Source organism: Nocardia sp. NPDC057663, from assembly GCF_042799895.1.
Taxonomy (GTDB): domain Bacteria; phylum Actinomycetota; class Actinomycetes; order Mycobacteriales; family Mycobacteriaceae; genus Nocardia.
In genome coordinates, this window is sequence record NZ_JBHVHX010000012.1 from 117284 (window position 1) to 173987 (window position 56704).

Sequence of the window (56704 nt, forward strand, 5' to 3'; positions counted from 1 at the left end):
GTCCGCGGTGACTACCGGATCGCGATCCTCTCGCTCAAGGGCGGCGTCGGCAAGACCACCACCACGGTCGGTCTCGGCTCCACCTTCGCCACGCAGCGTGGTGACCGCGTCATCGCCATCGACGCCAATCCCGACCTCGGCACCCTCGCCCACCGGGTGCCGCGCCAGACCCGGTCGACGGTGCGCAACCTGCTCGAGGACCAGAACATCACCCGGTACTCGGATGTCCGCGCGCACACCTCGCAGGCCCCGAGCCGGCTGGAAGTGCTTGCCTCCGAGCAGGATCCGGCCGTGTCGGAAGCCTTCAGCGAGGCTGATTACCGCAAGGCGATCGGCATCCTGCAGTCGTTCTACAACATCATCCTCACCGACTGCGGCACCGGTCTGATGCACTCGGCGATGTCCGGTGTCCTCGACATGGCGAGCTCGCTGGTGCTGGTCACCTCCCCCGCGATCGACGGCGCGCGCAGCGCCTCGGCGACGCTGGACTGGCTCGACCACCACGGCTACAGCAAGCTCGTCGAGCGCACGGTCGTGGTCGTGAACGCCTCGCGCCGTGGCGCCTCGACGGTCGACCTGGACCAGCTGCGCAAGCTGTTCCTCGACCGCACCAGGGCCGTGCAGATCGTCCCGTTCGACGATCACCTGGCCGAGGGCGCCGAGATCGACCTCGAGCTGGTCAGCAAGCCCACCCGGCGCGCGCTGCTCGAGCTGGCCGCCATGGTCGCCGACGACTTCGGCTACCACGGTCAGCAGCAGGGTCAGCAGTTCCCGCCGCAGGGTCAGCCGTATCAGGGGCAGCCGCAATACCAGCCGGGACAATTCTGAGATAGCCGACCGAACACCCGCGGGGGGGTAACAGGCATGTCCGAGGTGGATGTCGCGCGCCATGTCGCGGGTGTGGCGGCCGGTGCCGGGCTCGGTAGTCATCGAGCGGCGTACGCACCGACCGTGATCGCCTGGAACAGGATTCGCACGGTCGGCGCCATCGCAGGCGTCGCGCTCGCGGCCACGGTCCTCGCGTTCGTCATCGATCAGGCCGGGCTGGCGTGGATCACCGGGCTGATCGCGATCGGTGCCAGTTTCGGTTTCGCGCTCGATGCCGCGCAGGCGTGGTGGCATGAGCGCGAGACCGCGGGCAACCGGCTCGCCATCTACGACCACGGCGTGGTCGCGGTGGTCGGCGGGCGCACCGGCGTCGCGCGCTTCGACTCGACGACGGTGTTGCAGAAGATCGTCCGCAAGCGCGCCAACGGCGGGCCGGTCATCACCGCCTGCACCTACACCCTCACCGATCCGGCCGGGCAGCACTTCGTGATCGACAGCTCGTTCGTGCACGCCGATCAGTGGGGTCAGTGGATTCAGCAGGCCGTCACCGAAGCCCAGCTGCCGCAGGCACTCGCCGCGGTGCAGTCCGGGCACCGGCTCGGCTTCGGCGACATCTGGCTGACGGCGAGCGAGATCGGCGCGCGCAACAAGAGCGTGCCGTGGCACCAGGTGCAGGGCCTGCGGACAGTCTCGGGGTATGCCGAAATCTCGGTCGAGGACAGGTGGTTCGGGCTGAACTCGACCTCGATCGCCGACATCCCCAACTTCTTCGTCCTGCACGCGCTGGTCGAGCGGCTGCGCGGGTACGTCAGCTCGCGCTGACCTCGCGTGCCGCGGCTTCGAACGCATCGAGCACCGCGGCGACGGCGGGCCGCCGGTGCGCCTGCGGCCGGGTGACGAGGTCGTACATCCGCGCCGCCCGCACGCCCGCCAGCCGCAGCACCGACAGCGCGGGATGCGCGACCGCGAAGCGCGGCATCAGCGCGACGCCGTACCCCGAGGCCACCAGCGTTTCGATCACCCGGAACTCGTTGAGTCGCTGCGCGATCCGCGGGCGCACGCCCGTGATGGTCGCGATCGACTCGAGCACGTCGTCGACGGGGAAACCGCCGCGCACGCTCACCCAGGTCTCCTCGGCCAGCTCTTCCGGCCGCACCGAACTCCGGCCCGCCAGCGGGTGGGTCGGCGCGACGACGACGTCGATCGGTTCCCGCATCAGCACCCGCGCCGCGAGCCGCGGCCCGGCGGGCGAGGGTGCGCGTTCGTCGCGATGGGTGAGCACGATGTCGTAGTCGGCCAGCAGTTTCGCCGCTTCCGACGGCGGCAGATCCTCGTCACCCGCGACGATCTCGACGCCGCTGCCCGCGAGCGCGGTCAGCACGGGCGGCAGCAGCAGCGCGGCGCCCGACGGGAACAACGCCACCCTGACCTGCCCGCGCGGCGAGCCGCGATAGTGCGCCATCTCGGCGGTGGCCCGCTCCATCGCCGCGAGGACGTCGTCGGCGCGCAGGACCAGGGCCTGCCCGGCATCGGTGAGCCGCACCCGCCGCCCGTCCGGCTCGAGCAGCGCGACCCCGGCTTCCCTGGCCAGCACCTTCAACTGCTGCGAGACCGCCGACGGCGTCATCGACAGCGCCTCGGCGACGGCGGCGACCGTGCCGCGGTCGGCCAGCTCCCGCAGAATCCGCAGCCTGTCGATCGAAAACATGAAGCAAATCTACTTCATTCATCCACTTTTATTCGATTGTCCTGATGCTTTGCAAACCGCACGATGAGGGCGTGACCTCCCGTGACCGCCTGCTCGGACTGACCGTCGTCGTGCTCTGGGGCCTGAACTTCCTGGCCATCAGGATCGGCCTCGACCACTTCCCGCCCTTCTTCTTCGCCGCGCTGCGATTCGCTGTCATCGCGATTCCGGTGCTCGTATTCATCCCGCGTCCCGCCGTGCGCACCCGCTGGCTGCTGCTCTACGGCACCGGATTCGGCATCCTGCAGTTCGCCTTCCTGTTCACGGCGATGCGCACCGGTATGCCGACCGGGCTCGCCTCGCTGGTGCTGCAATCCTCGGCCCCGTTCACCGTGGTGCTCGGCGCGGTCCTGCTGCGCGAGCGGCTGCGCCCGGTGCAGCTCGCCGGGCTCGCGGTCGCCGTGCTCGGCATGGTCGCCATCGGCGCCGATCGGCTGGCCCATGCCACGCTGCTCCCGGTGCTGCTGACCTTGGCCGGCGGATTGGGCTGGGCGTTCGGCAATATCGGCGCGCGCCAGGCAGGCGCGGACTCGCCCGGGTTCGACCCGCTGCACCTGACGCTGTGGATGTCGGTGGTTCCGGTGCTGCCGCTGCTGGCGCTGTCGATGGCTGTCGAGGGGCCTGACACCGGCTTCCGCGCGCTCGGCGCCGCGGTCTCCTCGACCGACGGCCTGCCCGCGCTGGCCGCGCTGGCCTACATCGCCGTCCTCGCGACGGTGTGCGGATCCGGCCTGTGGACGTATCTGATGAGCCGCTATCCGGCGGGCACGGTGGCGCCGTTGTCGCTGCTCGTGCCGGTCGTCGGGATCGCGGCGGCCTGGGCGGCTTTCGACGAGCAGCCGTCGGTGGCCGCGCTGATCGGCGGGGTGATCGTCATCGCCGGCGCGTTCGCCGCGACGACCACCCGGCAGTTCCGGCGGACGCCGGAGCCCGCTCCCGACCGCGGTCTCGTCCAGGTCTAACGTCCAATTCAGCGCATGATCGACGAGGCGATGGCTAGCATGTGACCGATCGCGCGATGCGTTTTCCGCGCGACCGGTCGGTTTCGAGCTCGGGCGAACGACGCACAGGTCACAACAGCCAGGTCTTCGCCGCGCTCTACAGTGATAGCAAATCGCAGGCAATACTCGAACAAGGCAGCTGAACAGCATATGGCGGAACAACGGTTGCCCGTATCGCGGAGAACCTTTCTTCGCGGCACGGTCGCAGCGGGGGTGGTATCGGCGGGGGCCGTGGCGGGAGCCGGTGTTGCGCTCGGCGCACACCCCGGCCGCCGCGTCGCCGTCCTCGGCGGCGGCGTCGCCGGGCTGACCGCCGCGCACGAGCTGGCCGAACGCGGTTTCGAGGTCACCGTCTACGAGGTGAGGGCCTTCGGCGGCAAGGCCCGCAGCATCGCCGTGCCCGGCACCGGCCGCGACGGCAGGCCCGATCTGCCCGGTGAGCACGGCTTCCGCTTCTTCCCCGGCTTCTATCAGAACCTGCCCGACACCATGCGCCGGATTCCGGTCGCGGGCAATCGCGACGGCGTGTGGAACAACCTGATCACCGTGCCGGAGGCGAGGTTCTCCCGCCGCGACGCCGACGACATCCTGCTCACCCTGCCCGACGGCTTCGCCGCCCCGACGACGAATCCCGACGCGATCAGGGAGACGCTGGCCGCCACCATCTCGACGCTGTCGAAGATGCCGCCGTCGGAGGCCGCGTTCTTCGCCAACCGGCTGCTGGTGTTCAACAGCAGCTGCGACGCGCGCCGCTTCGGCCAGTGGGAGCACACCTCCTGGCAGGACTTCGTGCGCGGGCACCAGCGCTCGCACGAGTTCCGCGCGATCGTCTCGCGCTCGCTCACCAGCATCATGGTCGCGGCCAAGGAGAACCTGGCCAGCACCCGCACCATCGGCAGCATGGGCGAGCAGTTCCTCGGCAATCCGCTCGGCCTCGGCAACGACGGCGGCCTGGACCGGGTGCTGAACAACGCGACCAATATCGCCTGGATCGACCCGTGGGTGGACCATCTGCGCGGGCTCGGCGTTCGCTTCGAACTCGGCGCTCGCGTCGAGGAACTCGTGGTGCGCGACAAGCGCATCGGCGCGGCGCGAATCACCGATTCCGCGGGTGCCCGCACCGTCGAGGCCGACTATTTCGTCGCCGCAATGCCGGTCGAGCAGGTCAGAAAGCTCTGGTCGCCCCAGGTGCTCGAGCTGGCGCCGGAACTGGCGGCGACCGATCGCCTGTTCGTCGATTGGATGAACGGCATCCAGATCTATTTCCGCACGCCGCTGCGTATTTCGCGCGGACACGCGGCATTCGTCGATTCACCGTGGTCGCTCACCTCGATCAGCCAGAACCAGCTGTGGACGCGCAAGCTCCCGTCGTTCGGCGACGGCACGGTGGCCGATTGCCTGTCCGTCGACATCTCCGACTGGAATTCCCCCGGCATGCTGTACGGCAAGCCCGCCGTGGAATGCACGCACGAGGAGGTCTTCCGGGAGGTCTGGGCCCAGCTCAGCGCCCATCTGAACGACCGCGAACAACTGCTGCGTCCCGCCGACGTCCATTCCTGGTTTCTCGATCCGGGAATCACCTGGCAGGGCAGCCGGAACGCGAATGCCGATCCGTTGCTCATCAACACCGCCGGTTCGTGGGACGCGCGGCCCGAAGCCCACGGTTCGATCGAGAACCTTTTTCTCGCAGGCGATTACGTGCGCACCGATATCGACCTGGCGACAATGGAGGGCGCGAACGAATCCGCGCGGGCCGCGGTCAACGCGCTGCTCGATGTCGCGGGGTCATCGGCCCAGCGCTGCCGCACTTTCCGGCTGCGCCGTACCCCCGAACTCGAGCCGCTGCGGGTGATCGACGCCGACCGCTATGCCAGGGGAATTCCCAATATTTTCGACGTTCAGATGTGATCTGTCAGCACGACCAGAACACGCATTGCTTCTGCGCCGGGATCGGCCGACAATAGCCACCGTCGGTCCGAATCACGGTGTTAGCGGGGGGATTTCTGGTGAGTCTGCGTGGATGGCGAGCGCTCGGGCCGATCGCCGTATCGGCGGCCGCGGTGTCCGGCTGTGGTCCGGTCGGCCCGCCGGGTATCGACTTCGGCGAGGCGGTGCCCGCCGCGACGGCCATCACCGCGACGCTGCCCGCGACCGACGCCAATTGGCCCGACGCCTGCGCGGTGCTCACCGATGCCGAGATCACCGCGATCCTGCCGCAGGCCACGAATCTCACCCGGACACCGCAAACCGTGCAGATCGTCGGCGAAACGGTGCGCAATATCGCACAGGGCGGCTGCCTGTTCACCTTCGATCTGCCCGACCTCCCCGACTCCTCGGACAACACCAAGATCACGGTGACGTTCTCCTCGGTCGGCGAGGAGGCCGCCGTCGCCGCCCACTACGCCGATATGAAGCGATTCACCGGTGACCCGGTGGCGCCGGAGTGGGGCGCCACCGAATGCACCTACGGCAAGATCATCGAATCCACGGTCGCCTGTTACCGGGGCAACTTCGCCTTCTCGGTCAGCGGCGACTCCACGGTGGGCGGCCTGGACAACCCGGCGCGCTTCCAGATCTGGCGCGACGAGGTCAGCGCCGAAGTGGTGCGCACCCTCGTCGCCAGGATGGGCTGACACAGCTCCCGCTCGTCGGGCGAGTGGCGCGGCTCGCGTCGCCTGCCCGGATGGGCTGACGGAGCTCACACCGCTCCCGCACGCGGTCCGCGACGTCGCGCACATAGACTCGCGGCGTGGCAGACATCTCGGTGCGTGGGCGCCTGGCTTTGCGAGCGGCGGCGGCAGCGTCGTGGGCTTCGCAGAAGGCGGGCCGCGGCAAGGGTTCGATGATCGGCGGCCTGATCGCGTTGAAGATCGATCCGACGATCATGACGCAGCTCGGGCGCGGCAGGCGGACGGTGCTGATCACCGGCACCAACGGCAAGTCGACGACCACCAGGATGACCACCGCGGCGCTCGGCACGCTCGGCCAGGTCGCCACCCAGGCGGACGGCGCCAATATGGACGCGGGCATCGTCGCGGCGCTGAGCGTGCACCAGGGGGTGCCGCTGGCCGCGATCGAGGTCGACGAGCTGCATCTGCCGCACGTCAGCGACGCGCTCGACCCGGCCGCCGTGGTGCTGCTGAACCTGAGCCGCGATCAGCTCGACCGGGTCGGCGAGATCAACATGATCGAGCGCAAGCTGCGCGCCGGGCTGGCCCGTCATCCCGACACCGTGGTCATCGCCAACTGCGACGACGTGCTGGTGGCCTCCATCGCCTACGACCACCCCAAGGTCGTATGGGTGTCGGCGGGCAGCGGCTGGGCCGTCGACGCGACGAGCTGCCCGCGCAGTGGCGAGCCGATCGTCTGGGAGGGCGAGAACTGGCGCTCGACCGGCGCCGATTTCCATCGCCCGCAACCGGATTGGTGGCTCGAGGGCGAAGACCTGTGCGGCCCCGACGGTTTCCGCGCTCCCCTGCACCTGGCACTGCCCGGCCGGGCGAACCGCGGCAATGCGGCGCAGGCCGTCGCCGCCGCGGTCGCGATGGGCGCCGAGGCGACCAAGGCGACCGATGCCACCGGCACCGTGCGCGAGATCGCGGGACGGTACCGCACCGTCACCGTCGGCGAGCACGACGCGCGGCTGCTGCTGGCCAAGAACCCGGCAGGCTGGCAGGAGGCGCTGTCGATGATCGAGCCGACCTCGGCCGGTCTGGTCATCGCGGTGAACGGGCAGGTGCCCGACGGTGAGGACCTGTCCTGGCTGTGGGACGTGCGGTTCGAGCACTTCGAGGGCGTGCAGGTGGTGGCCGCCGGCGAGCGCGCCACCGACCTCGCGGTGCGCCTGACCTACGCCGGCGTCGAGCACACCCTCGTGCCCGACCCGCTGCGCGCCATCGCGTCCTGCCCGGCCGGGCATGTCGAGGTGCTGGCCAACTACACCGCGTTCCGCGATCTCAACCGTGACCTGGAGGCACGCGCATGAGCGAGTCGACCATCCGCATCGGCCTCGTCCTGCCCGACGTGATGGGCACCTACGGCGACGGCGGCAACGCGCTGGTGCTGCGCCAGCGGCTGCGCATGCGCGGCTACGACGCCGAGATCGTCGAGATCACCCTCGCCGACCCGGTGCCGGACTCGTTCGACATCTACACCCTCGGCGGCGCCGAGGACTCCGCCCAGCGCCTGGCCACCCGGCACCTGCAGAAGTACCCCGGCCTGCAGCAGGCCGCCGCCAAGGGCGCCCCCGTCCTCGCGATCTGCGCCGCCATCCAGGTGCTCGGCAACTGGTACGAGACCTCGGCGGGCGAGAAGGTCGACGGCGTCAGCCTCTTCGACGTCACCACCTCCCCCCAGGCCACCCGCGCCATCGGCGAGGTCACCACGACACCCGTTCTCGACGGCCTCTCCGCGCCACTGACCGGTTTCGAGAACCACCGCGGCGGCACCCGCCTCGGCCCCGACGCCACCCCGCTGGCCAAGGTCACCCGCGGCGTAGGCAACGGCGTAGGCGACGGCACCGAAGGCGTGGTCCAAGGCTCGGTCATCGGCACCTACCTCCACGGCCCCGCCCTGGCCCGCAACCCCGAACTTGCCGACCTCCTCATCGCCCGAGCCCTCGGCATCTCCCCCGCCGACCTCACCCCCCTCGACCTCCCGGAGGTAGACCGCCTCCGCCGCGAACGCCTCCGCGCTTAGCTGATCGTCAGCACGCCAGCGAAACGACGTCGTACCGAAGGCAGAGCGGGTCCCGGGTGACGAGCGTCAGCTCCTCACACCGGGCCTGCGCCACCAGGATCCGATCGAACGGATCGCGGTGGATCAGCGGAAGCCGGGCCGCCTCGATCGTGTGCCTGGCATCGATCGGCAGCGGCAGGAACCCGCTGCCGACCACCCGTTCAGGCAGGTCGGCCGGACCGGCCAGCTTTCCCGACGCCTGCTTCATCGCGATCTCCCAGACCGAGGCCGAGCTGACGTAGACGTCGGGATCGTGGTCGAGCCGTTCGCGAAGCTCCGCGTCCAGCGTGGGATCGTCGGTGAGCCACCACAGGATGACATGGGTGTCCAGGAGCAGGCTCATGCGTCGAAGTCGCGGGCGATTTCGGCGTTGGTCTCGGGCGAGTCCCAGCCAGGGGACAACTCGAGCCGACCGCGTAGCGAGCCACGGCCGGTCCGATTGACCCGGCGAGTCAACGGCACCACTTTGGCGACTGGAGTTCCGGCACGACTGATCACGATTTCCTCCCCCTGCTCCACCCGCTCGATGATGCGTGACAGGTTCGTCTTCGCGTCGTGAATGTTGAATTGCTCCGCCGCGTTCCCTGCCATGACGCCTCCTTAGCTAAGAGGTTAGTCCGGTGCTGCACGCCTGTCCACGACGCCCGCGGACTCACTCGGCCGTGGCGACCGCCACCCGTGGCTGTTTGCGGGTGATGAGATAGCCGAACGCGGCGGCGAGGGGGAACATGAGGATGCCGTAGATCGCGGCGGGGACGGCCATTTCGGTGCTGTCCAGGACGCTCACCGCGATGGTGATGGCAATCGTGCTGTTGTGGATGCCGACCTCCATCGAGCAGGCGATGGCCTGGCGGTCCGGGACGCCGAGCAGGCGCGGGAGGAAGTAGCCGATGGTCAGGCTGATCAGGCAGAACAGCACGGTGATCCCGCTGACCTGGGCGAGCGAAGCGGGCGGGTTGTCGGCATCGGCGGCAAGGGTGCCTGCGATCACCAGCATCAGGGTCACCGCCGAACCGATCCGCACCGGGCGGTCCATCCGGTCGGCGAAGGCGGCCGAGGCGCGGCGCACCAGCATGCCGATCACGACCGGCACCAGCACGATGGCGAAGACCTGGATCACCTTGCCGAACTGCAGGCCGACGGATTCGCCGCCACCGGCCGGGTCGAAATAGCCGATCGCGAAGTTGGTCACCAGCGGCACGGTGATGACGGCGATGACCGAGTTCACCGCGGTCAGCGACACATTGAGCGCCACGTCGCCACGGAAGAGATGGCTGAACAGATTCGCCGTCGTCCCACCCGGCGAGGACGCGAGCAGCATCATGCCGACCGCGAGGATCGCGGGCAGATCGAACAGCAGGACGAGCCCGAAGGCGACGATCGGGAGCGCGATCACCTGGCAGAGCAGCGCGATGGCGACGATGCGTGGGCTCTTCGCGATCCGGGTGAAGTCGGCGACGGTGAGCGAGAGTCCCAAGCCGAACATGATCACGGCCAAGGCCAGTGGCAGTCCGACGGAAACCAGGGGTGAGTTCATAGCCATCCTCATCGAGCAGCCCGGGCGGCCCCGGGTTTGAGACTCATTCGTCTCAATGAGAGAGGGTAAACAGCTGTGACCCACATCGCAGTGGAATTGCGGTATTACGCGACCACTGCTGCCTCGGATGTCGCGTTGCTGCGTTCACACAACTCGTGCACGAAGCGCATCTTCTCCAGGACATGATCGGGCAGGACGAACGGATAGAGATCGTCGTGCCCCATCGAGCGGTTCACCATGTTCAGCGACCAGGCCAGGGGCAACCACAGTTCGATGATCTTGTCGAAGCCCGCGCGCCCGACCTGGGGCCGATCCAGGGTGGCGCCCGCGGGGGCGATGCCGAAGGCGGCGGCGGTGTCGAGGGTGTCGCGGATGTGCAGGTAGTGGGCGAAGGTCTCGGCCCAGTCCTCCGCGGCGTGCATGGTGGCATAGGACGACACGTAGTCGTCCTCCCAGCCGGGCGGCGCACCGTACGAGTAGTGGCGGTTCAGCGCGTCCTGATAGTCGGCGTACGGATCGCCGAACAGATCGCGGAACCGTTGCAGCGCTTCGTCTCCGGCGACCAGCACGGTGAAGTAGTAGTGGCCGATCTCGTGCCGGAAGTGGCCGAGCAGGGTCCGGTACGGTTCGTCCATCTCGATCCGCAACTGCTCGCGATGCGGGTCGCTCGCCTCGGCCAGGTCGAGGGTCACGACACCATCGATATGGCCGGTGAGCACGCCGTCGGTGCGGCTGGAGAGCAGGTCGAAGGCGAGGCCGTGACCGGGATCGGCGTCGCGGCCGACGATCGGCAGGCCGAGTTCGACCAGCTCGAAGATCAAGCGGCGCTTGGCCGCCTCGGCCTCGGCGAACGCGGACAGACCGTCGGCGTCGGCGTCATTGGGCCGGGTGCGGGTGAGCGCGCACGACTCGCACAGCATCGGCCCCGCGGTGTAATCCGACCTCGATACCAGCCAATTACATTGCGCCACATGCAGGTTGTCGCACAACCGGAACCGGTCGCCGCAGACGACGCCACCCGCGTGATCGATCGCCGTGTCGCCCCGCGGGTCGCCGATCACCACCAGGGCCCGTTCCCGCAGGCTGAAACCGAGCGGGCTGGAACACGACAGGCACACCGAGTTCTCGAAGGCCAGCTGCTGTCCGCAATTCGGGCAGGCGAAATCACGCAAGGGACTACACCTCCACCGGGGCTACATCGACCGAGACCTTGATCGTGGATTGTTTGGCGTCGGTGTAGATGATGCCACGCAGGGGCGGAACATCCTGGTAGTCACGCCCCCACGCCACGGTCACGTAGCGCTGGTCGGCGAACTGGTCGTTGGTGGGGTCGAAGGCGATCCAGCGGCCGGTGCGGTCGGTCTCGTCGGTGCCGGGCAGCCAGACCGCGGCCCACGCGTGGGTGGCGTCGACCCCGACCATGCGCTCCTTGCCCGGCGGCGGATCGGTGGCGAGATAGCCCGAGACGTAGCGCGCGGCCAGCCCCCGCGACCGCAGGCAGGCCGCGCCGATCCGGGCGAAGTCCTGGCAGACACCCTCGCGGGCGGCGAAGACGTCGGCGACGCTGGTGGTCACGGTCGTCGAGCCGGAGCGGTACCGGAAATCCTCGTGGATGCGGGTGTTCAGCTCGGTGACCGCGTCGAGCAGCGGCCGGCCCGCCGGGAAACTCTGCGCGGCGTAGGCCGCGACCTCCGGGGTGATCTCGGGCGGCAGCAGGTCGAGGGTGAACTCCACGGCCAGCGGGCCGGTGGCGACGCTCGGCCGGGCCTGCTCCCACGGCAGGTCGACGCCCGGCATCGCCGACGGGTGGTCACCGTCGACGTCGACCAGCGATTCGCCGGTGACCTCGAGCGTCCGATGCTCCGATGTCACATGGAAATACGTCGTCGTGTTGCCGTAGACGTCGGTGCCGACGGACCGGTCCGACGGCACCGGGTCGATGTAGATGTCGTGCTCGAGCGACCGCTGACCGGCGAATTCGCGCGGTGTCAGATACGCACGGCCGTAGGAGCTGGTGACCTCGTCGGAGTAGCTGTAGGTGGTGCGGTGCACCACCCGGTACCGCCTGCTCATCCGACCATCCTGGTGTTGCCCCACAGTGGCTGGATAGCCACCGGCACAGCGAGTTTGGTCGTCTCGAACGACTCCGACAGCTTGCGCAGCCGCAAGTGCACCCCCTCCAGCAGTTCCACCAGCTCGGTGCGCACACCGTCGGCGTCGGTGTGTTCCAGCTCGGCCGGGTCGATGCGGCGCAGCATGCGCTGGGCGTCGGCGAGCAGCCGCTGCGACCGGGACGCGCCGGAACCACCCGGCAGCGCCTGGAAGTCGGCTTCGAGCCGGTCGAGCTGATACACCAGCGATCGCGGGTTGCCCGCGTCGAACAGCAGCAGCCCGGCCAGCGCGGCGACATGCGCCGAACCACGGTGGCGGCGGCGGTAACTCACCGCGGACTCGGTGGCGACGAGCACCGAATCGGTGACCACCCGCTCCACCTCCGCCGGACTCGCCTGCGCCAGTGCGGCATTGAGCAGCGAGGTCAGCGCGAGTCCGCGTTCGATGCGCTTGCCGATGTCCATGACGTACCAGCCGGTGTCGCGCACCAGCGATTCCGCGCCGATCCCCGACAGCGACAGCAGCGCGGACAGCGCCAGCGAGTGCACCGAGGACAGCGCGTTCTCCTGTTCGGTACTGGCACTGCGGAATTCGGCCAGCGCGCGGTCGACGGCGCCGACGATCATCCAGGTGTCGCCGGAGAGCTGGTCACGCACGGCACGCGCCGCCGAACCGTAGTGGTCGACGGCGTAGGACAGCGAGCCGGGCAGATGCTTGTCGCCGGTGAGCGTGGCCAGGTACTGGAAACCCTCGGCGGAGGCACCTGCGACGGCTCGGGGTTCCGCACTGACCCGCTTACCCGAAACCTTGGGTCGCGAACTAGCTTTCACCTGCTCCTGCCGCCCACGGTCGACCTCGCGATCGTCATCCTCCGCAGGCTCCGCGCCCCGCTCTGCGGCACTGCCCGTGGTGCGCAGGGCACGTGCCAGCGCACTGGTTCCCGCCCGCTCCCACGGAGGTGAGGACTCCTCGTCATCGGACTCCGATTCCACCGCAGCAGAATCCGCCCCTGCATCGGCGATCCCACCGTCCATCGAGTCCGAGTTCCGGCCCGGAGTGGCGGTGCCCGTCGCATCGGATGCCGCCCTGGCTGCGGAAGTGTCCGGCTCTCCAGCAGTGGACCGCGCGTCCTGGCTCTCCGGCGCACCGGAAGTCGACCCGTCGCCGGCCTGTGGCTCCACCCGAACGAGCGCGCCGACCGGTCCGGTCCCGTCGGGCAGCACCGATTCCGGCGCGACCGTGCCCGTGGTCACCGACAGCGCCCGCATCAGGATCGGCAACGCCTCGGCGCCTTCCAGCCACGGCCGGTAGCGGTAGTCCTGGTAGACGTCGTGGGTCGTGGCGAGCAACCGGACCACGGCTTCGGCGCGTTCGCTGTAGCGGCCCATCCAGAACAGGTCGTTGAGCACACGCGGCGAACTGATCGCCTCGACGACCGGCACGGCCCGGCGCAGCCGTTCCTCGTGCGGCGTATCGGCGCCGACGGCGGGCGCGGTCGCGGGTGCCGCGCGCACCCAGACATCCTTGGCCGCCACCTTGATCACGCTGCGCGTCGGTTCCAGCCGCATCCGCTGCTGGCCGAGCCCACCCGACATGGCCGTATAGCCACCGCGCCGGGCCAGCGAGAACAACCGCATGCCCACCGGAGCGGGCGCGATCCCCGCCTCCCCTTCGACCGCCGGCGCGACCGAGAACTCGGCCGGTTCCTGACCCACCCATTTCCACCGCTCGGTCTCGATCCGCGCGGCGAGTTCCGCGCGCTCGGCGGCGGCCAGGCTCGGCCCGAAGATCGTCGACCCGTCGACGGCGGAACGGATCACCAGGTCACCGAGGTGCGCGACCAGGTGCGCGCGCTCGGTGTCGTCGCCGCCCCAGTAGGCGGGCATGCCGTCGAGCTGCAGGTCGGCGCCGAGGACCGAGCGGGCGATCCGCGGCAGGAACGCGCTCAGCGCAGGCGATTCCAGCAGGCCGCTGCCGAGGGTGTTGACCACCGTGACAGCGCCCCGGCGCAGCACCTCGACCAGCCCGACCACGCCGAGGCGCGAATCGGGACGCAGGTCCAGCGGATCGGAGAACTCGGCGTCGACGCGGCGCAGCACCACGTCGACCCGTTCCAGACTGCCCAGCGACCGCATCCACAGCGCGCCGTCGCGCACGACCAGGTCGGCGCTCTCGACCAGCGGGAAGCCGAGCGTCTGCGCGAGATAGGCCTGATCGAACGCGGTTTCGGAGTGCGAACCCGGGCTCAGCACGACCACGACCGGTTCCTCGCCGTCGGCCAGCTCGGGCGCGGCTTCCTCGAGCATTAGCCGCATGGCCCGCGCGAACGGGGTGAGCGGCCGCGGGCCCGCGTGCTCGAACGCCTCGGGGATGGCCGAGGCGACGACGCGGCGGTCGGCCAGCGCGTAGCCCGCGCCCGACGGCGCCTGCGCCCAGTCCGCCAGCACCCGGAACTGCCCGTCGCTCCAGCGGCTGATGTCGCAGGCGTGCAGAAACAGCTGGTGGGTGCCGGGGATGGTGATGCCGTGCGCGGCCCGCACATACCCGGTGTTGCCGAACACGATCTCGGGCGGCAGCAGGCCGGAGGCGATCAGCCTGCGCGGGCCGTAGACATCGGTGAGCACCTCGTCGAGCACGAGCGAGCGCTGTACCAGGCCGGTTTCCAGGCGGGTCCAGTCGTCGGCGGAGACCAGCAGCGGGATCGGATCGAGCCGCCACGGCATGGGCGTCGGCGCGTCGTCGCCGAGCCCGACCTCGGTGTAGGTGACGCCGTCGTCCTCGATCTGCCTGCGCACCCGGTGATCGATCCGGCCGAGTCCGCTGATGCCCTGGTCGACGAAGTCGGCCGAGAGCTCCGACCACATCGACCGCACCCGGCCCCGTCCGTCGACCAGTTCGTCGTAGTAGCCCCGGGTCGGCCGGCCGCACTCGTCATAGCGCGCCCCCGCCTTGCTCTCGGCCCGGTACCGCGCCAACTGCTCGGCGACCTGAGCGCGCACGCCCGGCGCCTTCCCGTCCCGTAGCGCCTCGTCGCGCTGAGTCACCGAGCCGACCTCGCTTCCTTTGTCGCCTACCGGCCGTCGGCCCAGTCCCACACGGTTCGCGCGCGACGTAGATCCAGGATGCCCGGTGCGCCGACATCGGTCGACTGCGCCGCGATCTTCGCACGGAGTTCGGCCGGGTCCATCGGATTCACCGTATGCCCCGCCGCCTCGAAGCGACGGTTGCGGCGCGACTGCGCGGCCACCGCGTTGACGGGCGCGTCGTCGAAGGCGCGACCGCCGGGGTGGACGACGTGATAGGTGCAGCCGCCGTGCGAGAGCCCGGTCGCGGCGTCGATCAGGTCGAACACCAGCGGCGCGTCCACGGTGATGGACGGATGCAGCGAGTTCGGCGGCTGCCAGGCGCGATAGCGCACGCCCGCCACCTGCACATCGGTCTTGCCGGTGGCCAGCAGCGGTACCGGCATGCCGTTGCAGGTCACCACGTAGCGGCCGCGATCGGCGCCGACCACCCGCACCTGCAGCCGCTCCACCGAGGAGTCGACATAGCGTGCCGTGCCCTGGCCGGTGGTCTGCTCGCCGAGGGTCAGCCACGGTTCGATCGCGCCGCGCAATTCCAGCTCGACATCGCCGATCATCGCGGTGCCGATCCGCGGGAAACGGAACTCGGTGAACGGGTCCAGCCAGCTGGTGTCGAAGTCGATGCCGTGCGCGCGCAGATCGGCGGCGACCTCGGCGATATCGCTCATCAGGAAGTGTGGCAGCAGGTAGCGGCCGTGCAGGTTGTCGCCGTGCCGCAGCAGCGGTGCGCGGTAGGGCCGGTCCCAGAACATCGCGACCAGCCCGCGCACCAGCAGCGACTGCACCATCGCCATCTGGAAGTGCGGCGGCATCTCGAAGCCGCGCAGTTCCAGCAGGCCGAGCCTGCCGCGCGCGGAATCGGGACTGTAGAGCTTGTCGATGCAGAACTCGGCGCGGTGGGTGTTGCCGGTGAGATCGGTCAGCAGATGCCGGAGGGCGCGGTCGATATGCCAAGGAGCGGACCGGATTTCGGATGGCGTACCGGCTGCTGCCTGTGCGGCGGTCAGCCGGGCGATCTCGGCGAAGGCGATCTCGAGTTCGTACAGCGCGCCCTCGCGCCCCTCGTCGACGCGCGGCGCCTGCGAGGTCGGGCCGACGAATCGGCCGGCGAACAGGTACGACAGCGCCGGATGACGCTGCCAGTAGGTCAGCATCGACACCAGCAGATCGGGGCGGCGCAGCAGCGGCGAGCGCGCGGGCGTGACCCCGCCCAGGGTGATGTGGTTGCCGCCACCGGTACCACCGTGCGTGCCGTCCACATCGAACGACTCGGTGCTCAACCTGGCCAGCCTGGCCTGCTCGTAGAGGGTGCCCAGCACCACGGCCTGCTCGGCGAACGAGCTGGTCGGCATGATGTTCACCTCGATCACGCCGGGATCGGGCGTCACCGAGAAGGTGTGCAGGCGAGCGTCGTTCGGCGGGGCGTAACCCTCCAGCACCACCGGCTGACCGAGCGCGACCGCGGCATCCTCCACCTTGGCGATCAGATCGAGGAAGTCGTCGAGCTCGCCGACCGGCGGCAGGAACACATGCAACCGGCCCGCCCGCACCTCGGCGACCAGCGCCGTGGTCGGGGTGAAGTCCGCCGGTTCGAGCACGGCGGGCGGTTCCTCGCGCGGCAGCCGCAGCGGACCCTGGAACAGCGGATCGGCTTCCGGGAGCGGCGGCGGGGTGTGCCAGGACACCGAGTCCAGCGGAAGCCGCAGTCCCGCAGGCGAATCCCCGTCCGTCAGGACGATCCGGCCGGGACCATCGTCCCCGTCGCGGCCACGACGCAGCTGCCAGTCGGCACTGGCCCAGCCCACGCCGTCGTCCCTGCGGTGTAGCGGCAGCACGTAGGCGGTCGGCTCGTTGACGGACTCGTCGAGACGGCCGAGCAGGGCTCGCCGGGCAGCGGGCGAATCCTCGGCCGGATCGAGATCGGCCTCCGGCGGTTCACCGACCGGTGCGGTGACGGTGGCGGCCAACCGGGCCAGTGGGTCCTCGAAGGCGGGGCGGACCTGGCGGTCGGGCAAGCCGAGCGAGCCGGCGACATGGGCGATCAGCGATCGAGCCGCATCGACACCGGGGCGCACCGCATTGCGCCGTGGCAGCACAGCGGTGGAGGCGGGGTGGCCCTCGGCCGGTCGGGTCGCAGCCGCGTTGGGCTGCTGCGCCGCTGCGCTCTGTGCGCGGTCCCCGGCCGGGACGAGTCCGCCCGGTACCGTGTCGCGCCCCGGGCCGTTCGCGCCCGCAACCAGCGACCCGGCACCCGGTACAGCGCCACGTGCCCCGTCGCCGTCATCGTGCGACGCGGCATCGTTCACCGGTGCGCCGTCGCGGTCCTGTGCCGCAGCATCTTCCGAAATACCGGCGACCGCGGCGGCAAACACCGGCGACGGCCCGGCGAGGTCGCCCGCGACCGGCGACCACGGGTCGGCGAGCAGGTCCTGCCTGGTCCACACCGGCTCACCATCCGCCCGCCAGGCGATGGCGATCTCCCAGCGCGGCAACGGTTCTCCGGGATACCACTTGCCCTGGCGGTACTGCACCAGCCCGGTCGGCGCGTAGATCGAGCGCAGGCGGTCGGCCAGGTCGACGGCGCGTTCTCGCTTGTGCGGACCGTCGGCATCGGTGGTCCACTGGGCGCTCATCTGGTCGTCGATCGAGACGAAGGTCGGTTCGCCGCCCATCGTCAGGCCCACATCGGCGGCGGCCATCCGCTTGTCGACGGCCGCGCCGGAGGCGGTGATCCGCTCCCACTGGGAATCGGTGTAGGGCAGGGTGACTCGCGGGTCCTCGTGCACCCGCCGCACCACATTGCTGAATTCGAGCGTGGCCTCGGTGATCCCGGTCGCGCCGGTGATCGGCGCGGCGGCGCCGGGATGCGGGGTCGCGGCGAGCGGGATGTGGCCCTCGCCGGCGAACAGCCCGGAGGTGGGGTCCATGCCGATCCAGCCCGCGCCCGGCAGGTACACCTCGGTCCAGGCGTGCAGGTCGGTGAAGTCGGCGCTCGGCCCGGACGGCCCGTCCAGCGCCGGTGTATCCGAGGTCAGCTGCACCAGGTAGCCGGAGACGAAGCGCGCGGCCAGGCCGAGTTCGCGCAGGATGGCGACGAGCAGCCACGCCGAATCACGGCAGGAGCCCAGCCGGCGGCGCAGCGTGTCGTCGGGGGTCTGCACGCCCGGTTCCATCCGCACCGTGTAGTCGACGGTGTTGCGCAGGGCGTAATTGAGCTCGACCAGGTAGTCGATGGAGCGGATACGGCCCTGCGCGCGGTGCACCCGCACCCAGTCGCGCAGCAGCTCCCCCGATCCCGGCTCGGCCTCGTCCACCGGGCGCAGATACGGCTCCAGGTCGGCGGCCAGCGCCGCGGGATAGGAGAACGGGAAGTGCTCCGCGTAGTCCTCGACGAAGAAGTCGAACGGGTTGACCACCTCGAGGTCGGCGATCAACCCCACGGTGATCGACAACTCCCGAGTCGGCTCCGGGAACACCAGCCGCGCAACGAAATTGCCGAACGCGTCCTGCTGCCAGTTCACATAGTGGCCGGGCGGCGACACCCGCAGCGAATAGGCCTCGATCGGCGTCCGCGAATGCGGTGCGGGCCGTAGGCGCACCTCGTGCGGATGCACGTCGACGAGACGATCGAAGGAGTACGCGGTCCGGTGCTCGAGTGACACCTTGATGCCCATGCCCCCAGTTGACCACACCCCACCCGTGCCCCGTGGCCTGACGAAACCGGAGTTTCCCGACGGGCACCGGGTCGAAACACACCGGAAACGATATCGGCTCGCCCTCGATTCCGGACTGACCGGAGGGAGGGAAGAATCGAGGTCACAGGGCCGATACCCGCGGCGCCGGCCGCCGATGTCACAGACCGTAGGCTGAGCGGGTGAGCTACGACCACATCCTCTTGCCGTCCGGCGTCGCCACCTCCGTCGACGAGGTGGACGCGTACCTGGCCGCCCAGGAAGGTCAGCCGGAGTCCGACGCGATCGCCGAGATCGCGGCCGAGTTGAACGCGCGCAACAACGAACTGCCGGTGGACGACTCGTTCCTCAGCGTCGAGTCCGTCGGTGGCGCGAACGGGACGACGCTCTACGTCCCCTCGCCGTACGACGCGATCGGCTTCGTCCGCACCCTGCTCTTCGACCTCGCCACCCCGCTCGGCTACGCCGTCTACGACCCGCAGCTGACCTGGCTGATCGACCCGGCCGGACACGTCCCGGTCGCCGTCACCCACGGTGGTGCGGGCGAATTCCCTTATCTCACCGAGGAATTGGCGCACCGCTGGGTCGCCGGTCTGGCCGACCCGAACCCGTACCTGATCGTCGAACGCAGCGAGCAGCGCTACATCCAGACCTACCGCGACCCCACCGGCCCCTACACGGTCGAATACCGCGACGGCTCGCCCGACAAGCACTTCGGCGCCACCGTCGACGATCCGGCACAGGTCGCCCGCATCATCTGGGACTGGACCACCGAGCAGCCCGACGCGGGTTCCGAGGTGACCTGGACCCGCGTGGAGTTCTAGAGCGCGCGCCTGCCCGACAGCGCGCGGCCCAGCGTCAGCTCGTCGGCGAACTCCAGGTCACCGCCCATCGGCAGGCCCGAGGCCAGGCGGGTGACGGTGAGACCGGGGAAATCGCGCAGCATGCGCACCAGGTAGGTGGCCGTCGCCTCGCCCTCGGTGTTCGGGTCGGTCGCGATGATCACCTCGCTCACATCGACGCCGTCGTCCTGATTGCCGATGCGGGTCAGCAGTTCCCTGATCCGCAGCTGATCGGGGCCGACGCCGCTGAGCGGATCGAGCGCACCACCGAGCACGTGGTAGCGACCACGGAACTCGCGGGTGCGCTCGATCGCCTGCACGTCCTTGGGTTCCTCGACCACACAGATCATCGTGCGGTCGCGGCGCGGGTCAGCACAGATCCTGCACAGCTCACCATCGGCGACGGTGCCGCACGAGACGCAGAACTGCACACCGTCGCGCACCTTCTGCAGCGCGGCCTGCAACCGGTCGATCTCCGGCGGCTCCACCTGGAGCAGATGAAACGCGATGCGCTGTGCGCTCTTCGGACCGACGCCGGGCAGCTTGCCCAGCTCGTCGATCAGATCCTGAACCGGCCCCTCATACATCAGAAATCGGGCAGACCGGGCAGCGAACCGCCACCGAGACCGGCCGAGAGCGGGCCGAGCCGCTCGGCCGCGAGCTTCTGCGCATTGGCCATGGCGTCGTTGATCGCGCCGATCACCAGGTCCTGCAGGCCGTCGACATCGGACGGGTCGACGATCTTCGGGTCGATCGTCAGCGCGATGATCTCACCGCTGACCTTGATGGTTGCCTGGACCAGACCACCACCGGCCTGTCCCTGCACTTCGGACTCGGCGAGCTCGGCCTGGGCCTGCATCACCGCCTGCTGCATCTGCTGGGCTTGCGCGAGCAGGGCCTGCATATCGAACTGACCATCACCGGGTTGCACAGCACGTCCTCTCCAGAAGTTTCGTCCGCGTCAAGCGTAGTCCTCACGCGCCGCCGGGATACTCCCACACCCGCCACCGCGACGGCGCATACCGACCGTGCCGTTATCCGTGACCTGCCTGGTAACACCTTGATTGCTGCCTGTCCGCGACAGATCCGGAGAGGGGCCTCGCGCCTAGGATTGATCGGGGTCGGATCCAGGTTCAGCAATTCTAGGGAGAACAGATGAGCGTCATCCGCCTGTCCCTGATCACCGCCTCGGTATCAGCTGTTGGCCTGCTCGTTCTAGCGCCGGTCACCGCGTCGGCCGAGCCTGCCGCGGCGCTCGCCGACTACGGGAACGGCTGCGTTGTCGACCCCGGCAATTCCGCGGCGACCCTCAATTCGCTGCGTAATCGCTGCAGTGTCACCCAGCAGGATCAGATCTACCGCGACGCGCAGGCGGGCAGCGTGCCGATGGGTGTCACCAACGGCTGGGTGACCCGCCCGCCGCAGCTGGTGGCGGTGGCGCCCGCCCTGTGGACCGGCAAGGTGTTCCGCACCGGCCCCGACGGCGGCACCCTGACCAACCGGGTGGTCGGCACCGAGGCGTTCCCCGCCGACGTCTACCAGACGCCGTCCATCCTCGACGGCCGTCCCGCCTGGGCCCTGAACTACGCCCCGTCACCGACACCGCAGATCTACGACGAGATCCGCGAGATCACCCCGGGCGTCTGGTTCGGCTATTCGTGGTGGCGCGAGGGCGAGTGGCCGCTGATCACCGCGTTCATCCTCGCGCCCGCGTGAGCCGATATTGACCCTCCCCCCGCTGGAGGGTGTTGGCTGATCCTCATGACAGCCACCGTGGCGATCGGCGAGTTCGCCCGCCTCACCCATCTGAGCGTCAAGACGCTGCGCTACTACCACGAGATCGAGCTGCTGGAGCCGGTCGCGGTGGACGCGGGCACCGGGTACCGCCGCTACTCCACCGCCCAGGTGGAGACGGCGCACCTGATCCGCAGACTCCGCGATCTGGACATGCCGCTCCCGCAGATCCGCACCGTCCTCGCCGCCGCCGACCCGGCCGGCCGCGACGCGACCCTGCGCGCGCATCTGACCAGGATGGAAGCCGAATTACAGCGGACCCGCGATGTCGTCGCGTCGCTGCGCGCGCTGCTCACCGTGCCCGCGCCGCCGTTGCGCGTCGACTACCGGGTCGAGCCCGCGTTCACCGCGCTCACCCGCACCGAGCGGGTCGAGCGTGGCGCGATATCCCAGTGGTGCGGCACCGCGTTCGAGCAGCTGTACGTGACCCTGCTCGGTGCGGGTGTGACACCGGGAGGCGTTGCGGGCGCGACCTATTCGACGGAGTTCTTCGCCGAGGACACCGGCGCGGTCACCGCGTACGTACCGCTGCCGCCGGGCACCGAGCTCACCGCGCCCGAGGGGCTGGCGATCACCGAGTTCGGCGCCCGCCGCTTCGCCGTCGCCGTGCACACGGGCGCGTTCGAGGACTTCGACCGCACCTACGGCGCGCTGGGCAGCCATGTCGCCGAGCACGACACCGTTCTTCCCGACGAGCCGGTCCGCGAGCGCTATCTCGTCGGCCCGGACATCACCGATAACCCGGCCGACTACCGCACCGAAGTGTGCTGGCCGATCACCGAAGGAGAAACCCGATGACCCTCGCCCTGGGCAATGTCACGTTCGACTGCGGCAACGCGAACGCGCTGGCCGAGTTCTACGCCCAGCTGCTCGACCGCCCCGTCGACCCGGAGGCCTCCGCCTTCTTCGCCACCGTCGGCCAGACCTCCGGCGCCTCGCCCGTGCTGATGTTCATCCAGGTGCCCGACAAGACGCCGGGCAAGAACGTCGTGCACCTGGACTTCCACTCCGTCCAATGGCGCGACTACGTCGAGCGCGCGATCAGCTTGGGCGCCAAGCACGTCGGCGACTTCGACGAGTACGGCCAGCAGTGGGTCACCCTCGCCGACCCCGAAGGAAACCTCTTCGACATCGGCAAGGAGTAGACCTCAGGCGAGCTCGCGCGCCAGGTTGGCGAGCACCTCGGCCTGGATCTTCTTCAGGCCGAGCGGGGCGAAGATGCCCTCGAAGATGCCCGACACACCGCCTGCGCCCTGCCAGGTGGTGCGGAGGGTGACCTGGGAGCCCGCGCCGTCCGGGGTCACGGTCCAGGTGTTGACCATCGAGGAGTTGGCGTCGCGCTCGGTGAGGATCGAGTCCGACACGGTGACGTTCGCGCGCACGTTGCGCGAGCGCTTCTCGGTGGCCTGCAACGTCCACTCCACCACGGTGCCCGCGCCCTTGCCGCCCTCGACGACCTTGTAGTCGTGGTAGTGCGAGGAGAGGATGCGCGGTCGGATCGTCTCGTAGTCGCCGATCGCTTCGAGGGTGCGCTGCGGATCCGCGGCGACGACGACCGAACTGCTGGCGCTGACCTGTCCCACTGTTGACTCCTTGTCGGGGGTGCGATGTCTCGACCTGGTTACATCCTGCACTGCGCCACAATGGATCGCCCGACCAGGTTGGCCCAACCGGATACATATGCGTGACATTTCGTCGTGGCGTGCGAGTATCCGGTAGCCCGGAGGACACGGTCGTACTAGCGTCGAACCCGTGGCAGTGAGTCTTTTGGGTAGGGCCGGCCACGAACCGGCCGCACGCGAGTCTGGATATGCCGCGCACCGAGCGGGTGTGGAGCGACTGCTGGCGAGTTATCGCGCCATTCCACCCGGCGCCGTCGTCCGTTTGGCGAAGAAGACGTCGAACTTGTTCCGGGCCAGGGCGGCGACCACCGCGCCCGGTCTCGACGTGTCGGGTCTCGGGCAGGTGATCGCCGTCGACCCGAAGTCCAGGACCGCGGACGTCGCCGGCATGACCACCTATGAGGACCTGGTCGCGGCGACCCTCCCCTACGGTCTGGCGCCGCTGGTGGTGCCCCAGCTCAAGACCATCACCCTGGGTGGCGCGGTCACCGGCCTCGGCATCGAGTCGACCTCGTTCCGCAACGGTCTGCCGCACGAATCCGTGCTGGAAATGGACGTGCTGACCGGTTCCGGCGAGATCATCACCGTCAAGCCGGACGGCGACCGTGCCGATCTGTTCAAGGGCTTCCCCAACTCCTACGGCACCCTGGGTTACACGGTCCGGTTGAAGATCGAGCTCGAACCCGTCAAGCCCTATGTCGCGTTGCGCCACGTGCGCTTCCACGACCTGCGCGAGCTGGAAGCCGAGCTCGAGCGCATCGTCACCGAGCGCAGCTACGACGGCGAGCCGGTCGACTACCTCGACGGCGTCGTGTTCACCGCGACCGAGAGCTACCTGACCCTGGGCAGGCAGACCGACGAACCCGGCCCGGTCAGCGACTACACCGGCATGGACATCTACTACCGGTCCATCCAGCACCCCAACGGGGTGAAACCGGACCGGCTGACCATCCACGACTACCTGTGGCGCTGGGACACCGACTGGTTCTGGTGCTCGCGCGCCTTCGGCACCCAGAACCCGAAGATCCGCCGATTCTGGCCGAAGGCGTTCCGCCGCAGCAGTTTCTACTGGAAGCTGGTCGCCCTCGACCGCAAGTACCACATCGGCGACCGCCTGGAAGCCCGCAAGGGCAACCCCCCGCAGGAACGGGTGGTCCAGGACATCGAGGTGCCGGTGCACCGCACCGCCGACTTCGTCGAATGGTTCCTGAAGGAAATACCGATCGAACCGATCTGGTTGTGCCCGTTGCGGTTGCGCGACAACGCCGGCGACCCGGCGGGCGACCGTCCGTGGCCGCTGTACCCGCTCGAACCACGGCGCACCTACGTCAATGTCGGATTCTGGTCCGCCGTCCCGAGCAAGCCGGGACAACCGGACGGGGCGGCCAACCGCGCGATCGAGAAGATCGTGTCCGAATTCGACGGGCACAAGTCGCTGTACTCGGATTCCTACTACGCCGAGGACGAATTCGCCGAGCTGTACGGCGGCGAGACCTATTCCGCACTGAAGAACCGTTACGACCCGGACCAACGACTGCTGAATCTGTATTCGAAGGCGGTGCAACGCAAGTGACGACATTCAAGGACCGATCCGAGGTATTCGCCGAGCTGGGAACCCGGCTCAGCATTGCCGAAGTGTTCGAGACTCTCATCGACGGTGAGATCCCGATCCGCCTGAAGGCGTACGACGGCAGCGCGACGGGACCGGAGACCGCGCCCTACACCCTCGAGATCAAGACGCCACGCGGCATCAACTACCTGGCCTCGGCGCCCGGCGACCTCGGCATGGCGCGCGCCTACATCGCGGGCGACATGGTCGCCGAGGGTGTGCATCCCGGCGACCCGTACGACATCTTGAAGGCCATGCAGGCGATGAAGTTCCATCGCCCGTCGGCGCTGTCGCTGGTCACCATCGCGCGCTCGCTGGGCTGGGAACGGCTCAAGCCGATCGCGCCGCCGCCACAGGAGACGCTGCCCCGCTGGCGTCGGATCGCACTGGAAGGCCTGCGCCACTCCAAGACCCGCGACGCCGAGGCCATCCACCACCACTACGACGTCTCGAACAAGTTCTACGAGTACGTCCTGGGCCCGTCGATGACCTACACCTGTGCGGTCTACGGCGATCCGGACTGGACCCTCGAGCAGGCGCAGGAGAACAAGTACCGGCTGATCTTCGAGAAGCTGCGGCTGAAAGAAGGCGACCGGCTGCTCGACATCGGCTGCGGCTGGGGCGGCATGGTCCGCTACGCGGCCCGGCGCGGAGTCACGGTGATCGGCGCGACGCTCTCGGCCGAGCAGGCCGCGTGGGCGCAGCAGAAGATCGCCGAGGAGGGCCTGAGCGAGCTGGCCGAGGTCAGGCACAGCGACTACCGCGACATCCCCGAGGGCGAATTCGACGCGGTCTCCTCCATCGGGCTCACCGAGCACATCGGTGTGCACAACTACCCGTTCTACTTCGGCTACATCAAGGACAAGCTGCGTGACGGCGGCCTGTTCCTCAACCACTGCATCACCCGGCCGGACAACACCCGCACCACCAAGGCGGGCGATTTCATCGACCGCTACGTGTTCCCGGACGGCGAGCTGATCGGCTCCGGCCGCATCATCTCCGAGATCCAGAACATCGGGCTCGAGGTGCTGCACGAGGAGAACCTGCGCGAGCACTACGCACTGACCCTGCACGAATGGTGCAAGAACCTGGTCGACAACTGGGACGCCTGCGTCGCCGAGGTCGGCGAGGGCACCGCGAAGGTGTGGGGCCTGTACATGGCCGGGTGCAGGCTCGGCTTCCAGCGCAATGTGGTGCAGCTGCATCACGTGCTCGGCGTGAAGCTGGGTTCCGACAGCGCCTGGGATGTGCCGCTGCGCCCCTGGTGGCAGCCGTAGTTCGCGCCTGAGCTCGGGTGCGCGCACCCGAGCTCAGGCGAGCAGCTCGTCGAGAAAGTCGCTCGGCACCCCGTCGAGCACCGGATGATGCTGCTCGTCATGGGCTTGCGTGCGCAGCACGTGCAGCAGCCCGACGACGCCGGGACCGGCGTCGAGCAGCGGCCGGGTCCAGCCGAGGTCGGCGCAGGTGCACAGCACCGGCAGCACCAGCCCGGTGGCCTCGCCGACCCAGCCCGCCGCCGCCAGGCACTCCGCCAGCAGCAGCGTCGCGTCCAATTCCGCACGCGGCCGGGGCTGGTCGAGCAGCCGCGCGTAGAGCACCCTGGCGTGCCGGGCGGCCCGATCGTCGGCCCGCAGACGCTGTTCGGCCAGCAGTACCCTGATCTCGGCGATCTCGCGGGCCTCCGCGATGAGCACGGCAGCCCCGGACTTGCGCCGCTTGCCGTTGCCGGACAGCTCGGCGGCGAACCGGTCGGCGCTGTCGCCGGTGGGCAGGCCCAGCCGGGACCGCTCGGCCCGCACATGCGCGTCGAGCCGGGCCAGTCCGTTCTCCGCGGCCACTCGCGCGCCTTCGTCCAGGCGCGCCGCCGCCGTGTACTTGTCGCCGAGCGCGGCCTTCACCCGCGCCCCGATCACGAAGGTCGCAACCAGGAAGTCGACCGGGCCGACCCGGGTGACCAGTTCGTGGCTCTCGTCGAGCAGCCGATCCGCCAGCGCCAGATCGCCATGGCGATAGGCCACTTCGCCCAGCAGCGCGGCGGCGACGCGCACGGCGTCCGAGCGCGGGCCCGCCCGGTCCCGTGCCTTCTCGTAGGCCAGCTCGAAACACTCGGTGGCGGTGGCGATGTCGAGTCGCTCATAGGCGGCGGCACCACGGCAGCAGAGCCCGAAGACCGCGCCGAGCGGGTCCTTCGACTGCACGTGATAGTCCGCGGCCCAGTCCTGCATCTTCGTCACACCCGCGAAGTCGAATTCGCAGATCCGGACGAACGAGATCAAGTTGGCTGCGGTCGAGACCATCCACGCGGGCAGCTCACCCGGGTCGGCCAGCAGGTCCGCGAGATGGTCGGCCACCTCCGCGGTGTCATCGTGCGCCACCCGGTCGGCGGCGTCGAGCACCGTTGCCGCACCGAGTTGTTCGGCCAGCTCCGGCTCGCCGCCACCACGGGCGAGCAGGTTCGACAGCCTGCCCAGCGCCGCGCGCGCCGTGCTGGTCTGCTGAAGGTTCATATTGGCGCGAGCGACGGCCATCAGCAGCTTGGATCGTGACGTCACCTGTTGCACCGGCAGTTTGGACACGCTGCCCAGCAGGGTCGCCAGCCGGGAGCGGTCGATCAGGTCCATGCCGCCGCTCTCGAGCAGGTCGCCTGCGAGCTTGAGATCGGTCGCGGCCAGTGCGTGGTCGACCGACTTGCGCAGCAGGTTGTGCTCGGCATACCAGCGAGCCGCCTTGCGGTGCAGTATCTTCGCGCGTCCGGGGTGCATGCGTTCGAGCCGGGTGCGCAGGTGCTCGGCGAACAGCGGCTGCATCCGGTACCACTCCGGGTCGTGCTCGATCCGGTGCACGAACAACTCGCGCTGCTCGGCTTGTTCCAGCATCGTCGCGCCGTCGGGAACATCGGCGAGCAGCGAGGCCAGCGAGCCGCTGACCCGCTCGACCACCGAGATCGCCATCAGGAACTCCAGCAGCTCCGGATCCATGCTGTCCAGGACGTTCTCGGCCAGGTACTCCCGCATCCCGTGCCCGCCCTCGGCGAGCTGACCGAGCAGCTGAGCCGGATCGGCCTTGCCGCGCAGGGTCAGACTCACCAGCTGGATCGCGGCGGGCCAGCCCTCGGTGGCCGTGTGGATCTGCTCGACCTGCTCGTCAGTGAGCGCAAACCCGTTGCGCTCCACCAGAATCTGCCGCGTCTCGGCCTCGGTGAGCCGCAGCTCCACTGCGGCCAGCTCCACCAGCTCGTCGCGCACCCGCAGCCTGCTGATCGGCAGACCGGACTGGTCCCGGCTGGTCACTACGAAACGCACATGGTGACAGCCGTTGTCGAGCAGCGTCGCCATCGCGCGGTGCACGCCGGGGTCGCGGACCCGATGCCAGTCGTCGACGAACACCACCACGCTGCGGTCGCTGGCGTGGATCTCATCGATCAGGGTCGCGATCACGAACGCGGCCGCGTCGGCGGGACGCTCCTCGAGCACCTGCTCCAGGCCCGCGCCCACGTCGGGGCGGACCCGGTGGATGGCCTCGAGCAGGTGGGCGAGGAACCAGATCTCGCTGTCGTCGTCCTGGTCGATGCCGAGCCAGGCCACCGGGATATCGCGGGCGATCAGGTCGGCCCGCCACTGCGCGGCGACCGTGCTCTTGCCGAATCCGGCGGGCGCGTGGACCAGGGCGAGTCTGCGACGGCCACCGGCGCGCAGTACGTCGAGCAGCCGCTGCCGCGGCAACGGCTCTCGGGCGGGAGTCGGCGGACGGAACTTCGTCGCCGCGGTCGGTGGGAAGGTGCCGGTGTTGCCGCTGCGCAACGGCACCGAGGCGCCGGGCTGCAAGGTCAGCGGCCAGCTGCGGCGGGCGGTGACGGCCTTCAGCGATTCCGGGGTGTTCGCCTCGGTGGCTTCCGTGGCGGTGTCGAGCAGGGCCATCTCGTCGGGCATCTGGCCGTGCGCGCGCTGCACCTGGCGCAGCATCTCGCCGAATTCGTAGGCCGAGGCGGGGCGGTCGTCCGGGTCGGGCGACATGGCCTGTTCGATCACCGCGGCCACGTCGGCGGGGATGTCCATGGCGCGCAGATCCGGCACCGGCTGGGTGGTGATCCGCAGGAACTGCGCGACCACCTTCTCCCCCGCCTGCCGCTCGAAGGCGGCGTGGCCGGTCAGCAGGGCGAACAGGGTCGCGCCGAGCCCATAGATATCAGACCGCACGGTCGGTTCATGGCCTTTGAGCACCTCGGGCGCGGTGAACGCGGGCGAACCGGTGATCATGCTGCTCGAGGTCTGGAATCCACCGGGGATGCGGGCGATGCCGAAATCGGTGAGCTGCGGCTCGCCGTACCCGCTGATCAGCACGTTCGCCGGTTTCACATCGCGGTGCAAGATCCCGGCCCGGTGCGCCGACTCGATCGCCGCCGCCAGCTTCACCCCGGCGCGCAGGGTATCGGCCCAGGTCAACGGTCCGCGATCGTGGATGAGACGTTCGAGCGAACCGTGCGAGCAGTACGGCATGACGATCAGCGGTAGCCCGGTCGCGGTCATGTCGACCTGCAGGATGTCGACGATGTTCGGATGCCCGGACAGCCTGCCCATCGCCTGTTCCTCGCGCAGGAACCGTTCCCGGCTCTCCTGATCGATCTCCGAGGACAGCACCTTCACCGCGACGACCCGGTCCAATGCGGGCTGCAAGCACCGGTACACCACGCCGAATCCGCCGCGCCCGATCTCCTTGGCTCCGGTGAGACCCATGGCGTCGAGCTCGGCGACGACCGCCTCGTCGATCTCACCCGGCACCTTGGCCCGCTGGGTATTCGTCGCCACCGGAGACGACTCGGACGGCCCGCGCTCTATACGGGTCGGCTCCGGTTCCATGTGACCACCCCTCGAAGCGAATCGGCGTCACCGGCGTTTCAGTCGGCATACGGACCCCCGAACAATCCGTACATATCCAAGCTAGCGCGATCCGGCATCTATCGGGTGGAGATTCGATGCTGCGGCGGCATCGGTTACCCGCCGTGTTGCCGGTCAGTGCGGGGTGGATGACCGGCGGGCGTTGAGGGCGTACATGATCAGGGCACCGATGGCGGCGCCGACCGGCCAGGACAGGGCGGTGATGTTGCCGGAGTCGGGGGCGAGGGCGACGACCACCGCGACCGGACCGGCGATGCCGAGGGCGATCAGCGCCTTGGGGTTGAAGCCGCGGATGTACCAGTAGCTTCCGGTGGGCTGGTCGCTGTAGAGGTCGGCCTGGACGGTGCGCTGGCGGCGCACCAGGTAGTAGTCCACCACCAGGATGCCGAACACCGGGCCCATCAGGGCGCCGACGCCGCCGAGGAAGTAGATGATGAAGTCCTGGTTCTCCCACAGCTTCCACGGCAGCACCACGATCGACAGCAGGGCGGTGATCACGCCACCCGTACGGAACGAGATGTACTTCGGCGCCGCGTTGGAGATGTCGTAGGCGGGCGAGACGAAGTTGAGCACCACGTTGATGCCGACGGTCGCGGTGGCGAACAGCACGGCCGCGACGACCACGATCACGTCGCTGTCGATATCGGCGACCAGGGCCACCGGGTCGGCGAGCACCTTGCCGTACACCTTCAGGGTGGCCAGCGCGATCACGATGGACAGCACCACGAACGCGGTCTCGTTGAACGGAATGCCCCAGGCGTTGCCACGCAGCACCGCCTTGCGACTGGGCGAGAAGCGCGCGAAATCGGCGTAGTTCACCAGCGGACCCGCCATGAACGCCACCATCAGGAACGCCACGCCGACGAACGTCGCGACGGTCGCACCGCCGCTGAGCGGCTCCCCGGCCCGCGCGTTGAAATCGATGCTCCAGTCGGCCTTGCCGAGAATCCAGATCGCCAACGCGATCATCCCGATCCAGACCGCGGGTCCGGCGAAGTCGGAGGCCTTGCGCACCACCTCCATGCCGTAGTTGATGATCGCCAGCTGGACGGTCCACAGCACCAGGAACGCGATCCAGCCCAGCGTGGACAGGCCGAGCACGTCGTTGTGGGTCAACGACTCGAGCCCGGGCGCCACGCGCAGCAGCAGGATCATCAGCGCGGTCGAGGCCAGGTAGGTCTGGATGCCGTACCAGAACACCGCGACCAGGGCCCGCAGCAACGCGGGGACATTGGCGCCGAACACCCCGAACGCGCCACGGGCGAAGACCGGGAACGGCACCCCGACCTTCTGCCCCGCGACGCCGATCAGGTTGCTGCCCAGCCACAGCAGCAGGACACCGGCGAACAGCGCGAGCATCGTCTGCCAACCGGTCATGCCGAGGGCGAGCATGCCGACGGCGAAGCCGTAGCTGGCGATGCTGTGCGCCGAGGTCATCCAGAGGCAGAAGATGTCCCAGGTACGCCAGGTCGCCGTCTCCTTGGTAGTTGGTGCCAAGTCGTCGTTGACCAGCGTGGAACCGCCCGGCACGTCATCGGACGGCCGTACCCGAGTTTCTGTCATCGGATGTCCTTCGTGCTTCGATCGTGCTAACTGTTCCGCGGAAAACCGAGGTCGATGCCGCCGTGGCTCGGATCGAGCCAGCGGGAAGTGATCGCCTTCTCCTGGGTGAAGAAGGCGAAACCGGTGGGGCCGTAGGCTTTCGCGTCGCCGAACAGCGACGCCTTCCAGCCGCCGAAACTGTGGTAGGCCACCGGCACCGGGATCGGCACGTTGACGCCGATCATGCCCACGTTCACCTGCCGCTGGAAGCGCCGCGCGGCACCGCCGTCGTTGGTGAAGATGGCGGTGCCGTTGCCGTAGGGCGAGGCGTTGATCAGCTCGACGGCCTGCTCGAACCCCTCGACCCGCACCACCGACAGGACAGGGCCGAAGATCTCGTCGCGGTACACCGCCGAGCTCACCGGCACCCGGTCGATCAGGGTGGGACCGAGCCAGAAGCCGTTCGGGTCGCCGTCGAAGCTCGACTCGCGCCCGTCGACCACCAGCTTCGCCGCGTCGGCGACAGCGGTGTCGAGGTAGCCGGCCACCTTGTCGCGGTGTTCGCGGGTGATCAGCGGGCCCATGTCGCAGCCGCGGCGGCCGTCGCCGGTGCGCAGGTCCTTCATCCGCTCGGCGATACGCGCCACCAGGTCGTCGGCGACGGACTCGGTGGCCAGCACCACGCTGACCGCCATGCACCGCTCGCCCGCCGACCCGAATCCGGCGTTGACGGCGGCGTCGGCGGCCAGATCGAGGTCGGCGTCGGGCAGCACCAGCATGTGGTTCTTCGCCCCGCCGAGGGCCTGCACGCGCTTGCCGTGTGCGCTCGCGGTCCGGTACACGTACGCGGCGATCGGCGTCGAGCCGACGAACGAGATGGCCCCGACCTCGGGATGGGTGAGCAGCGCGTCCACGGCCTCCTTGTCGCCGTGCACCACATTGAGCACCCCGGCCGGGAGCCCGGCGTCGGCGGCGACCTCGGCCAGCCAGTTCGCCGCCGACGGATCCTTCTCGCTCGGCTTGAGCACGACGGTGTTGCCCGCCGCGATGGCGATCGGGAAGAACCACAGCGGAACCATGGCCGGGAAGTTGAACGGGCTGATGATGCCGACCACGCCCACCGGTTCGCGCACCGAGTACACATCGACCCCGGTCGAGGCGTTCTGGCTGAACTCGCCCTTGAGCAGGTGCGGCATCGACAGCGCGAACTCCACCACCTCGAGCCCACGCGCGATCTCCCCTGCCGCGTCGGCGAGCACCTTGCCGTGTTCGGCGGTGAGGATCTCGGCCAGCGCGTCCTTGCGGGCATTGAGCAGTTCGCGGAAGTTCAGCAGGAAACGGTGCCTGGTGGCGATCGAGGAATCGCGCCAGCCGGGCAGCGCGGCCGCGGCGGCCTTGACCGCGGCGTCGACATCGGCGGCCGTCGCCATCCGGACTGTACGGCGCGGCACGCCGAGGGCCGGGTCGAATACCGGTGCGGTACGGGTGGATTCACCGGTCCACGGCTTGCCGTCGACCCAGTGCTCGAGTGTGTCGGTGGGATGCGTCATCGGATCTCCCAAGGTTTGGCCAGTACTTCACTCAGCGCGGCGACGGCCTCGGCGACCTCGGCCTCGGTGACCACGCAGGGCGGGACGAAATGAATCCGGTTGTCGGCGCCGAACACCAGCACGCCCCTGGCGGCCAGCCCGGCCTTGATCCGCGCGATGGTGGCGGCGTCGACCGGCTCGCGGGTCGCCTGGTCGGCGACGAGCTCGATCGCCCAGAACACGCCTTCGCCCCGCACCTCGCCGACGATCGGATGCTCGGCGGCGAGCTTGTCCAGCGCGGGGCCGATCACCGTGCGCCCGATCCGCTCGGCGTTGTCGACGATGCCCTCGGCGGCCATGGTGTCGAGCGCGGCCACGATCGAGGCTGCCGCCAGCGGATGCCCGCTGTAGGTCAGGCCGCCGGGGAAGATCCGGTCGTCGAAGGTGGCGGCGATGGCGTCGGAGATCACCACGCCGCCGACCGGCACGTACCCGGAGTTCACGCCCTTGGCGAAGGTGATCAGGTCGGGAGTGACCCCGTAGCCGTCGAACGCGAACCACCTTCCGGTGCGACCGAATCCGCACATCACCTCGTCGAGGATCAGCACGATGCCGTAGCGGTCGGCGATGGCGCGCACCCCGGCCAGATAGCCGGGCGGCGGCACGAGGATGCCCGCGGTGCCGGGCACGCTCTCCACCAGGATCGCCGCGACGGTCTGCGGCCCCTCGGCCTGTACCACCCGTTCCAGATGCCGCAGCGCGCGTTCGCTCTCCTGTTCCGGCGTCTGCGCCCAGAACTCGCTGCGATACAGGTAGGGGCCGAAATAGTGGACGTGGCCGCGCGCGTACTCGTTCGGCAGACGGCGCCAGTCGCCGGTGGCGACCACCGCCGCACCGGTATTGCCGTGATAGGACCGGTAAGCCGAGAGCACCTTGTCGCGACCGGTGTGCAGGCGCGCCATCCGGATCGCGTTCTCGACGGCGTCGGCGCCGCCGTTGGTGAAGAACACCTTGTTCATGCCGTCCGGCGCGCGCTCGGTGATCCGCGCCGCCGCCTCGCCGCGCTGCAGATTCGCCACCGCTGGACCGATGGTGGTCAGGCGGGCGGCCTGCTCGGCGATCGCGGCCGTGACCACCGGATGCTGGTGTCCGATATTGACATTCACCATCTGACTGGCGAAGTCCAGGTACTCGCGGCCCGCGTGGTCCCACACCCGGCAGCCGCGGCCACCGGCCAGCACCATCGGATCCAGGCTCGCCTGCGCCGACCACGAGTGGAACACGTGGGCGCGATCGAGTTCGTAGGCGCGTGCGTCCAGGTCGACGCCGACCGTCGCCCCGGTCATGCCGACACCGTCGTCGCGGTGACGGCCTGGCGCAGCCGCGGGATCACCGTCTCGCCGTAGACACGCAAGGTCTCCTCCTTGTTGTCGTGTTGCAGATAGCCCGCGAACTGGTCGACGCCGAGATCGGCGAGGGCCCGCAGTTTCGCGATGTGCTCCTCGGGGGTGCCGAGCACGCAGAAGCGCTCCACGATCTCGTCGGAGACGAAGTCGGCGTGGGTGTTTCCGGCTCGGCCGTGCTCGTTGTAGTCGTAGCCGTGCCGATCGGCGATGTAGTCGGTCAGCGCCGTCGGAATGCCGCCGCCGGTCCCGTACCTGGTGACGATGTCGGCGACGTGATTGCCGACCATGCCGCCGAACCAGCGGCACTGCTCACGCATGTGGGCGCGATCGGTGCCGATGTACATCGGCGCGGCGACGCAGATCTTGATCGAATCCGGGTCTCGTCCAGCGGCTTTCGCCGCGGATCTGACGGTCCCGATCATCCACTCGGCGATATCGAGATCGGCCAGTTGCAGGATGTAGCCGTCGGCGACCTCGCCGGCCAGCGCCAGCGCCTTCGGCCCGTACGCGGCGACCCAGACCTCGAGGGCCGAGCCGGTGCTCCAGGGGAATTGTAGTGTGCTGCCGTTGTATTCGACCGGGCGCGAGTTCGCCAGTTCGCGGATCACGTGGACCGATTCACGCAGGACGGCCAGCGTGGTCGGCTTCCCGCCACCCACGCGCACCGCCGAATCGCCGCGTCCGATCCCGCAGATCGTGCGGTTGCCGTACATCTGGTTCAGCGTCGCGTACAGCGAGGCGGTGACGGTCCAGTCCCGAGTCGCCGGATTGGTCACCATGGGTCCCACCGTGATCCGCTTCGTCTCGTGCAGGATCTGGCTGTAGAGCACATACGGCTCCTGCCACAGCAGATGCGAATCGAAGGTCCACAGGTGGCTGAAGCCGTGCGCCTCGGCCAGTTTCGCCAGCTGCAGGGTGCGCGCGGCCGGTGGATTGCACTGAAGTACCGCTCCGAATTCCATGGCGTCTCCTCAGATCAGGTACTGACACGGGTCACGGCGCACGAACTTCCCGTCGCCCTTTCGGCCCCGATATTCGCCGTCGGCCACCAGGACCTTGCCGCGTGAGAGCACCACGTCGACGTGACCGTCGATCTCGTAGCCCTCCCAGGCCGAGTGGTCCATGTTCATGTGGTGGGTCTTGCCCATCCCGATAGAGGTGTGGCCGTTCGGGTCGTAGACCACGATGTCGGCATCGGCGCCAGGGGCGAGAACGCCCTTGCGGCCGTAGAGGCCGAACATCCGGGCCGGGGTGGTCGAGGTGATCTCGACCCAGCGCTCCAGGGTGATCCGGCCGTCCACCACGCCCTGATACATCAGGTCCATCCTGTGCTCCACCGAGCCGATCCCGTTGGGAATCTTGGAGAAATCACCGATCCCCATGTCCTTCTGCCCCTTCATGCAGAACGGGCAGTGATCGGTGGACACCATCTGCAGGTCGTTGGTGCGCAACGCCTGCCACACCTGGTTCTGGTGGTCCTCCTCCCGCGAGCGCAGCGGCGTCGAGCACACCCATTTCGCGCCTTCGAAGCCCGGCGCGCCGAGGTTGTCCTCCAGCGAGAGATACAGATACTGCGGACAGGTCTCGCCGAAGACGTTGCGGCCACGATCGCGGGCCGCGGCCAGCTGCGCCACCGCCTGTTTCGCCGAGACGTGCACCACGTACAGCGGCGCGCCGGTGAGGTCGGCGAGCATGATCGCGCGGTGCGTGGCCTCCTCCTCCAGCTGCCAGGCCCTGGCCACTCCGTGGTAGTACGGATCGGTCTTGCCCTGGGCGAGCAGCTGTTCGACGAGCACGTCGATGGCCGGACCGTTCTCGGCGTGCATCATGGTGAGCAGCCCGGTGTCGGCGCCGGTCTGCATGGCCCGCAGGATCTGCGCGTCGTCGCTGTAGAACACGCCGGGGTAGGCCATGAACAGCTTGTAGCTGGTGATGCCCTCGTCGGGCAGACGCCGCAGCTCCGCCAGCGACTCCTTGTTCACCTCGCCGATGATCTGGTGGAACGAGTAGTCGACGGCGCACTGCCCGGCGGCCATCTCGTGCCAGGTCTGCAGGCTCTCCGGCACCCGCTCACCGAACTTCTGCACCGCGAAGTCGATGATCATGGTGGTGCCGCCCCAGGCGGCGGCCCTGGTGCCGGTCTCGAAGTCGTCTGCGGCTGTGGTGCCGCCGAACGGCATCGACATGTGCGTGTGCGCGTCGATACCGCCGGGGATGACGTACTTGCCGCTCGCGTCGACGACCGTGTCGACGGTCTCGGCGAGGTTCGCGCCGAGCACGGTGCTGCCGGGTTCGAGCAGCGCGACGATGCGTTCACCGTCGACCAGCACGTCGGCCGCGCCACGCCCGGTGGCGGAGACGACGGTTCCGCCGGTGATCAAAGTCGTTGCCATGCTTACCCTCCCGTACTCAGGGCGCCACGATGGCGTCGTAGGAATCGGGGCGGCGGTCGCGGTAGAACTGCCAGTCTCCGCGCACTTCGCGCACCACATCCAGGTCGATGTCGCGGATTACCAGCTCGTCGGTGCCGGTGGAGGCGATATCGCCGACGAAGTTGCCGCGCGGATCGACGAAATACGAACTGCCGTAGAAGGTCACCGCGTCGTCGCCGAATTCGGCTGTCTCGGTGCCGATCCGGTTGTTCGCGGCGACGAAGTACTGGTTCGCCGCGGCGGCGGCCGGCTGTTCGAGTTCCCAGAGCCGGTTGGACAGACCGGGTTTGGTGGCCGAGGGGTTGAACACCAGTTCGGCGCCGCCGAGTCCGTAGGCGCGCCAGCCCTCCGGGAAATGACGGTCGTAGCAGATGTAGACGCCGATCTTGCCGACCGCGGTGTCGAACACCGGATAGCCGAGATTGCCGGGGCGGAAGTAGAACTTCTCCCAGAAACCCGGCAGGTGCGGAATGTGGTGCTTGCGGTATTTGCCCAGGTAGCTGCCGTCGGCGTCGATCACCGCCGCGGTGTTGTACAGCACCCCTGGCTGATCTTCCTCGTACACCGGGAGCACGATCACCATCTGATGCGCCCGCGCCAGTTCGGCGAAACGCTCCGTCGTCGGGCCCGGCACCGATTCGGCGTATTCGTAGTACTTCTTGTCCTGCACATTGCCGAAATACGGCCCGTAGAACAGTTCCTGGAAGCAGATGACCTGCACTCCAGCGGCCCCGGCCTCCTCGACGAAGCCCTCGTGCTTGGTGAGCATCGACTTCTTGTCGCCGGTCCACGTGGCCTGGGTGATGGCTGCCTTGATTGTCGTCACCTGTCGATCTCCTACCGAAGTTGGTTATGTTATCTTCGACGGTAAACATTTCCTGAATATTTCAGTCAGTGCCGGAAGTGTAAATCTCGCATCGAGATCGAGAAGTGGAAATGAACGACCGGATTCAGATCGATGACCCGACGCCTGCCGGGATCGCCGGAGCCATCGCCCGCCTGATCACCAGCGGAGTGCTGCGTCCGGGTGATCGGCTGCCGACGGTGCGGGAGCTGTCAAGCCGTCTGGGCGTGAGTCCGGCGACCGTCAGCCACGGCTGGCGGGCACTGGCCCAGGCTGGGCTCGTCGTTGCCCGGGGGCGCAGCGGCACCTTCGTCGCCGAGGGCGGACACCGCCCACGGCCCACCTCCCGCACCGACGGTATGACCAAGGGCGCCACCTCGGCGCGGCTCGACCTCTCGCTGGGCACCCCCGACCCGCTGCTGCTCCCCGAGATCGGCACGATCCTGTCCAGGCTGGCCACCGGTGCCGAGACCACCGACTACCACCAGGCGCCGGTGGTACCCGAGCTCGGTCGGCTACTGCAGGCCGACTGGCCGACCAAGTCCGGAGCGCTCACCGTGGTCGACGGGGCCATGGACGCCGTCGCCCGCAGTCTGCAGGCGGTCGTCCGCTTCGGCGACCGGGTGATCGTGGAGGACCCCACCTTCCCGTACATCCTCGACTACCTCGACTCGATCGGCGCCGAGACCGTCCCGGTCGGCATGGACGAACAGGGGCTGCTACCCACCGAATTCGCCCGCGCACTGGCTACCGGGGCCACCGCGGCAGTCCTGCAACCGCGTGCGCAGAACCCGACCGGCGCGTCGATGAGCGCCGACCGCGCCGCGGAACTGGCCGACATCCTGCGTCGCGGCGAACACCGGTGCATGGTCATCGAGGACGACCACTCCGGTCCGGTGGTGCCTGCTCCCGATGTCAGTCTCGGGCGCTGGCTGCCCGACCAGGTGCTGCACGTGCGCAGCTACTCCAAATCGCACGGGCCGGATCTGCGGATCGCGGCGCTGTCGGGCCCGGAGGAGGTCATCGACCGGATCGTCGCCACCCGGGTACTCGGCCCCGGCTGGACACCGCGCATCCTGCAGCGACTCCTGCACGAGATGCTGCGCGACGAGACCGTCACCCGCACTGTCGAATTCGCTCGCGACCAGTACCAGGCCCGGCGCCGGGCCCTGGTCACCGCGCTCGGCGCCCACGGTGTGCGGGTCGCGGACGGCCAGGGCCTCAACGCGTGGCTACCCGTCGCCGACGAGCGCAGCGCCCTGGTCCACCTGGCGGCCAACGGCATTCGGGTCGCACCGGGCGGACCGTTCTTCGCCGCCGATCGCGGACACCCCGAGGCGGTGCGCGTCACCATCGCACCGCTGACCGACGCCGTCGACGAGGTGGCCGCCGTCCTCGCCATGGCCGCGCGCCCCCGCCAGGCCGAGTACTTCTCGCTCGGCGACGGCACCAACTGAGCGCGAACGGCGGAAGCCCGCCACCGAATCCGGTGACGGGCTTCCTTACCGGCCGAAACCGGGAACTACCGACTTACTTGCGCAGGGAGGCCGGGACCTCGAAGCGCGAGCCGAACTTCTTCGCCAGCTCGTCGGCGCGGGCCACGAAGGCCTCCTGGCCACCGGGGTAGCCGACGATGAACTGGTGCGAGCCACCCGACCAAGCCGGGAAGCCGATGCCGAAGATCGAGCCGATGTTCGCGTCGGCGGTGCTGGTGAGCACGCCTTCGTCGAAGCACTTCTGGGTCTCGATGGCCTCGGCGAACATCATGCGGTCCTTGAGGTCCTGGAAGGTGACACCCTCCGGGAGCTCACGCTGCGAGTTGTAGATCGAGCGCAGCTCGTCCCACAGGCCCGTGGCCTTGCCGTCGACGTAGTCGTAGAAGCCCGCGCCGCCCAGCTTGCCGGTGCGACCCTGCTCGTCGACCATCTTGTTGATGACCTCGGCGGTCTTCGCGGACGCGGCGTTGAGCTCGCCACCGGCAGCAAGGATGGCCTCGGAGGTCTCCTTGTAGATCTTCTGCATGGTGGTGAAGTTCAGCTCGTCCGACAGCTTCAGCGGCGCGGCCGGGTAGCCGGCCTGCAGGCCCGCCTGCTCGATGGTGGCCGGGTCGACACCCTCGGCGACCATGGAGATGGCCTCGTTGATGAAGGTACCGATCACGCGCGAGGTGAAGAAGCCACGGCTGTCGTTGACGACGATCGGGGTCTTCTTGATGGCGAGGGTGTAGTCGTACACCCGGGCCAGCGCCTCGTCGGAGGTGTTCTTGCCCTTGATGATCTCCACCAGCGGCATCTTGTCCACGGGGGAGAAGAAGTGGATACCGATGAAGTCCTCGGAGCGCTTGACGCCCTCCGAGAGCAGGGTGATCGGCAGGGTCGAGGTGTTCGAGCCGAGCAGGGCATCGACGTCGACGATGTCCTCGATCTCCTGGAAGACCTTGTTCTTGAGCTCGGGGTTCTCGAACACGGCCTCGATCACGAAGTCGACGCCCTTGAAGTCGGCGGCGTCCGCGGTCGGGGTGATGCGAGCCAGCAGCGCGTCGGACTTCTCCTGGGTGGTCTTGCCACGCGAGAGCGCCTTGGCCTCGATGGCCTCCGCGTAGCCCTTGCCCTTGACGGCAGCCTCGATCTTGACGTCCTTGAGGACGACCTCGTAGCCGGCCTTGGCCGAGACGTAGGCGATGCCCGCGCCCATCATGCCGGCGCCGATGACACCGATCTTCTTGATCTCACGCTTCGGCACATCCGCGACGGACGGACGCGAGCCGCCACCGTTGATGTGGTTCAGGTCGAAGAAGAACGCCTGGATCATGTTCTTCGCGACCGGGCCGGTCAGCAGGCTCGTGAAGTAACGGCCCTCGATGGTCAGCGCGTTGTCGATGTCGACCTGCGCGCCCTCGACCGCCGCGGCCATGATGGCGCGCGGGGCGGGCATGTTGGTGCCCTTGATCTGCTTGCGCAGGTTGGCCGGGAACGCGGGCAGGTTCGCCGCGAAGGCCGGGGTGGACGGGGTGCCGCCGGGGATCCGGTAGCCCTTCTTGTCCCACGGCTGCGCAGCCTCGGGGTTGGCCGCGATCCACGCCTTGGCGGCGGGGACGAGCTCCTCGACGGTGGCGACAACCTCGTCGATCAGGCCGATTTCCTTGGCCTTGGTGACGCGGTGACGCTGACCCTGCAGCAGCACCTGCATCAGCGCGTTCTGCAGGCCGAGCATGCGCACGGTGCGGGTCACGCCGCCGCCACCGGGCAGCAGGCCCAGGGAGACCTCGGGCAGGCCGATGGCCGAGCCCTTGACGTCGGCCGCGACGCGGTAGTGGGTCGCCAGCGCGATCTCCAGGCCGCCACCGAGGGCAGCGCCGTTGATGGCGGCGACGACCGGCTTGCCGAGCTGCTCGAGGCGACGCAGCGGGGCCTTGACGTCGGTGACCATCTTGACGACCTCGGCCGCGTTGTCCGGGCCGACCTTCATCATGTTCTTCAGATCGCCGCCGGCGAAGAAGGTCTTCTTGCCCGAGGTGAGGATGACACCGGTGATGTCGTCCTTCTCCGCCTCCAGGCGGTCCACGGTGGCGTTCATCGACGCGAGGTACGCGTCGTTCATGGTGTTGGCGCCCTGGCTGGGGTCGTCGATGGTGAGGACGACCACGCCGTCGGCGTCCTTCTCCCAGCCGATGATGTTGTCAGTCATAGTTTTTCGTTCTCTCCTATGAGAAGTGAAAGTCGGCCGGAGCTCAGACGCGCTCGATGATGGTGGCAACGCCCATGCCGCCGCCGATGCACAGGGTGATCAGGCCGTAGCGCGCGTTGCGACGCTCCAGCTCGTCGAGCACCGTGCCGGTGATCATCGCGCCGGTGGCACCCAGCGGGTGACCCATCGCGATCGCGCCGCCGTTGACGTTCAGCTTCTCGTCCGGGACGTTCAGGTCCTTCTGGAACTTCAGCACCACGGAGGCGAACGCCTCGTTGATCTCGACGAGGTCCATGTCCTCGATCGTCAGGCCGGCCTTGGCCAGGGCCTTCTTCGCGGCCGGGGTCGGGCCGGTCAGCATGATGGTGGAGTCGGCACCGGAGGTGGCGGTCGCGACGACGCGGGCGCGGGGGGTCAGACCCGAGGCCTTGCCGGCCTCCTCGTTGCCGATCAGCAGCAGGGCGGCGCCGTCGACGATGCCCGAGCTGTTGCCACCGTGGTGGACGTGGTTGATCTTCTCGATGTAGGTGAACTTCTGCAGCGCGACGGCGTCGAAGCCACCCATCTCACCGATGCCGGCGAAGGAGGGGTTCAGCTTGCCCAGGTCGGCGGCGGTGGTGCCGGGACGCATGTGCTCGTCGTTGTCGAGCACGACGAGGCCGTTCTGGTCCTTGACCGGAACGATCGACTTGGCGAAGTAGCCGCCGGTGGTCGCCGCGGCGGCCAGCTCCTGCGAGCGCACGGCGTAGGCGTCGACGTCATCGCGGGAGAAGCCCTCGATGGTGGCGATCAGGTCGGCCGAGATGCCCTGCGGCACGAAGTAGCCGTCGTAGTTGGTGGCCGGGTCCAGCGCCCAGGGGCCGCCGTCGGAGCCCATCGGCACGCGCGACATCGACTCGACGCCACCGGCGATGACGAGGTCGTCGAAGCCGGAGCGAACCTTCTGCGCAGCCAGGTTCACAGCCTCGAGGCCGGAAGCACAGAAGCGGTTGAGCTGGAAGCCACCGACGGTGTCGGGCAGGCCCGCGATGGTGGCCGCGGTGCGGGCGATGTCCATGCCCTGGTCACCGACGGGGGTGACGACACCGAGGATGAGGTCCGAGATCTGGTCCTCGTCGAGGTTGGGGAAGCGGCCACGCAGCTCCTGGATCAGACCAACAGTCAGATCGATCGGCTTGACCGAGTGCAGCGAGCCGTTCTTCTTGCCGCGGCCGCGCGGAGTGCGGATGGCCTCGTAGATGTAGGCCTCTGTGGTCATATCGGAGTGTTTCCTTCCTTGGGGTGCGGTGGCCGCACGAACGCCACGACCATCCGTCCTGACGCCGTACAAATCCCGGCAAGCACCAGCGGAGCATAGAACTATGCTCATCCGGTGTTTCCGGCCACCCGTTCATACTACCGTGGTGTGCGAACTCCGGTTAACTTAACGCGGTCCGGCGGGTGGCTGTCAACCATCCAGACTCTTCGCTCCGAGCTCGTTGCGCAGCAACGCCAGAGCGACCTCGTCCGGGTCCTGCCGATCGCCGGGCGCCACCGGCACCGCGGCGGCGGCCAGCATCTCCTGCTCCTCTTCCGGCGTCGGCGGCGCCAGCACCGCGTCACCCGGCCTGGTGCCACGCCCGGAATCGCCACCGGAGCGGCCCGAATCCGGCCCGTAACCCTCGTCGGGGCCCGGGTCGTCGGGTAGGTCGGGGAAGTCGGGCGGCGGGATGTCGTCGTCGGACGTCGGCTTGGCCTGACTCGACGCACCAGCCTGATTGCCGTTGGCCTGACTCGGCCGGGAGAACTTCGGCCGCCCGGCCGGCTTGGCCTCACCCTGACCCGCACCACGCGCCGGAGCGCCCGCCGCCTTCGCCGCCGGACGCGGCGCGGGCGCCCCCGTCTCCCAGCGCACATCCAGCTCCCGCCCGAGCACCGCGCGCACTGCCGACCGCACCGCCTCGATATTGCGCGGATCGGACAGTCGCTGCGCCAACGGCGCACTCTGATGCGCGAACACGATCACGTCACCCTCGGCCCGCGACACCGCCGCCCCCGACAACAACGCCTGCAACGTCGGCCCGAACTCCCGCACCTTCCCCTTGATCTCCGCCCACGCCCCGTCGACCAGAGCGACGAGATCCTCCGCCGGAGCGGCGGGTACCTGCGGGGTCACAGCCGCCTGCGGGGCGGCGGGTGCCTGCGGGGCGGCGGGTGTCTGCGGGGCTCCTGCCGCTTGCGAGGCCGAAGCTGACTGGGAAGCCCCTGCCATCCCCGACGCGGCAGCTGCCTGCGAAGTGGCAGCCGCTTCCGAAGCCGCCGTGGCCCCGACCGCCTGCGAGCCGGCAGCTCCCTGAGGAGCCGAGGGTGCCTGCGCGGCGGCGGGCGCCGGTCGGCCAGTGGATGGAGACGGAGCTGGGTTTTCCGAGCCACTGGCGTACGTTTCGCCAGATGGCTGGGTGCCCGGATCGGCAACTCGCGACGCGGACACGGCCGTGTCGCCTGTCGCCGACCCGGCGTCCGGGCTAGCCGGGGCGGCGGCATCGGCCAGCTGCTCCTGGAAGTCGATCGACCGCCCGGCAGACGACACCGCGTCACCCGCAGGACCGACTCCCGCTTCTGCCGAAGATGCCTGAGAGACAGAGTTTTCCGATGCCACGCCGTCGACAGGCTGTGCGGCAGCCCCGCGCACCGGCTGAGCCGTCGGCGGATTCTGTTGCGCGCCCCGGGGGTTCTGCTGCGTGGCAGCCGAGCTCTGCTGCCCGACAGGCGGGCTCTGCTGCCCGACAGGCGGGCTCTGCTGCCCGACAGGCGGGCTCTGCTGCTCGACAGACGAGCCCTGCTGCGAACCCTGCAGGTTCTGCTGGGCACCCGGCTGGTTCGACTGCGCGAACGGCGCGCCCTGCTGCGAACCCAGCACGTTCTGATGCGCGGGCGGCACGTCTCGCTGCGCAGGCGGGGTCGCCGCAGCCTGCGCAGCAGGCTCGACTGCGGCAGCCGGGGTGCCTGCCACAGCCGCAGGTTGTTGACGGGTCGGCGCGGGCGATCCCGGTCCGCCTGCGGCCGCTTCCTTTTCGGCGCGGGCAGCAGCGAGAAGTTCCGCGCCGCGGCGGCGAGTCTCCCCACCTGCGGCGGGTGCGACCGGACGCTCAGCCGGTGCGGACGCACGCTCGGCGGGCGGTGCACCGGCGGCGGGGCCGGGGCGCGCGGGGGCGGCGGGGACGGCACCGCCTGCGAATCCACGTTCCAGGCGTTCCAGTCGCTGCAACGTCGCCGACTCGGTGTCGGAGACCGAGGGCAGCAGCATGCGGGCGCAGATTACCTCGAGCAGGAGGCGGGGGGCGGTGGCGCCGCGCATTTCGCCGAGGCCCTCGTGCAGGAGTTCGGCGTAGCGGGTGAGGGTGGCTGGGCCGAGGCGTTCGGCCTGGTCGCGCATGCGCTCCAGGACGTCGCCGGGGCCGGAGACCAGGCCGCGCTCGGCGGCGTCGGGGACCGCGCGCAGCAGGATCAGGTCGCGCAGGCGTTCGAGCAGGTCGACGGCGAAGCGGCGCGGGTCGTGACCTGCCTCCATGACGCTGTCGATCGTGCGGAACAGCGCGGCGCCGTCGTCGACGGCCAGTGCGTCGATCGCGTCGTCGATCAATGCCACATCGGTGACGCCGAGCAGCGAGACCGCGCGCGGATAGGTGACGCCGTCGGGCCCGGCGCCGGCCAGCAGCTGGTCGAGCACGCTCAGACTGTCTCGCGGCGAACCACCACCGGCCCGGATGACCAGCGGATACACCGACTCCTCCACCGGCACGTGCTCCTGCTCGCAGATCTTGCCGAGCAGGCCGCGCATGGTGGCGGGCGGTAGCAGCCGGAACGGATAGTGGTGCGTGCGCGAACGGATGGTCGGCAGCACCTTGTCCGGCTCGGTGGTCGCGAAGATGAAGATCAGGTGGGCGGGCGGCTCCTCGACGATCTTGAGCAGCGCGTTGAAGCCCGCCGTGGTGACCATGTGCGCCTCGTCGACGATGAACACGCGATAGCGCGACTCAGCGGGTGCGTAGAAGGCGCGATCACGCAGCTCACGGGTGTCGTCGACACCACCGTGACTGGCCGCGTCGAGCTCGATGACGTCGAGATTGCCCGCACCGCCGGGGCCGAGCGCCACGCAGGAGGCGCAGACCCCGCACGGCGTCGAGGTCGGGCCGTCGACACAGTTCAGCGAGCGCGCGAGGATACGCGCGGAGGAGGTCTTACCGCAGCCGCGCGGACCGGAGAACAGATACGCATGGCTGATCCGCCCGGTATCCAGCGCCGTACTCAGCGGGTCGGTGACATGCTCCTGACCCACTACCTCAGCGAACGTCGCCGGTCGATACTTCCGGTACAGAGCCACGGCCCACAGGCTACCGCCGCCCACCGACAGGTGGATGAGCGGCCGACGCGTCGCTACATCTCCCCGAGCCCGCCGCAAAACTGTGACATGAATCACAGTCCGTGTACAGGTTGGGACAAGGCGGGCAAAGCCAGTCGGCCAGGCGCAACGACCGAGCTAACGACTGCCCGCCGCGCGGCGAATCCGTCCTGGATCGGCGGTCGATCCTGGTTGCGGCCGGAATCCGTACTCAATCCCCGATTGAGCGGCACTTTCTGGAAGTAACGAAACAATCAATGGTCGTGACAGTGACGCAAGCCACTAGCTACCGTGGGTCTCGGCAACTTCGGTGGCCAAACCTTCATCAGGTTGGTGACCCCGGCCGGTCCCTCATCCCGGCCGGGGCACAACCTTCGCGCACCGTATCGCTCCCCCACCGCCGACCGGAGGAACGTTTCACCGTGCTGTCGTGTGATGACATCGCAACCGCCTGGCTCGCCCACACCGACTTCGCCGGCGACCACGCCGCTGTCGGGCTGCTGAGCCGGGCGATCAGCCCCCAGGACTTCGACATCAAACGCGATTCGCTGCCCGTCGCCGCCGCGGCGGACCCGGCGACCGCCGCGGCCATCCTGCAACTGCTCGAACGCGGGCAGGTGCCGACGATGGCGGCGATCCGCACCCTCACCGCGCAGAACGAGATGCGCCGTGAGGCCGAGCGGATCGAACGCCTCGGCAGGCGCGCGCAGCGCAGCATCGACGAGTTCGGCCGCATCCTGGCCAGGCTCGCCGCCGCGCACTGGTCCGCGCACGGCATCGGCCCCACCAGGCGCGACATCCTCGCCGACGCCGAGGTCACCGAGCTCATCGCCGAGCGGGTCGGCGCGATCGCGCCCTCGGCGGTCAAGCATCTGTGGCTGATCGAGCGGGCGCAGCGCGCGGGCTGGATCGCCTCCAACGCGAACCCCGGTTCGCTGTGCCCGGCCCGCCGCTGGCACACCACCAAGTACGGCAACCGCGTGTCGCAGAAACCGGTCAACATGATCGGCAAGCTGGTCGCGGGTTACGTCGTCGAGCACACCACCGAGCGGGGCAGGCCGCCGGGCTGGGCCGCCCTCGCCCGCGATGTGCGCGACGACCGCGGCAGGCGGATCTTCTTCGACGTGGCCGACGCGCACGCCCAGCGGCGCTGGCTGATCACCGCCGAATGGCTCGCCGACGGCGATGACCTGCCCGTTCCCGGCAAGCGCGGCACCAGGGCGCTGGCGAAGGAAAACCGCGGCTAGAACCCGGCCGACACCAGCGCACGCGGTGAGCATTCGGTAATTTCCTTGCAACGCAATTACGCGTGGAAGGAGTTACCGTGCCCGCAACGATCGATCCTGCGGCCACCGCCTGGCTACTCGCGGCTACCGCCATGGTGCTGTTGATGACGCCGGCGCTGGCCGTCTTCTACGGCGGGATGGTGCGCTCCACCGGCGTGCTGAACATGCTGATGATGAGCTTCATCGCGATCCCGCTGGTCACCGTCGTGTGGCTGGTGGCCGGGTACAGCCTGGCCTTCGGTGACGATGCCGGCGGCGGCCTCATCGGCAACCTCGAGCACGCGGGCCTGGCCGGGATCAATCCCGACTCCGTGCGCGGCACGATCCCGGAACTGCTGTTCGTCACCTTCCAGCTGACCTTCGCGATCCTCACCGCAGCCCTGGTCTCCGGCGCGATCGCCGACCGCGCCAAGTTCGCGGGCTGGATGGTCTTCGTCCCGCTGTGGACGCTGGCGGTGTACGCGCCGATCGCGCACTGGGTGTGGGGACCCGACGGCTGGCTGCTCGATTTCGGCGCGCTCGACTACGCGGGCGGCCTGGTGGTGGAGATCGCCTCCGGCGCTTCGGCCTTGGCCCTTGCCCTGGTGCTCGGCCCGCGCATCGGCTTCAACATCGACGCGATGCGCCCACACAACCTGCCGTTCGTGCTGCTCGGCGCCGGTCTGCTGTGGTTCGGCTGGTTCGGCTTCAACGCCGGTTCCGCACTCGGCGCCACCGGCACCGCGGCCGCGGTCTTCCTCAACACCCTCGTCGCGGGCAGCCTCGGCATGCTCGGCTGGCTGATCGTCGAGCAGATCCGTGACGGCAGGCCTACTACCTTCGGCGCGGCTTCGGGCGCGGTAGCCGGTCTGGTCGCGATCACCCCGTCCTGCGGCGTGATCAACACGCTCGGTGCGGTGATCGTCGGTCTCGCCGCCGGCATCGTGTGTTCGTTCGCGGTCGGCTGGAAACACAAGGCGGGCTATGACGATTCGCTCGACGTGGTCGGCGTGCACTTCGTCGGCGGCATCGTCGGCACGATCCTGATCGGCCTGCTCGCCACCGAGGTGATGACCGGCGGCGTGAACGGTCTGCTCTACGGCGGCGGTATCACCCAGCTCGGCAAGCAGCTCGTCGCGGTCCTGGTGGTCGCCGCCTACGCGTTCACGGTGTCGTTCGCGATCGGCAAGGGCATCGACAAGCTCATCGGCTTCCGAGTCAGCAAAGAAGACGAAACCGCAGGTATCGACTTCGCCCTGCACGCCGAAACCGCGTATGCGGAAGGCGTACACGGCAGTTCACCTCGCCGCTTCGGCGAAGGCCACTACGGCGGCTGAGCCGCCTCTCCGCGGTTCTCGGCCGGACTGAGGTGCGGTGGGATCAGCGTTGGCGGCACGCGGTGTGATGCGGGGTGAGTTGGCTGGTGCCCGGTGAGTTACCCATGTGCTCGCGTGATCAGTAATCCGGTTCTAGCTCACTTCGCCGGCGGCTGCCGTAAAGGTATTGCACTGGGCGGTGAGGTTGCGGTCGAGACCGGTCTCGAACCACTGTCCACCGTGCTCGGAGGTGCCGTGATCGCGCATGTCACCGGGCCCGTCACCGCGGCCATAGGAATCCTTGGTGGCGACGGTGACCTGCGCGGCGGACAGTGAACCGCCGCCCTTCGACGAGGCGATGAACATGCCGTCGAAGCAGTTGGCCTGCAACTCGACTCGGCGCGAGAGCTCCAGGCCCTTGGGCGAGCGGGCGCCCGCGTCGACGCGTTCGCTGTTGGCCTTGCGCAGGATGCCCGACTGGGCCTGCACGTGGTGGCCGTACTCGTGCGCGAAGACCGACAGGTACACGACCCAGTTGTCACGGAACTGGTCGGTCTGCAGCTGGCTGATCGGCATGTAGATGGTCTTGTTCGCGGCGCAGTAGAAGGCGGCGAAGTTGCTCGTCGAACCGGTGCACGGGGTGGTGATGCCCGCGGTGGTCGCGGTGACGCTCAGCGTCGGCGACTCGAACGGCAGATTGTTCTCGGCCAGCAGCGGTTTCCACGCCGATTCCAGGCAGCGCGCGGCGGATTCGAAGAACGCGCGCGCCTTGTCGACCTGGGTGCTCCACGGCGCGTAGTCGCAGGAAGCCGGAACCAGGGTGCCGTCCGCGTCGGTGAGCAGCGGATTGTCGCTGGTCGCTGCCGGTGCGGTGCCGGGCTGCGGCTCGTAGGTGGTGCTCGGCTTCGGGCCGATGGCGCCGATCCCGACGTCGATTCCGGTGTTGACGGCGAACTTCACCAGGCCGCCGACCACCAGGAAGACGATCACCAGCAGCAGCGAGGTCAGGCCGCCGCGGCGTTTACGCGGCGGCGGGGTCGGGCGGCCGGGCGGGCCGTAGGGCATCGGCGGCGGACGGTAGCCCGACGGCGGGCCGTAGCCCTGCCGTGGTGCGTAACCCTGTGGATAACCCTGGGGCTGTTGATAACCGGGCGGGCCGTATCCGGGCTGCGGCCGATATCCCGGTGGCTGGCCATAGCCAGGGGGTGGCGGAACAGGTCGTCCACCTGGGCCGACCGGGCCATAACCGTATGGTGGTTGGGTCACGTCCCCCGTACCCCCTCGTCTAGTTCGTCGCCGACAGCCGCTGACGCAGGATAGCAAGCTGTCTAGAGTAAGCAGCCATGCTGACTTTTCGGGGGGGCGCCGCAGGCGCGCTGCTGCTCGCTTCGGCGGGTCTGCTCGCGGCCGCGCCGGTAGCCCACACGGAGCCCGCGCCGATCGGCGTCACCATCACCGCCGACCTCACGCTGACCGAAGCCGGTGTGCTCGAAGTCACCGAGACGGTCGGGGTGCCCGCCGACGGCAATTTCACGATGGCACTTCCGTTGCGCCTCAAGGTCGGTGACGACGTCGAACGAGTTTTCAAGGTCACCGACGTCACCGCGAGCGGCGCGGGCACCGCGACCACGGTCGACGATCAGTTCGTCGTCGAAGCGAAGCCGGGTGAATCCAAGTTCACCTACTCGCTGCACAACACCGTCTCCGACGCACCGGGCACCCAGGTGTTCCACTGGCTCGGCGTGCTCAATGCCGATATCGCCGCGCTCGACGTCTCGGTGATCAGCCCCAGCTATCAAATGGGCATCGTCGACTGCAAACTCGGCCCCGCCGGCAATGCCAAACCGTGCGCCGATGTGCACACCGAACCCGACGGCGTGCTGTACCTGAGCCAGCGCGATCTGCGCAAAGGTGACGCGATCGATCTCACTCTGCAGCTGCCGCCCGGCACCGTGCCCGCCAATGCCGATGTGCGCGGCGGCGATTCGAACGGGTTCTTCGCCTTCACCGCGCCCGTGTTCGCCGCCTTCGGCGCGCTGCTGCTGGCACTGGCAGGCATGATCGCCTATGTGCTGCTGGCCAGGAAGCGGGCCGCCGCGGCGCTCGCGGGCAGCGATGCGTTCGATCCCCTTGTCCAGCAGGGCGGCCGGGTGGACTTCACCTCGCCCGACGGCGTGCTGCCCGGCGAGGCGGGACTGTTGCTCGACGAGCACGTCGACCCGGTCGACATCGCCGCGACCGTCGTCGATCTCGCCGTCCGGCGCTACCTGTGGATCACGCCGGTGAACGCGCGCGGCGAGGACGACTGGCGGATCAGCCGGGTCAACGCACCCGACGACCAGCTGCGCGACTACGAGCGCGTCGTCTACGACATGCTGCTGCCCGAGGGCACCGACACCGTCGCCGTCCGCGAACTCCGCGCACCCGGCCGTATGCAGCTCGACCCGGTCCGCGCGGCCATGCGCGCCGACGCGGTCGCCACCGGCGCCTTCGCCGACCCGAAGCAGCGCGCGCTCCCCCGCTGGATCGGCATCGCCCTGATCGCGCTCGGTGTGATCGCCACGGTCGCCCTCGCGCTGACCTCCGGGCACGCGCTGGTGGGCGTCGCCATCGCCCTGGCCGGTGTCGCGGCGGTGCTGCTGCCCAACTACCTGCCGACCAGGACCACCCTCGGCGACACCGTTGCCGGGCGGGTCCGGGCCATGCAACGCGGCCTGGACACCGTTGCCCGCGAGCAGATCCCGCCGATCGACCAGGAGACCGTCTTCTCCCGCGCCCTGCCGTACACGGTGATCAGCGGCCGGGCCGACAACTGGATCCGCGCCTTCCGCGACATGGACCCGTCGGCCGACTCCCAGCCCGGCCTGTACTGGTTCGCCGGTTACGACCGCGACCGCAACCTGCACCGCTTCGCCGGCCAGTTCCCCTTCTTCATCACCGCCCTGGAAGGCGCGTTCAACCCCCGGTAGCAAGCTCCGGGGGCGCCGCACCAAGCGGAGATTTCAGGGTTTCCGGGTAGGCAGGCCGTTCGGGTAGGCCCAGGCCAGGCGGGTCAGGACCAGCGCTGCGGCCATCAGGCCGAAGTCGCGCAGGGCGATGTCGCCGTAGCCGCCGACGAGCAACAGGTTGATGATGATGCCGCCGAGCCAAGCGGCCACGAGCGGCGCACCCAGGCGCGGGAACACGAGCACCGCGATGCCTGCGATGATTTCGATGACGCCGACCATGTTCATCGCGGTCTGCGCATCACCCGGCACGAGGTCGTTGACGACCGGGGCGAGGTAGCGGGTCCAATCCTCGGTGAGGATGTTGGCGAACTTGTCGAGCCCGAACAGGATGGGCAGGACGCCGAAACCGAGCCGCAAAGCCCAGAACGCTTGGTAGCCGGGGTCGGTGGTGGAGGGCGCGTGCTGGTTTCGATCGGTGTGCACAGTCATCTGTTGCTCCTCGAAGGCCGATGCGGGAACTGATTGCCGACCCGAACCGGGTCACACTGTTAGTGACCGCCGCGGCGCAGGTCTTACCTGCGGGCCTACTTTTCTTGCTGCGACTGCTGGTCGATCAGTTCACGGAGGGCTTGCGCCTCTTCGGCGCACGCACCGCACCCGGCCAGGTGAGTCCGCATGGCCGGGTCCTCGTAGCGCGGGTCCGCACCGCAGCGCTCGACATACTCGTCGATCCGCGCGAAGCAGTCGTCGCAGGACAGATACGGGCTGGTGTCAGCCAGCAGACCGGCGATCATCTCGGCGGTCAGGGCCAGATTCGGATCGGTCATGAGATGCTCCGCTCGGGGCCCGCGTCGAGCTGCCCGCTGTCGATCAGGGAGGCGCGCAGCTTCCGGCGGGCATCGTGCAGTGTCTTGTAGAGGGCGTTGCGGGTGCTGCCCAAACGATCGGCCAGCACGTCGATCGGCACCTGCTCCACCACCAGCGCCAGCAGGATGTGCCGCTGATGCGGGGTCAGGTCCCGTGCGATCGCACCTTCGATCGCGCGGGCGAGCTCGGACCCGGCCACCACGGCGTCCGGGGTCGGTGACCGGTCGGCGAACGAGGCCCATGCGTCCGGTAGCAGGATCTCGCGGTGCCGCCACGCTTGCCTGCGCACCGCCACGCCCGCATGATGCACCCCGAACTTGTAGACCCACGTGGTGAAGCGGCTTCGCCCCTGGAACGTCGGGAGCCGGCGGAGTACGGCGACGACAGCGTCGTTGGCACATTGCTGCGCCAAGTCCTCCAGATCGCCCGCGCCCACGCCGGGCAGGAGTCCACGCAGCCGCCATACCTGATGCCGGGTGGCCCGCAGCGCAACCTCGCGCAACCGCTCCACCGCGTGCTGACCGGCAGCACCTCGGTCGGCCAGATCGGCCAACCACTGCTCATCGGTCTGTGGATGCACCACGCCGGAGGTCGCGGGGTTCACAGTACTCACCGTAGCGCCTCCCGCTCCGGCATCGGCGCGAGAATGCGCACCGCCAGCTCCGGTGCGCAGCCCTGGTCGACGAGCTGCAACAACGCATGCAAATCGAACCCGGGATCGGCGACGACAGCCTCGGCCAACCGCGCCGGGAAGCCCGACACCACGAGCCACCGTTTGCGCCAATCCCGGACATCGTCCGGCAGCCCGAGCCCACGCGCGGGTCCGGTCCGTGGCATCGGATGAGCGATCATGCACCTTTAGTGTCACCCGGCGACGGTTTCTTACCCCGGTCGACGGTGCGATCGCGCACCCGACCCACATCCGGGTCCCGCTCGGGCTCGGCCACGACCGGTGCCGGGCCCGATCCGCAGTACCAGGTCCTCAGATCCGGCGGATGGCCGCGAGCGGGTCGGCGTAGAGCGCGCTCAGTGAGGTGACCACCGCGGCGAACTCCTGTACCTTGCCGCCGAATCCGCTGATCCGGATGTCGGTGGGTGGCAGCTGGGTGCTCTGCGTGAACGCCCTCGCCACGTGCGGCAGCGCGGGGCGGTAGCCGGTGAACGCCTGGCCGCCGAGCACGACCCGGTCGGGGTTGAGCATGTCGCGGACCAGGGCGACGGTCTGGCCGAGCATCGTCGCCCGCTCCGCGAGCAGCTCGCGCGCGCCCTCGGACCCGGATTCCGCGGCGCGGTAGAGGTCGGCGATGGTGGTGCCCGCGGTTCCGTTGTGCGCCGGGATGATTCCGCGGCCGACCGCGCGGGCCTGCAGGGCCCGGTCGCCGACGGTCACTTCCAAGCAGCCACGTCGACCGCAGGTGCACTGCACGTCGGAGCCGGTGGGCAGGTGTGCGATGGAGCCGGGGCCGTTGTTCGGGGTGTGTACCCGGCCGTCGAGGGTGACGGCGATGCCCGCGGTCTCGCGGACGTAGAAGTAGAGGCTGCTGCCGTGCTGGGTGGCGGGCAGTTCGGTGTCGGGTTCGGGCCTGCGCGCGTCGAAGGTCGGCAGCAGCAGTTCCGAGGCGGCCATCGCTTCGACGTGCGGCGCAACCGAGACCGGCAGTTCCAGCACATCGCCGAGGACCTGCCCGATCGGCGCGCCCTTCCATTCCAGCTTGGGATGGTCGACCACGCCGGCGTGCGGATCGACGCGCCCGCCGATGGCCACGCCCGCCCACAGCGGTGTCCGCCGATGCCAGCGCTGCAGGAACGCCTTGGCGCTGCGCGCGACGGTGGTGACCGCGAATTCCTGCCCGGTCTGCGGTGTCGCGATGGCGAGGCCGCCGAGAATGCGTCCGCGCAGGTCGGCCGCGACGATCTTGGTCGCGGCGGCACCGACGTGGATACCCAGCGTCAGGTAGGCCTCGTGGTCGATCTCGAACGGCACCCGGGGCCGCCCGACCGCGCCTGCGGCGGTCAGATCGGGACGCTCACGCAGCAGACCCGCCGAAAGCAGCGACGCCACTTGCCGATTCACGGTCGCGATGCTCAGACCTGTTGCCCGCGCGGCATTGTCGCGGGAGACCGGGCCGGAGGCGGCGGTCCGCAGCACGGCAGCGGCGGGGTTGTCGCTGCGGCGCAGCTCAGGGGCGACGACGGGGCGGGAAACCCGAGGACGACCGGCGCCCGCCCGAGCGACGGGGCGATCGATGATGGGAGTAGACATATGAAGTTCCTTGCTGAAATCCCGTTGTCCCAACGGAATTGCCGACACGTGTGGCGTGGCAGCTCGTGAGCCGGAAACGGCCCAGCTGCAGCATCAGGAACGACAAAGTTCACGCGTCAACGGCAACCGCAGACCCAGCGCGGCGGTCACATAGGTGACCCGCTTGGCGGTGAGGTGGTTGCCGGACATAACAATCAAGTTAACACCTAACCCGGACCCATCCAAGCCAAACCGGCGGATTGTGCCGCGCGGCACACCATTTCCCCAGGTCAACGCCCCTGGCACCGGAGCGCAAAAAGCGCCCCACCCGGCGGACCGGATGGGGCGCTCGCGCGTTGCCCGGCTACTTGGCCGGGGCGGTGAAGGGTGCGTTGATGGTGGTGAAGTACTGGATCGCGGCGCCGATCGCCACGGGGGCGGTGATGAAGATCTGACCGGCCAGGGTGCCGAGCGCGCCGATGGCCAAGATGCCACCGATGCAACCGACGGCGGCAGCGGGCAGGAACGGGCCGAACAGGCCGATGATCGTGGCCGAGGCCACGGTCGCGCCGACGATACCGCCCAGGACGCAACCCACCGCACCGCCGGCGAGACCGCCGACGAGAGTGCCGACCGCCGCACCGGTGGAGATGGTGGAGGTCAGCCGCGACCAGGCCGCGACCTCACGGTCGTACTCGGACTTGAACGGCGCCTTGTCCTCGAAGGGCAGCGCGACGGGCTTGTAGACCGCCTTGGCCGGGTCGAGCTGCGGGGTCAGCGTCGCGGTGTTGCCCGCGATCTCGGCCGCGATCGGCAGCTCGAATTCGTCGAGCCGGAACGACAGCGGAGTGGCCGCGACGGTCGTGCCGTCGGCAGCCTTCACCTTGAACGCGCCTTCCTCGACCACCAGCGAACCCGCGTCGGTGGTGATGACGGACTTGCCGTCGACCTCCTGGGCGGTGAAGCCGACGGGAGCATCGGCCTGCGGGGCGGGCGCCGCGACCGAGGTGCCCGTGGCAACACCGGTTGCCATGGTCAGGAGCGCCGCAACCACGGCGAGCTTCCTCATCTTCATAAAACTGCCAATCCCTCATCTGTCGTGGAGCTGTTCGAGAAGCAAGCTTCGAGCAAATCCACGCTGGTGACGAGGGAAAAACGCAGGCAGATCGTAATCAGGAATTCGTACCGGCGGACTTCGCGGCCGCTTTCGCCTGTTTCTTGAATTCCCTTACTTCGGCGAGTGTTTCGGCATCGACGACATCGGCGACCGAGCGGCGCGACCCTTCGTCGCCATAGGATCCGGCCGCTTTCTGCCAGCCGTCGGGACGCACGTCACGCTGCTTGCCGAGCAGCGCGAGGAAGATCTTCGCCTTCTGCGCGCCGAATCCGGGCAGGTCCTGCAACCGGCGCAGCACCTCCTTGCCGTCGGGATCGCCCTCGGTCCAGATGTTGGCCGGTACACCGTCGTAGTGCTCGATCACGTACTGGGCCAGCGCCTGCGCGCGGCGCGCCATCGACCGCCCGTAGCGGTGGATGGCAGGCGGCGTCGCGGCGAGCTCCTCGAATTCCGCCGGATCGGCTTCGGCGATCCGGCGCAGATCGAATCCGTCCATGCGCTCGGCGAGTTTGCGCGGCCCCCGGAACGCGTGCTCCATCGGATACTGCTGATCGAGCAGCATTCCCAGCAGCAACGCGAAATCATCGCTGCTCAGAAGTTCGTCGGCCTCGGGGTCCTGCGCCAGACACAGCGTACGAGTCATACATTCATCGTGACACAGTTCACCAGTAGCCTTTGAGTCCATGCTGACCAGGACCGAGGCTCCCACGATGGCGGTAAGTATGACCGACTACACCCCTCGCCCTGCCCGCTTCGATCAAGCGGGCCAGGACCAACTGATCGACGCCCATGACCTGGAGGTCACCCAGCCCGGGATGCGCAGGCTACGGGCCTGGAGCCATGATGCGCTCGGCTTGCGGCCGGGTGAGAGCGCCCTCGATATCGGATCCGGTACCGGCTCGGAGGTGTTCGTCTTCGCCGACGCCGTCGGGCCCACCGGCACCGCTGTCGGCGTCGAACCCGATCCGAACCTGATCGCCTCGGCCAAGCGCCGGGCCGAGGAGCGCGGCTCGGCGGCGACCTTCGCGACCGGTGACGCCTACGGCCTGCCGTTCGGCAGCGACACCTTCGACGCGGTGCTCTGTGAACGGGTTTTCCAGCATCTGACCGCGCCCGCGCGCGCCGCGGCCGAGATCGCCAGGGTGCTGCGGCCGGGTGGCCGCGCGGTGGTGGTCGACAGCGACTGGAAGACAGCGATCGTGCACCCGGGCGATCCCCGGGTGGTCGGCGCCGTGATCGACACCCTGATCTCCTCGACCACGAACCCGCTGTCCGGGCGCAGGCTGGCCGGTCTGCTCAGCGATGCCGGACTCGTCGTCGACGAGATCGGCTCGCACGCGCTGGTGCAGGACCGCAGTGTGGGCGCGGGCGCGCTGGTCAGCCGGATCGCCGGGCTGGCCGTGCTGCGCGGGACGATCACCGCCGCCGAGCGGGATCGACTGGTCGCCGACCTGCAGGCCGGCGCCGATCGCGGTGACGTCCACATCTCGGTCACCATCTTCGGCGTGCTGGTGCACAAGCCGTAATACCGGAGAGCCGAACTCAGCCGGCACGCCCCGACCCGAGGAGGGGCAGGCCGACGCAGTCGGCCGTCGGCGGCCGTCCCGCCGGTCAGGCGCCGTGGCGTAG

At 69.0% G+C, this 56704-nt stretch carries 47 protein-coding genes (1 of these 47 only partly in view); 18 read left to right on the forward strand and 29 right to left on the reverse strand.

Annotation, left to right across the window (positions count from 1 at the left end; all coding sequences use genetic code 11):
• Positions 1 to 828, forward strand: the 3' end of a protein-coding gene (locus tag ACFVAV_RS23660) for an AAA family ATPase (protein WP_379037320.1). It extends 864 nt beyond the left edge of the window; 828 of the gene's 1692 nt are visible here — the last part of the coding sequence; its start codon lies beyond the left edge, outside the window; it ends in the stop codon at positions 826 to 828.
• Positions 829 to 864: 36 nt separating this feature from the next.
• Positions 865 to 1650 carry a DUF6585 family protein gene (locus tag ACFVAV_RS23665; protein WP_379037321.1) on the forward strand — a complete coding sequence of 262 codons (786 nt, stop codon included), beginning with the start codon at positions 865 to 867 and terminating at the stop codon, positions 1648 to 1650.
• On the opposite strand, the gene ACFVAV_RS23670 is transcribed toward ACFVAV_RS23665, so the two are convergent.
• Positions 1637 to 2536, reverse strand: coding sequence for a LysR family transcriptional regulator (locus ACFVAV_RS23670; RefSeq protein WP_379037322.1), 900 nt, complete (start codon positions 2534 to 2536; stop codon positions 1637 to 1639). The genes ACFVAV_RS23665 and ACFVAV_RS23670 overlap by 14 nt on opposite strands.
• A gap of 71 nt (positions 2537 to 2607) precedes the next feature.
• On the opposite strand from ACFVAV_RS23670, the gene ACFVAV_RS23675 reads away from it, so the two are divergent.
• From ACFVAV_RS23675 to ACFVAV_RS23695, 5 genes are all read left to right on the forward strand, one after another.
• Positions 2608 to 3537 carry an EamA family transporter gene (locus ACFVAV_RS23675; protein WP_379037323.1) on the forward strand — a complete coding sequence of 310 codons (930 nt, stop codon included), beginning with the start codon at positions 2608 to 2610 and terminating at the stop codon, positions 3535 to 3537.
• 189 nt (positions 3538 to 3726) lie between these two features.
• Positions 3727 to 5484 (forward strand): FAD-dependent oxidoreductase, encoded by a 1758-nt coding sequence (locus ACFVAV_RS23680; protein WP_379037325.1) that lies wholly within the window; start codon positions 3727 to 3729, stop codon positions 5482 to 5484.
• Between the two features lie 98 nt (positions 5485 to 5582).
• Positions 5583 to 6209, forward strand: a complete 627-nt coding sequence (locus ACFVAV_RS23685; protein WP_379037326.1) for a hypothetical protein — start codon at positions 5583 to 5585, stop codon at positions 6207 to 6209.
• A 116-nt stretch (positions 6210 to 6325) separates the two neighbouring features.
• Complete coding sequence (locus tag ACFVAV_RS23690; protein ID WP_379037327.1) at positions 6326 to 7561, forward strand: MurT ligase domain-containing protein; 1236 nt, start codon at positions 6326 to 6328, stop codon at positions 7559 to 7561.
• Positions 7558 to 8274 carry a type 1 glutamine amidotransferase gene (locus ACFVAV_RS23695; protein ID WP_379037328.1) on the forward strand — a complete coding sequence of 239 codons (717 nt, stop codon included), beginning with the start codon at positions 7558 to 7560 and terminating at the stop codon, positions 8272 to 8274. The genes ACFVAV_RS23690 and ACFVAV_RS23695 overlap by 4 nt, the downstream gene beginning before the upstream one ends.
• A gap of 7 nt (positions 8275 to 8281) precedes the next feature.
• Here ACFVAV_RS23695 and ACFVAV_RS23700 read toward each other — a convergent pair whose 3' ends face one another.
• From ACFVAV_RS23700 to ACFVAV_RS23730, 7 genes are all read right to left on the reverse strand, one after another.
• Positions 8282 to 8656, reverse strand: coding sequence for a type II toxin-antitoxin system VapC family toxin (locus ACFVAV_RS23700; protein WP_379037329.1), 375 nt, complete (start codon positions 8654 to 8656; stop codon positions 8282 to 8284).
• Entirely contained in the window at positions 8653 to 8904 is a 252-nt protein-coding gene (locus tag ACFVAV_RS23705; protein ID WP_378847951.1) for a type II toxin-antitoxin system Phd/YefM family antitoxin, read from the reverse strand. Before ACFVAV_RS23705 ends, ACFVAV_RS23700 begins: the two co-directional genes overlap by 4 nt.
• A gap of 61 nt (positions 8905 to 8965) precedes the next feature.
• The gene (locus ACFVAV_RS23710; protein ID WP_379037330.1) at positions 8966 to 9850 is read right to left on the reverse strand and encodes a bile acid:sodium symporter family protein; all 885 of its coding nucleotides are present in this window, start codon (positions 9848 to 9850) and stop codon (positions 8966 to 8968) included.
• Between the two features lie 104 nt (positions 9851 to 9954).
• A complete protein-coding gene (locus ACFVAV_RS23715) occupies positions 9955 to 11022 on the reverse strand; it encodes a putative zinc-binding metallopeptidase (protein ID WP_379037331.1) in 1068 nt (355 codons plus the stop codon).
• A 4-nt stretch (positions 11023 to 11026) separates the two neighbouring features.
• Entirely contained in the window at positions 11027 to 11923 is an 897-nt protein-coding gene (locus ACFVAV_RS23720) for a transglutaminase N-terminal domain-containing protein (RefSeq protein ID WP_379037333.1), read from the reverse strand.
• Positions 11920 to 15006: a circularly permuted type 2 ATP-grasp protein gene (locus ACFVAV_RS23725; protein WP_379037335.1), complete on the reverse strand. Its 3087-nt coding sequence runs from the start codon at positions 15004 to 15006 to the stop codon at positions 11920 to 11922. Before ACFVAV_RS23725 ends, ACFVAV_RS23720 begins: the two co-directional genes overlap by 4 nt.
• A gap of 26 nt (positions 15007 to 15032) precedes the next feature.
• Positions 15033 to 18719, reverse strand: a complete 3687-nt coding sequence (locus ACFVAV_RS23730) for a transglutaminase family protein (RefSeq protein ID WP_379037336.1) — start codon at positions 18717 to 18719, stop codon at positions 15033 to 15035.
• A 200-nt stretch (positions 18720 to 18919) separates the two neighbouring features.
• Between ACFVAV_RS23730 and ACFVAV_RS23735 the strand changes: the two genes are divergently transcribed.
• Entirely contained in the window at positions 18920 to 19561 is a 642-nt protein-coding gene (locus ACFVAV_RS23735; RefSeq protein WP_379037337.1) for a hypothetical protein, read from the forward strand.
• Here the strand turns inward: ACFVAV_RS23735 and recR are convergent.
• Entirely contained in the window at positions 19558 to 20166 is a 609-nt protein-coding gene (gene recR, locus ACFVAV_RS23740; protein ID WP_019044526.1) for a recombination mediator RecR, read from the reverse strand. The two genes, ACFVAV_RS23735 and recR, sit on opposite strands and share 4 nt — an antisense overlap.
• On the reverse strand, positions 20166 to 20510 hold the full coding sequence (locus ACFVAV_RS23745) for a YbaB/EbfC family nucleoid-associated protein (RefSeq protein WP_379037339.1): 345 nt from the start codon (positions 20508 to 20510) through the stop codon (positions 20166 to 20168). The genes recR and ACFVAV_RS23745 overlap by 1 nt, the downstream gene beginning before the upstream one ends.
• A gap of 224 nt (positions 20511 to 20734) precedes the next feature.
• Here ACFVAV_RS23745 and ACFVAV_RS23750 point away from each other — a divergent pair, with 224 nt between their 5' ends.
• Genes ACFVAV_RS23750 through ACFVAV_RS23760 form a run of 3 tightly spaced genes read left to right on the forward strand, consistent with a single transcriptional unit; the run spans position 20735 to position 22518 of the window.
• Positions 20735 to 21295 (forward strand): hypothetical protein, encoded by a 561-nt coding sequence (locus tag ACFVAV_RS23750; protein ID WP_379037340.1) that lies wholly within the window; start codon positions 20735 to 20737, stop codon positions 21293 to 21295.
• 45 nt (positions 21296 to 21340) lie between these two features.
• Complete coding sequence (locus ACFVAV_RS23755) at positions 21341 to 22171, forward strand: MerR family transcriptional regulator (RefSeq protein WP_379037341.1); 831 nt, start codon at positions 21341 to 21343, stop codon at positions 22169 to 22171.
• Positions 22168 to 22518, forward strand: coding sequence for a VOC family protein (locus ACFVAV_RS23760; RefSeq protein ID WP_379037342.1), 351 nt, complete (start codon positions 22168 to 22170; stop codon positions 22516 to 22518). The genes ACFVAV_RS23755 and ACFVAV_RS23760 overlap by 4 nt, the downstream gene beginning before the upstream one ends.
• A 3-nt stretch (positions 22519 to 22521) precedes the next feature.
• Here the strand turns inward: ACFVAV_RS23760 and ACFVAV_RS23765 are convergent, their stop codons facing one another.
• The gene (locus ACFVAV_RS23765; RefSeq protein ID WP_379037343.1) at positions 22522 to 22956 is read right to left on the reverse strand and encodes an SRPBCC family protein; all 435 of its coding nucleotides are present in this window, start codon (positions 22954 to 22956) and stop codon (positions 22522 to 22524) included.
• Between the two features lie 175 nt (positions 22957 to 23131).
• On the opposite strand from ACFVAV_RS23765, the gene ACFVAV_RS23770 reads away from it, so the two are divergent.
• Both ACFVAV_RS23770 and ACFVAV_RS23775 read left to right on the forward strand, forming a co-directional pair.
• Positions 23132 to 24568, forward strand: a complete 1437-nt coding sequence (locus ACFVAV_RS23770; protein WP_379037383.1) for an FAD-binding oxidoreductase — start codon at positions 23132 to 23134, stop codon at positions 24566 to 24568.
• On the forward strand, positions 24565 to 25881 hold the full coding sequence (locus ACFVAV_RS23775; RefSeq protein ID WP_379037344.1) for a class I SAM-dependent methyltransferase: 1317 nt from the start codon (positions 24565 to 24567) through the stop codon (positions 25879 to 25881). The genes ACFVAV_RS23770 and ACFVAV_RS23775 overlap by 4 nt, the downstream gene beginning before the upstream one ends.
• A 33-nt stretch (positions 25882 to 25914) precedes the next feature.
• Here ACFVAV_RS23775 and ACFVAV_RS23780 read toward each other — a convergent pair whose 3' ends face one another.
• The 7 genes from ACFVAV_RS23780 to ACFVAV_RS23810 all read right to left on the reverse strand — a co-directional run bounded on the left by ACFVAV_RS23780 (position 25915) and on the right by ACFVAV_RS23810 (position 37234).
• Entirely contained in the window at positions 25915 to 29460 is a 3546-nt protein-coding gene (locus ACFVAV_RS23780) for a protein kinase (protein ID WP_379037346.1), read from the reverse strand.
• 153 nt (positions 29461 to 29613) lie between these two features.
• Positions 29614 to 31062, reverse strand: coding sequence for an NCS1 family nucleobase:cation symporter-1 (locus ACFVAV_RS23785; RefSeq protein ID WP_379037347.1), 1449 nt, complete (start codon positions 31060 to 31062; stop codon positions 29614 to 29616).
• 26 nt (positions 31063 to 31088) lie between these two features.
• Positions 31089 to 32591, reverse strand: coding sequence for a CoA-acylating methylmalonate-semialdehyde dehydrogenase (locus tag ACFVAV_RS23790; protein WP_379037348.1), 1503 nt, complete (start codon positions 32589 to 32591; stop codon positions 31089 to 31091).
• Complete coding sequence (locus tag ACFVAV_RS23795) at positions 32588 to 33916, reverse strand: aspartate aminotransferase family protein (protein ID WP_379037349.1); 1329 nt, start codon at positions 33914 to 33916, stop codon at positions 32588 to 32590. The genes ACFVAV_RS23790 and ACFVAV_RS23795 overlap by 4 nt, the downstream gene beginning before the upstream one ends.
• On the reverse strand, positions 33913 to 34938 hold the full coding sequence (locus ACFVAV_RS23800) for a TIGR03842 family LLM class F420-dependent oxidoreductase (RefSeq protein ID WP_379037350.1): 1026 nt from the start codon (positions 34936 to 34938) through the stop codon (positions 33913 to 33915). Before ACFVAV_RS23800 ends, ACFVAV_RS23795 begins: the two co-directional genes overlap by 4 nt.
• Before the next feature lie 9 nt (positions 34939 to 34947).
• Positions 34948 to 36369 (reverse strand): dihydropyrimidinase, encoded by a 1422-nt coding sequence (hydA, locus tag ACFVAV_RS23805; protein WP_379037351.1) that lies wholly within the window; start codon positions 36367 to 36369, stop codon positions 34948 to 34950.
• Positions 36370 to 36385: 16 nt separating this feature from the next.
• Entirely contained in the window at positions 36386 to 37234 is an 849-nt protein-coding gene (locus ACFVAV_RS23810) for a nitrilase-related carbon-nitrogen hydrolase (RefSeq protein WP_379037352.1), read from the reverse strand.
• Positions 37235 to 37344: 110 nt separating this feature from the next.
• Here ACFVAV_RS23810 and ACFVAV_RS23815 point away from each other — a divergent pair, with 110 nt between their 5' ends.
• Entirely contained in the window at positions 37345 to 38709 is a 1365-nt protein-coding gene (locus tag ACFVAV_RS23815; RefSeq protein WP_379037353.1) for a PLP-dependent aminotransferase family protein, read from the forward strand.
• A gap of 73 nt (positions 38710 to 38782) precedes the next feature.
• Here ACFVAV_RS23815 and ACFVAV_RS23820 read toward each other — a convergent pair whose 3' ends face one another.
• From ACFVAV_RS23820 to ACFVAV_RS23830, 3 genes are all read right to left on the reverse strand, one after another.
• Positions 38783 to 40939, reverse strand: a complete 2157-nt coding sequence (locus ACFVAV_RS23820) for a 3-hydroxyacyl-CoA dehydrogenase NAD-binding domain-containing protein (RefSeq protein WP_379037355.1) — start codon at positions 40937 to 40939, stop codon at positions 38783 to 38785.
• A gap of 43 nt (positions 40940 to 40982) precedes the next feature.
• The gene (locus ACFVAV_RS23825; protein ID WP_379037356.1) at positions 40983 to 42197 is read right to left on the reverse strand and encodes an acetyl-CoA C-acetyltransferase; all 1215 of its coding nucleotides are present in this window, start codon (positions 42195 to 42197) and stop codon (positions 40983 to 40985) included.
• Positions 42198 to 42386: 189 nt separating this feature from the next.
• Positions 42387 to 45302: a DNA polymerase III subunit gamma and tau gene (locus tag ACFVAV_RS23830; RefSeq protein WP_379037357.1), complete on the reverse strand. Its 2916-nt coding sequence runs from the start codon at positions 45300 to 45302 to the stop codon at positions 42387 to 42389.
• A gap of 440 nt (positions 45303 to 45742) precedes the next feature.
• On the opposite strand from ACFVAV_RS23830, the gene ACFVAV_RS23835 reads away from it, so the two are divergent.
• A complete protein-coding gene (locus ACFVAV_RS23835; protein ID WP_379037358.1) occupies positions 45743 to 46567 on the forward strand; it encodes a hypothetical protein in 825 nt (274 codons plus the stop codon).
• 77 nt (positions 46568 to 46644) lie between these two features.
• Complete coding sequence (locus tag ACFVAV_RS23840; RefSeq protein ID WP_379037359.1) at positions 46645 to 47922, forward strand: ammonium transporter; 1278 nt, start codon at positions 46645 to 46647, stop codon at positions 47920 to 47922.
• A gap of 132 nt (positions 47923 to 48054) precedes the next feature.
• Here ACFVAV_RS23840 and ACFVAV_RS23845 read toward each other — a convergent pair whose 3' ends face one another.
• Positions 48055 to 48966 carry a neutral zinc metallopeptidase gene (locus tag ACFVAV_RS23845; RefSeq protein ID WP_379037360.1) on the reverse strand — a complete coding sequence of 304 codons (912 nt, stop codon included), beginning with the start codon at positions 48964 to 48966 and terminating at the stop codon, positions 48055 to 48057.
• 278 nt (positions 48967 to 49244) lie between these two features.
• On the opposite strand from ACFVAV_RS23845, the gene ACFVAV_RS23850 reads away from it, so the two are divergent.
• A complete protein-coding gene (locus ACFVAV_RS23850; protein ID WP_379037361.1) occupies positions 49245 to 50870 on the forward strand; it encodes a DUF2207 family protein in 1626 nt (541 codons plus the stop codon).
• Positions 50871 to 50903: 33 nt separating this feature from the next.
• On the opposite strand, the gene ACFVAV_RS23855 is transcribed toward ACFVAV_RS23850, so the two are convergent.
• The 7 genes from ACFVAV_RS23855 to ACFVAV_RS23885 all read right to left on the reverse strand — a co-directional run bounded on the left by ACFVAV_RS23855 (position 50904) and on the right by ACFVAV_RS23885 (position 55718).
• On the reverse strand, positions 50904 to 51338 hold the full coding sequence (locus tag ACFVAV_RS23855) for a hypothetical protein (protein WP_379037362.1): 435 nt from the start codon (positions 51336 to 51338) through the stop codon (positions 50904 to 50906).
• Between the two features lie 95 nt (positions 51339 to 51433).
• On the reverse strand, positions 51434 to 51676 hold the full coding sequence (locus ACFVAV_RS23860) for a hypothetical protein (protein ID WP_379037363.1): 243 nt from the start codon (positions 51674 to 51676) through the stop codon (positions 51434 to 51436).
• Positions 51673 to 52329 carry an RNA polymerase sigma factor gene (locus ACFVAV_RS23865; protein WP_379037364.1) on the reverse strand — a complete coding sequence of 219 codons (657 nt, stop codon included), beginning with the start codon at positions 52327 to 52329 and terminating at the stop codon, positions 51673 to 51675. The genes ACFVAV_RS23860 and ACFVAV_RS23865 overlap by 4 nt, the downstream gene beginning before the upstream one ends.
• Complete coding sequence (locus ACFVAV_RS23870) at positions 52326 to 52568, reverse strand: hypothetical protein (protein ID WP_379037366.1); 243 nt, start codon at positions 52566 to 52568, stop codon at positions 52326 to 52328. Before ACFVAV_RS23870 ends, ACFVAV_RS23865 begins: the two co-directional genes overlap by 4 nt.
• Before the next feature lie 130 nt (positions 52569 to 52698).
• Complete coding sequence (locus ACFVAV_RS23875; protein ID WP_379037368.1) at positions 52699 to 53979, reverse strand: ROK family protein; 1281 nt, start codon at positions 53977 to 53979, stop codon at positions 52699 to 52701.
• Positions 53980 to 54322: 343 nt separating this feature from the next.
• Positions 54323 to 55033 carry a hypothetical protein gene (locus ACFVAV_RS23880; RefSeq protein ID WP_379037370.1) on the reverse strand — a complete coding sequence of 237 codons (711 nt, stop codon included), beginning with the start codon at positions 55031 to 55033 and terminating at the stop codon, positions 54323 to 54325.
• A gap of 97 nt (positions 55034 to 55130) precedes the next feature.
• Positions 55131 to 55718 (reverse strand): HhH-GPD-type base excision DNA repair protein, encoded by a 588-nt coding sequence (locus ACFVAV_RS23885; protein WP_379037371.1) that lies wholly within the window; start codon positions 55716 to 55718, stop codon positions 55131 to 55133.
• 79 nt (positions 55719 to 55797) lie between these two features.
• Between ACFVAV_RS23885 and ACFVAV_RS23890 the strand changes: the two genes are divergently transcribed.
• Positions 55798 to 56601, forward strand: a complete 804-nt coding sequence (locus tag ACFVAV_RS23890) for a methyltransferase domain-containing protein (protein WP_379037373.1) — start codon at positions 55798 to 55800, stop codon at positions 56599 to 56601.
• Positions 56602 to 56704: the final 103 nt, after the last annotated feature.

Excerpts from the sequence above, each read along its gene's own strand:
- ACFVAV_RS23700 (WP_379037329.1), bottom strand. The coding sequence starts at position 8,656 with ATGAGCCTGCTCCTGGACACCCATGTCATCCTGTGGTGGCTCACCGAC.
- ACFVAV_RS23845 (WP_379037360.1), bottom strand. The coding sequence starts at position 48,966 with ATGCCCTACGGCCCGCCCGGCCGCCCGACCCCGCCGCCGCGTAAACGC.
- ACFVAV_RS23750 (WP_379037340.1), top strand. The coding sequence starts at position 20,735 with ATGAGCGTCATCCGCCTGTCCCTGATCACCGCCTCGGTATCAGCTGTT.
- ACFVAV_RS23800 (WP_379037350.1), bottom strand. The coding sequence starts at position 34,938 with ATGGAATTCGGAGCGGTACTTCAGTGCAATCCACCGGCCGCGCGCACC.
- ACFVAV_RS23860 (WP_379037363.1), bottom strand. The coding sequence starts at position 51,676 with ATGACCGATCCGAATCTGGCCCTGACCGCCGAGATGATCGCCGGTCTG.
- ACFVAV_RS23825 (WP_379037356.1), bottom strand. The coding sequence starts at position 42,197 with ATGACCACAGAGGCCTACATCTACGAGGCCATCCGCACTCCGCGCGGC.
- ACFVAV_RS23780 (WP_379037346.1), bottom strand. The coding sequence starts at position 29,460 with ATGGAACCGGAGCCGACCCGTATAGAGCGCGGGCCGTCCGAGTCGTCT.
- ACFVAV_RS23815 (WP_379037353.1), top strand. The coding sequence starts at position 37,345 with ATGAACGACCGGATTCAGATCGATGACCCGACGCCTGCCGGGATCGCC.
- ACFVAV_RS23785 (WP_379037347.1), bottom strand. The coding sequence starts at position 31,062 with ATGACAGAAACTCGGGTACGGCCGTCCGATGACGTGCCGGGCGGTTCC.
- ACFVAV_RS23670 (WP_379037322.1), bottom strand. The coding sequence starts at position 2,536 with ATGTTTTCGATCGACAGGCTGCGGATTCTGCGGGAGCTGGCCGACCGC.
- ACFVAV_RS23890 (WP_379037373.1), top strand. The coding sequence starts at position 55,798 with ATGACCGACTACACCCCTCGCCCTGCCCGCTTCGATCAAGCGGGCCAG.
- ACFVAV_RS23850 (WP_379037361.1), top strand. The coding sequence starts at position 49,245 with ATGCTGACTTTTCGGGGGGGCGCCGCAGGCGCGCTGCTGCTCGCTTCG.
- ACFVAV_RS23820 (WP_379037355.1), bottom strand. The coding sequence starts at position 40,939 with ATGACTGACAACATCATCGGCTGGGAGAAGGACGCCGACGGCGTGGTC.
- ACFVAV_RS23855 (WP_379037362.1), bottom strand. The coding sequence starts at position 51,338 with ATGACTGTGCACACCGATCGAAACCAGCACGCGCCCTCCACCACCGAC.
- ACFVAV_RS23880 (WP_379037370.1), bottom strand. The coding sequence starts at position 55,033 with ATGAAGATGAGGAAGCTCGCCGTGGTTGCGGCGCTCCTGACCATGGCA.
- ACFVAV_RS23885 (WP_379037371.1), bottom strand. The coding sequence starts at position 55,718 with ATGACTCGTACGCTGTGTCTGGCGCAGGACCCCGAGGCCGACGAACTT.
- ACFVAV_RS23870 (WP_379037366.1), bottom strand. The coding sequence starts at position 52,568 with ATGATCGCTCATCCGATGCCACGGACCGGACCCGCGCGTGGGCTCGGG.
- ACFVAV_RS23795 (WP_379037349.1), bottom strand. The coding sequence starts at position 33,916 with ATGACCGGGGCGACGGTCGGCGTCGACCTGGACGCACGCGCCTACGAA.
- ACFVAV_RS23720 (WP_379037333.1), bottom strand. The coding sequence starts at position 11,923 with ATGAGCAGGCGGTACCGGGTGGTGCACCGCACCACCTACAGCTACTCC.
- hydA (WP_379037351.1), bottom strand. The coding sequence starts at position 36,369 with ATGGCAACGACTTTGATCACCGGCGGAACCGTCGTCTCCGCCACCGGG.
- ACFVAV_RS23705 (WP_378847951.1), bottom strand. The coding sequence starts at position 8,904 with ATGGCAGGGAACGCGGCGGAGCAATTCAACATTCACGACGCGAAGACG.
- ACFVAV_RS23680 (WP_379037325.1), top strand. The coding sequence starts at position 3,727 with ATGGCGGAACAACGGTTGCCCGTATCGCGGAGAACCTTTCTTCGCGGC.
- recR (WP_019044526.1), bottom strand. The coding sequence starts at position 20,166 with ATGTATGAGGGGCCGGTTCAGGATCTGATCGACGAGCTGGGCAAGCTG.
- ACFVAV_RS23710 (WP_379037330.1), bottom strand. The coding sequence starts at position 9,850 with ATGAACTCACCCCTGGTTTCCGTCGGACTGCCACTGGCCTTGGCCGTG.
- ACFVAV_RS23755 (WP_379037341.1), top strand. The coding sequence starts at position 21,341 with ATGACAGCCACCGTGGCGATCGGCGAGTTCGCCCGCCTCACCCATCTG.
- ACFVAV_RS23760 (WP_379037342.1), top strand. The coding sequence starts at position 22,168 with ATGACCCTCGCCCTGGGCAATGTCACGTTCGACTGCGGCAACGCGAAC.
- ACFVAV_RS23665 (WP_379037321.1), top strand. The coding sequence starts at position 865 with ATGTCCGAGGTGGATGTCGCGCGCCATGTCGCGGGTGTGGCGGCCGGT.
- ACFVAV_RS23875 (WP_379037368.1), bottom strand. The coding sequence starts at position 53,979 with ATGTCTACTCCCATCATCGATCGCCCCGTCGCTCGGGCGGGCGCCGGT.
- ACFVAV_RS23730 (WP_379037336.1), bottom strand. The coding sequence starts at position 18,719 with ATGGGCATCAAGGTGTCACTCGAGCACCGGACCGCGTACTCCTTCGAT.
- ACFVAV_RS23790 (WP_379037348.1), bottom strand. The coding sequence starts at position 32,591 with ATGACGCATCCCACCGACACACTCGAGCACTGGGTCGACGGCAAGCCG.
- ACFVAV_RS23695 (WP_379037328.1), top strand. The coding sequence starts at position 7,558 with ATGAGCGAGTCGACCATCCGCATCGGCCTCGTCCTGCCCGACGTGATG.